Genomic DNA, 55,916 nt, shown 5'->3' with positions numbered 1-55,916 from the left:
AACAATATAGTAAAGGTCGTTAAGCTCCATTGCTCAACGCTCAACGCTCAACGCTCAACGCTCAACGCTCAACGCTCAACGCTCAACGCTCAACGCTCAACGCTCAACGCTCAACGCTCAACGCTCAACGCTCAACGCTCAACGCTCAACGCTTAACGCTTAACGCTCTACGTCACCTATAAGCGTCATCTATAAGCGTTTATTGTGGTCGAAGTAGTAGGATATTCGAGCTCTAGGGTTTAAATACTCAAAAATGGCTTCTGGTAGCGCGCTTGGTTTTAACGCCTTTTCTATGGTTAGGCCTGCCGCCTCTAAATCTATGATTGGCGCTTCGGTACGTGGGATATTTGGGTCGTAAACCTGCACTGTAGGAAATAGTAGGCGTTCTGAGTTAACCGACATGACTAAGCCGATTTGTCCTGAACTCAATTGCACTACACTGCCTGGAGGATAGATCCCCAATAGCCTAATTAAGATCCCCAAGTCTGCCGTGTTTAGTTGTTGTTTACGCTGCTTATACAAGTAGGCGATTACGGTAAACGGTATCCGCGATAAGCGAGGGTCTCTAGGGTGGCAAAGGCTGTCGTATTCGTTTACTACGGCAATGAGCTGAGATAAACGGTCGATTTCATCCCCTTTCAGTTTCTGAGGATAGCCGCTACCGTCTAAGTATTCGTGGTGCTGTTGTGCAATTAATTTTACTTGGGGAGGGATAGTCTCCGAGAGTTTAAGAAAGTCTGCACCATACTTAGTATGCATTTTTAATAGGTTAGCTTCTTGCGCGGTGAGCTTTCCTGACTTACGCAAAATTTTGTCAGGAATCTTCATTTTTCCAACATCATGGAATAAACCCGCAATGCCCAGTACCTTAATATCCCGCTCAGAAAAACCGGCTGCTTTTGCCAGCATCATGGCTAAAATAGACACATTCAAACTGTGATAATAGAAGCTATCGGCATCTTTGCTGTCGTTCATTAAGTGGAGAACCACATTTTCACCTGATAGCAAATCATCCGCTAGATTGTTGATGAGAGTGGTGGCATCTTCAACGGCGTTTAGTGGCCTGCTTTTTAGCTTTGACATTACCGCCCGCACTTGAGACATAGAGCGGTCAAACTCTTTTTCTACCTTTTGTAGGTTACGGCGGTAGTTTTTCAGTTCTTCAATTCGCGCGCGTTTTTCTTCCCATAGGGCTTTCTCTGCCTTTTGTGAAACATCTTTGTCAGTGGGAGCGGTTTTGGCGCCATCTTCAATCACGGGGAGTGGGGGCGCGGTACTTTTTTCAGGCACAACGATGACATGCTTTAGCCCCAAATTTCGAATAACCTCAATTTGATCTTGGCTTTTAATCTTAAAGCTTGTGAACATAAACGGGTGTTCTCCCCACTTTACGGGAAGTTTTACAAACACACCTGTCTGTAAGCGTTCAACGCTGAGCTTAATTTCTGCCATGTGCCTTTATAAGATTATTTATTCAGCCTGCATTATGAATAACTATTGGCATAAAATCAGCTGCTTTTAACAAGTTCTAGACATACAGTGTGAACTAACTAAAATAGGCTTCTAGATGTCTAGACATACGTTGCATGTTGTTCGCAAGGAAACTCTTATGCCAATTTGTATCCCTGACCAGTTACCAGCCGCTGAAGTACTGCGTAATGAAAACATATTTATTATGCCAGAGAGTCGCGCTGCTCATCAGGATATACGGCCTTTAGAAGTCGTATTGCTTAATTTAATGCCAAAAAAAATTGAGACCGAAAACCAAATTTTGCGGCTACTGTCTAATTCGCCGCTGCAAGTTAATGTCAGCTTACTGCGAATAAACCATCGCGTGTCTAAAAACACGCCACAGGAGCATATCGATAAATTTTATCGAGATTTTGACAAACTTCGTGAGCGTAACTTTGATGGCTTGGTGATCACCGGCGCACCCTTAGGGCAAGTACCATTTGAAGAGGTGTACTATTGGGACCAAGTCAAAGAGATTATCGATTGGTCGACAACCCATGTTACCTCAACGCTGTATTTATGTTGGGCAGCCCAAGCAGCGTTATATCACTTGTATGGCCTCAACAAACAAACCCGTGATAAAAAACTCTCTGGCGTTTATTGGCATCAAACTAAACATAAACATAATCCTTTGGTGCGAGGTTTTGATGACGCCTTTTTAGCACCTCTGTCTCGTTTCGCACATTTTGACTCCAATTTAATCACTGAAGAAACCGATTTGAAGGTGTTAGCCGATAGTCCCGATGCGGGCAGCTATTTATTTGCCAGTGAAGACTTTAGACAAGTGTTTATCACCGGACATCCAGAATATGCCGCCGATACCCTACATAATGAGTATCTTAGAGACTCACAAGAAGGCTTAAGCCCTAAACTACCGGAAAATTATTATCCGCAGGACGATTGTAATAAGCCGCCCTGTGCAACCTGGCGCAGCCATGGCCATTTACTTTATAACAACTGGCTAAACTACTGTGTGTACCAAATTACCCCATACAATTTGGAAGAGTTAAAACCAAAGTCCGATAATATCTTGAAATAATTTCATATAACTTTAACGCAGCTAAGCCCCGATCGGCAGTGTGCTACACTGCCGAGTCGAAATATCAGCCAAAGAAATAGGATGTTCCCGTGTCAGCAAGGCTACAAATAGAAAACCAACTCTCCCAGCGCATTTTGATCATTGATGGTGGTATGGGAACCATGATTCAGTCTTACAAGTTGGAAGAGGCCGATTACCGTGGTGAGCGCTTTGCTGATTGGCATACCGATGTCAAAGGTAACAATGACATGTTGGTACTTAGTCAGCCTAAAATCATTGCTGATATACACCGAGAATATTTGCTAGCAGGGGCGGATATTCTTGAAACCAACACCTTTAATGCTACGACTATTGCCATGGCCGACTACGACATGGAGAAGTATTCAGCAGAGATTAATCGAGAAGCCGCAAAAATTGCCCGCCAAGTAGCCGACGAAGTGACTGCACAAAACCCAGAACGCCCCCGTTTTGTGGCTGGTGTATTGGGCCCGACTAACCGCACCTGCTCTATTTCTCCTGACGTTAATGATCCTGGTTACCGTAATGTGACATTTAATGAGCTAGTAGAAGCGTATCAAGAATCGACTAAAGCGCTTATTGAAGGTGGTAGTGACCTCATTCTTATCGAAACGATTTTCGATACTTTAAATGCAAAAGCGGCAGTATTCGCGGTTAAGACTGTATATGAAGAGTTAGGTGTAGATTTACCGATAATGATTTCGGGTACCATTACCGATGCGTCGGGGCGTACTCTTAGTGGCCAAACAACCGAAGCCTTTTATAACGCCTTGCGCCATGCTGAACCGGTGAGCATGGGGCTTAACTGTGCGCTAGGCCCAGACGAACTCCGCCAGTACGTTGAAGAGTTAAGCCGGGTGAGTGAGACTTACGTATCGGCGCACCCGAATGCCGGCTTACCCAACGCCTTTGGTGAATATGACCTTGAAGCTGCTGAGATGGCAGAACATATCGGTGAATGGGCGCGAGCAGGCTTCTTAAACTTAGTCGGTGGCTGCTGCGGTACCACGCCACAGCATATCAAGGCGATGGCTGAAGCGGTTGAGGGCGTGGCTCCTCGACAGCTTCCTGAGATCAATGTGGCTTGTCGTTTATCGGGTTTAGAGCCGCTCACCATTACCGCTGAAAGTTTGTTCGTAAACGTAGGTGAGCGTAACAACGTAACCGGTTCAGCTATTTTTAAGCGTCTAATTAAAGACGAAAACTATGATAAGGCCATTGAGATTGCCTTACACCAGGTAGAAAACGGCGCTCAAATTATTGATGTAAATATGGATGAAGGCATGTTGGATTCAAAAGCTGCGATGGTGCGCTTTTTGAACATGCTCGCTTCCGAGCCAGATATCGCCAAAGTACCGGTCATGATTGATTCGTCTAAGTGGGACATTTTAGAAGCGGGTTTACAATGCGTACAAGGCAAGCCGGTTGTTAACTCAATCTCCATGAAAGAGGGGGTTGAACCTTTCATTCAACAAGCTAAAACTCTTCGCAAATATGGTGCAGCGGTGATAGTGATGGCTTTTGATGAAGATGGTCAGGCCGATACTCGCGAACGTAAATTTGAAATTTGCAGTAAGTCTTACGACATACTGGTTAACCAAGTAGGTTTCCCGCCAGAAGATATCATTTTTGATCCCAATATCTTTGCTGTGGCAACCGGTATCGATGAGCACAATAATTATGCCGTAGATTTTATTGAAGCGGTAAAAGATATTAAAGACAATCTGCCACATGCGATGATTTCAGGTGGTGTGTCTAACGTTAGTTTCTCCTTCCGTGGTAATAACCCGGTACGTGAGGCTATTCATGCCGTATTCCTCTATTATGCGATTAAAAATGGCATGGATATGGGCATTGTAAACGCGGCTCAACTGGCTATTTATGAAGATATTCCAAAAGAACTAAAAGACAAAGTTGAAGCGGTTGTTCTTAATACCCACGATAACGCCACTGAAGAATTACTGGAGATCGCCGAGAAGTACCGCGGTGATGGTAGTCAGCAAGAAAATACCCAAGATTTAGAGTGGCGCAGCTGGGATGTAAATAAACGTTTAGAACACGCCTTAGTGAAAGGTATTACTGAATTTATCGAAGACGATACCGAGCTGGCTCGCCAGTCTGTAGACCGACCTTTGCATGTTATTGAAGGTCCGTTGATGGACGGAATGAATGTGGTTGGCGATCTATTTGGTGAAGGTAAAATGTTCTTACCGCAAGTGGTGAAATCGGCACGGGTAATGAAACGAGCAGTCGCCTATTTACAACCCTTTATTGAAGCGGAGAAAGGCGAAGGTCAGCGCTCTAACGGTAAAATTGTGATGGCCACCGTTAAAGGCGACGTGCACGATATTGGCAAAAATATTGTGGGCGTTGTTCTGCAGTGTAATAACTTCGAAGTGATTGACCTCGGCGTGATGGTGTCATGCGACAAGATCTTAAAAGTGGCCAAAGAAGAAAAGGTAGACATGATCGGTTTGTCTGGCCTAATTACGCCATCTTTGGATGAAATGGTACACGTAGCCAAAGAAATGCAACGTACAGGCTTAGACTTACCGCTATTAATTGGTGGTGCCACCACTTCAAAAGCGCATACCGCAGTTAAAATTGAGCAGAATTACGATAAACCCGTGGTCTATGTCTCTAATGCATCGCGCGCGGTTGGTGTGTGTCAGAGCTTGTTGTCGGATGAACTACGTCCAGCTTTTGTCGCCAAGCTTGATAAAGAATACGATATTGTGCGCGAGCAACATGCCCGTAAGCGCCCGCGCACTCCTCCTATTACTTTGGAGCGTGCCCGAGCTAATGGCTTAGCGATTGATTGGCAAAGTTATACCCCCCCAGTGCCTAAGCAATTAGGCATTCAGCAATTTGATGATGTCTCAATTGCTGACATCGAACCTTACATTGATTGGACACCCTTCTTTATGACGTGGTCATTGGCGGGTAAATATCCTCGTATTTTAGAAGACAAAGTGGTTGGCGAAGAAGCTAAGCGCTTGTTTGCCGATGCAAAAGCAATGTTGGAACGCTTTAAGCAAAAAAGGGAAGTTAAAGTCTCAGGAGTATGTGGTTTATTCCCTGCTAACAGCGTGGGTGATGATATTGAGATCTATACCGACGAGTCGCGTAGCGAAGTGTTGGCTATTAGCTCACAATTACGCCAACAAACCGATAAAAAGAAAGGCGTTAATAACTGCTTAGCCGATTTTATAGCCCCAAAATCGAGTGGTAAAGCCGACTACTTTGGCGCTTTTGCGGTCACAGGTGGCATTGGTGAAGACGAGTTAGCCGATATTTATAAGGCTGATGGTGATGACTATAACGCTATTATGGTTAAAGCGATCGCCGATCGTTTAGCAGAAGGTTTTGCTGAATATCTACACGCTAAGGTGCGCAAAGAGTACTGGGCTTATGCGGCCGACGAAGCCTTAAGTTATGAAGAGTTGATTCGAGAAAACTACCAAGGCATTAGACCTGCGCCGGGTTATCCCGCTTGCCCTGAACATACCGAAAAAGGGGTGATCTGGGACTTGTTAGAGGTAGAGAATCGAATTGGCATGGTATTAACTGATAGCTTTGCCATGTGGCCGGGTGCGGCAGTCTCTGGTTGGTATTTTTCTCATCCTGAGAGTCGCTATTTTGCGGTCGCTTCGATTCAGAAAGACCAGGTTGAAGATTATGCTCAGCGCAAAAATATGCGCTTAGAGCAAGCCGAGCGCTGGTTAGCACCAAACTTGGGATATAACACTTAACAATATTGCCTAGAAATACGCTACAACCCGCCTCTCTAGCGCCCCTAAGTCAAGGCTTAGGGGCGACAAAGCGCTTGAATTAGTAGCAGATAAGCCCTACAATTTGCGCCGATTTTATCACTGAGAACCTTCTATGAACCCGGACCCCGATAGTCGAAATTTCAATTGTTTGTTAGATATTAGAAAACCAAATTTTTTCGCGTAGTCCGTCACCTTAGTGCTTGGCTCTATGCGAACGCTGGAGCAGTAAATGGCACACCTTCACCAAAAATTGGAGCTCGCATTAGTTAACCTTGATAAAGGAACTTTGCGCTCAACCTTAGACGAATATCACTTTGCCGACATTGGCCAAGCTTTAGCGGAATTTGAGCCTAAAGAGGCACTTCCGTTAATCTCCATGTTTTCCTTAGGCGATCGCGCTAAGGTTTTTTCCTATTTACCTCCGTATCTGCAAGCTGATGTGGCAGGTTTGATGAAGCGACACAAGTTGGCGGCTTTGTTTTCGCGTATGGACGCCGACGAACGCGCCGACTTATACAATGATTTAGACGAAGAACAGCGGGCGATGGTATTACCTGGCTTAGCTCAGGCCGAGCGTGAAGATTTACGTAAACTGGCCAGCTATGCAGAAGGCACAGCTGGCGCATTAATGACGTCGGATTACGCCACTTTGAAAGAACATTGGTTGGTGAGCCGAGCTTTAAAACAATTACGTTTAGAAGCGCCAGATAAAGAAACCATTTACCAAACTTACGTGATTGATGGGCAGCGACGCTTACTAGGTACTATCTCTTTACGAGAGCTTATTTTGGCTTCGCCCGATACCCAAGTACGTGAGTTGATGCGAACTGAAGTGGTATCTTTGGCTGTAGAAGATAGCCAAGAGCATGCTAGCCAACAAATTCGCCATTATGACCTTCTGGCTTTACCGGTTGTGGATGAACTGCAAAAGTTAGTAGGGATTGTGACTTACGATGATGCCATGGATGCGGCAGTAGAAGAAGCCACTGAAGATGCGCAAAAAAGTGCCTCGGTGGGTAAACTGGATGAAACCGTAGATCGCGTCAGTATTTGGGAGCTCTATCGAAAGCGAGTATTGTGGTTGGTTTTGTTAGTATTTGGTGCCATGTTCTCCGGGGCTGGTATTGCTCATTTTGAAGATACCATTGCTAGTCATGTGGCGCTGGTGTTCTTCCTACCTTTACTGATTGGCAGTGGCGGTAATGCTGGCTCTCAGGCAGCGGCTTTGATGGTTCGGGCACTGGCTACTGGCGAGGTCGATAAAAGCGACTGGTCGAAACTATTTTCGCGTGAATTATTGGTAGGTTTAGCGCTAGGTATCACCATGGCGGTGGCGGTGTACGGTGTCGGCGTATTTAGAGGGGGGGCCGATGTCGCGATGATCGTATCTTTATCGATGGTGATTATTGTATTGGTTGGCTCGTTAGTGGGTTTAAGCCTGCCCTTCCTGCTTAATAAGATCAAGCTTGACCCCGCAACGGCCTCTGGCCCACTGGTGGCAACAATTGCCGACGTATCTGGTGTATTGGTGTACTTCGGACTAGCCAGCGCGATACTGGGCTTGTAAGAGCGCCTGCTTGAACGTTTAGGCTGGAGTTTTAGCGAGCCTAAGGCTCGCTAAAACTCGTGATTTTATACTTTGTCTTTTTTGTTACTAGCTGCAGGGCGAATAAGGCTGACACCCTCGCGGATAATCATCAAACCAACAGTGACTAATTTTACACAAACATATAAAAACACGATGAGCACGATGACCTTGACAAAGGTTTGGAATATCTCGAAAAATTCTTCACTGACTTGGTTATTGATGGCGTCGGTATCTGCCATTAACCAATTGAAGAACCCTTGCATAAATGGTGCATCATGTGGCAATGATACAAGGCTAATCGTTTGCGGTAGCACATAGGCTATTACCGCAATACCCACCACAATCAATGCAATACCTATAAATAATCTTGAGCGGTTAAGCGCCGTGTCCATATACATCCTTGAATTGTTATTAATAGTTTTGTTGTTAGTAGCATTACTCGGCTAAACGTTTTGGTCAAGTAAACTTATTCAGCTTGCTCAATGCCAAAAGCTTGTTGCTGCTGTTCGAGCTGCTCTTGCAAGTCAAACCAGCTTAGCTCAGTTTCTTCAAGTTCGCTTTTTAGTTCAGCTTGTTGTTGTAAACACTGTTGAAGTAGGGCTTTATTGTCGGCCTCATACAGTTCTGGCTCCGCCATTTTTTGTTCCACTTTCTCGAGGGCTTGCTGGGCTTTGGCACTGCGTTTCTCTAAGCTTTCTAATTCTTTACGAATGCCTTTAGTTTGCTGCCTAAACTCGGCTTCACGTCGTTTTTGCTCCTTGCGTAGCCCCACAGAATTGGCGTTAGCACTAGCCCCATTGGCATTACTGTTTTCTGCCCGATTGGCTTGACTTAACCATTGTTGATAATCGTCTAAATCACCGTTAAATGGTGATACACGCTGGCTGTCTACTAAGTAAAATTCATCGGTGGTCGCACGTAACAATGCGCGATCGTGCGATACGATGATCATTGCGCCAGTAAATTCTTGTAATGCTAAGGTGAGTGCGTGGCGCATTTCTAAGTCTAAGTGGTTGGTAGGTTCATCAAGTAGCAATAAGTTGGGTTTCTCCCATACCACGAGGGCTAGCACCAAGCGGGCTTTCTCACCACCACTAAACGGCGCAACGGGTTCTAATGCTTGATCTCCTTGAAAGCCAAAACTTCCTAAATATTTACGTAGTTCAGCTTCGGTAGTATTGGGCGCTATGCGCTGCAAGTGTTGCATGGGAGTGTCATCGGCACGCAATGTTTCTAATTGGTGCTGAGCAAAATAACCGACTTTGGCGGTTTTATTGATTTCAACATTTCCTGCTAGTGCTTTTAGTTCACCCGATAGCAGCTTAATAAAAGTTGATTTACCGGCTCCGTTGCGCCCCAATAAGCCTATTCGGCTGCCAGGGACTAAATTAAATTTCACTTGTTCAAGAATGGTTTTATCAGCGTAACCAGCGCTGACTTTTTCCATCGTTAGTAGCGGTAGAGGCAAGTTATCGGGTTCTCTAAAGTGAAAGCTAAACTGCGAATCAACGTGCGCTTGGCTAATCACTTCCATTTTTTCTAATGCTTTTAAACGGCTTTGTGCTTGCTTGGCTTTACTGGCTTTGTAACGAAAGCGGTCGACAAAGCTTTGCATATGGGCGCGCTCTCGTTGCTGCTTTTCAAACATCGCTTGCTGCTGAGCCAATTGCGTCGCGCGCATTTGCTCAAAGTCGGAATAGCCTCCGGTGTATTCGTTGAGCTTTTGATTCTCAATATGCACGATACGATTAATAATATTGTCTAGAAAATCGCGGTCGTGTGAAATCAGTATTAGCGTACCAGGATAGCGCTTAAGCCATTGCTCTAACCACACTACGGTATCTAAGTCTAAGTGGTTTGTGGGCTCATCAAGCAGTAACAAATCTGAGCGAACCAATAAAGCTTGCGCGAGGTTTAAACGCATCCGCCAACCACCAGAAAAATCACTCACGCTTTGTTGTTGACCGGCTTCGCTAAAGCCCAAGCCTGCTAGCAGTTCAGCGGCTTTGGTTTTTACTTGGTAACCGCCAATGGTATCGAGTTTAGTATGGAGAGTGGCTATAAGCTCACCTTCGCCCGCGTCTTCCGCGGCGGCGATATCATGCTCTAGTTGGCGAAATTCTTGGTCGCCATCAATCACGTAATCAATGGCCTTACGGCTAAGCTCTGGTGTTTCTTGGGCAACACTGGATATGGCCCATTTACTTGGCACACTTAAGTTGCCCGCATCTACATGCAGCTGATTTTTTAACAAGGCAAATAACGATGATTTACCACAACCGTTTTGGCCCACTAAACCTACTTTTTGCCCAGGGTGAATGGTGAGGTTGGTTTCTTCTAAAAGAAATTTGCTGCCGCGTTGCAGGCTAATATTGTTGGCTACGATCATGGTTGTTGCTATGTGCTGCTAAAAGTGTGCAATAATGCCGCTATGATACCCGATGCGGCCTAAGTCGCATAGCAACATGGCTATTCAAAGTAGAGTTAACTATGGCAAGACATCGTTTTATCGCGGGTGCTGTATGCCCCGAGTGTGGAGAGCAAGATTCTATCCGCTTAATCGTTGAGCAACATGCTCAACAAGAAAGTGAGCATATCGAATGCGTGAGTTGTGACTATCATGCCGAGCGACCTAAGCAACAAGAGCCTTCGGCAGAGCAAGATATTATTGGTTTATTTAAACCGTAGTTAGCTTTGCTTAAGCGATTTACTAAAGCAAATTTTGCTGTTGTTACTGTTACCGTTGTTTTCATAGCCCACTATTTGGTAGCCGCTGGCTATCAGTAAGCGCAACATTGCTGGATAACGGTTCATAGACTTAACACTGATTTGCTGGTAACCCTCCGTTAGCGCCCATTGTTCTTGCTGCTCTCGTAAAGCAGACGCTATGCCTTGTTTTCTGTAGGCAGGGACAACGCCTCCTAACCAACTATAAAATGCTTGAGCGTTAAGTGGGTAACCAAGCTTGTAGGCAATTGGCTGATTATTGTCGCGAGCGATCAGTATTAGCGTCTTTTTACCGGTCAACCGAGAGCTTAGCACTTGCTCGGTATTGTGGCGCTCAAATTCTGGAATAGCGGCATCAACAGCAAGCAGTTCAGCTATCGAACCGTGGTGGTAAGTAATGGTCATAATGCTTATTGTCTTCAGGTTCGCTCATCTGAGCTTAAGTGAGAGATTTACCCAGTATCGTTAAGCTGTAGTCTTGTTGGTCCATTCTCGCTACGTTAGGTAGTTGTCCCCAAACGCTGTAATCGAGTTTGTCGAATAACCCCAAGCTGGGGGTGTTATGGCTAAAAATGAAAGCCAGTAATATTTCTATACCTAGTGCTTTAGCCATGGGCTCGGCGGCCACCAATAAGCGTTTACCTAAACCTTTTCCTCGTTGGTTTTCGGCTATGTATAGGCTGATTTCAGCACTGTGCTGGTATGCCGGGCGCCCGTAAAAATCGCTAAAACTCAACCAAGCAATGGTTTCTCCGTGCTGTTCTATTACATATAAAGGGCGTTGAGGATTTTGGTGTTGTCTAAACCAGGTTAAGCGCGATGTCACCGTTTGCGGTTCGGTGTCGGCAGTCACTTGCCGCGAGTCAATGATCGAATTGTAGATGTCAACAATACAGGGGAGGTCACTTTCTAGCGCTAAACGAAATTGAAAAGACATGCTTAAATTCAAACCTAAGGGTTAGTAATGAGGAGGAGGCGTTTCTTGTTCTTGTGGGGCTACGGCAGCGCTGCCATCACCTTCAAAGAGTTTGTGACGAATTAGCTTGAATTGGTGTTGCAAGGTTTCCAATTGATTTTGTTGATTTTGTAAAGCCAAGTTTAGCTGCTCAATGGTATCTTCTTGAAAGGCTAGTTTGGTTTCGAGGCGTTCAATTACGCTTGCTAGGTCTTGATCATTCATACTGCTAATTTTTTATGTTCCATACTTCAATTAAACCGCTAGAGCTGGCGCTCACTAGCTGGTCATTATCAAGCATTGCTCCAGCATACACAACCGCGCTTTTAGGCCGAGTTTTTTGCTTGGGAGTCACTAACCAATGCTGTAGCGCTTGGCCTGTTTTAACATGCCATAGACTGAGTTTACGCGCCGCAGATCCGGTAATTAGCCATTCTCCTTGTTTTGCAAAGTTAACATAGGTGAAGATATTCTGCCGAGCGGTAAGCTTTAGCTGGCTGACTTGCTCACCACTTGGGATAGCCCAAATGCGTGCTAACTTCCCCGTGTCTGCGGTAAATGCGTATTGGCCGTTTGATTCAAGAGCCACCATGGTGACTCGTCCTTGATGAGGAAAACGCAAAATCACTTGAGCGCTTTGGGTATCCCAAAATAGTGCTTGGTAATCGTTGCCGCCAGTTAAGGCGTAGCGGCCGTTGGCCGACAGTGCCACGGCATTCACTTTTTCGGTATGGCCTAGAAACTCTAAACGTCGCCCGCTCATCAAATCTAGATGAATAACCTTGCCTTCACTTAGGCCAATTAAGACTTGTTGCCCATTCTCTGATAATGCAATGTCGCGAATGCTTGATTCGCCAAGTGTCCAATAGCCCAAAGCCTGTCCATTGCTGATATCCCAGACTACAAAGTCATCGCGGCTAGCACTAATTGCGTAACGGTTACCCTCAGCAATTTTGACTAAAAAAACTTGGTTATTGGCTTGGTTTTGATGATCCCATTGGAACAACTGACGTTGTTGTTTTACATCCCACAGGCTTAAGCCATGATGGACTGATGACACCAAACTTAGACTTCCGTCTGTCGACAAGGTGGCTGCGTAAGCGCCGTCAGTGGCTTGTTGCCAACTAACGCTCGGCGTTGAGTCGTCGCTACAAGCCGTAACTAAAATAGAAAAGCTAAAAATTACTAATAATTTAAACAATGTCATTTTTTTACGTTTTTTTACGGAACTGTCACTAGGTTGTGTTGACTAATAGGGTTAGTATAAGGGCTTTGTTGGCTAAGTGTTTAATTATTCATAGTGTTCTGCACACTAGGCCACAGATTAATGCGACTCTAATTGGAGATAAATGAATGAAGAAGTTTTTTGCCGTGTCGGTTTTAGCCGCCTCGATTATTGCCGTAACTGGCTGTCAGGAAGAAAAAGCTGAAGCTCCAGCGGCAGCTCAAGTTGCCCTAGAAAATGTAGATCAACAGCAAGCTTACGCCATTGGTGCTTCGGTTTCTCGCTATATTGCGACAACCCTAGAGCAGCAAAAAGAATTGGGCCTTGAATTAGATAACGCATTAGTTCTTAAAGGTATGCAAGATGGTTTAACCGGTGACGTGGCTATGTCTGAAGATGAGATTCAAGCTGCCCTTAAAGCTTTAGATGAAAAGTTAGCGACTCTAGTAGAGAAGAAAACTACTGAAGATGCCGCAGCTGCTAAAGCAGAAAGCGACAAATACTTAGCTGATAATGCCGCTCGTGAAGGCGTTATGGTGACAGAGTCAGGCCTTCAATATGAAGTGCTAACAGCGGCTGAAGGCGACATGCCAAGTGCTGAAGATACTGTAACAGTTCATTACAAAGGCACCCTAACAGACGGTACGACTTTTGATAGCTCATACGATCGTGGCGAACCTGCTACATTCCCTCTAAACCGAGTAATTCCAGGTTGGACGGAAGGCGTACAGTTAATGTCTAAAGGCGCTAAATACAAGTTCTTTATCCCATCAGAATTGGGCTATGGTGAAAATGGTGCGGGCAGTATCCCACCAAATTCTATCTTAGTATTTGAAGTTGAATTGATTGAAATTGAAAAAGCAGACGCACCAGTTGCTGAGCAACCCGCTAGCTAGTTAATCGCTTTCTAGTGAATAAAAAAACGCAGCGCTTTGGCGCTGCGTTTTTGTTTGTCGTTTAGCTTCTATCATTCACCAACAACCTTCTAATCAAACATAGTGATTAGGGAAATAGCTTATTCGGCCGCTGCACTTTGCTGGCTATGCTGATACAAGTGATCAAGTAATTCATCCTCAATGGCAAAGCGCTCTTCCATTTCTTGGCCCAACTGAGACAAGTCCCGATCAAAACTGGCTAGTTCTAAATCTTCACTCACTTCGGCGTATTTATCGTTAAATGCTAAAGCCGTGTCAGTGGTGGCAGTAATTTGCGGTAATAGCTTTTCACCGGGCAGGGTATCACCATCACTGGCGCATTCGCTGACAATTTGCTCGTAAATTTCGAAGTGTCCGGTAGAGGCGTAATCGACTAATTTTTGGCAAAATTGAGTAATTTCAGCCAGTGGCGGTAAAGATCGTTCGGCGCTATCGTAAGGGGGTAAGCCCGCCATCTCGCAGTAGCCAATAAGTAGTTGTTTTCTTGCGAGTAACCAAGCGTCTATGACTTGGCTAGCGCCACCCCATTTAGCTTGAGCTTTCTCTAATTTGCTTAACATTGGCTCTTGCTCCTAAATCACTAAAGCTTCCTCTATAACTAAATAAAATATGGGCTTTCGTCAACCGATATTTAGTTTAAGTGGGGGCTAGGTAAACATTTGTTGATAGTGAAAAGCTTGTACTGTCGCTTAAGCTTGGTCATTATTCATCAATTGAGCAAGCTTTGTAGCAAAGAAAGGATGTGGTGTGACCAAACAATTTGGCTGGTGGTTTTTTACCTGTGGTAATCAAGTACTAGTGATTCCCCAAGGAGAGCGGATCCCTTATGGCGACATAGACGATCTACCCGTACCGATGCTTGATTTTAGCGCGGCTGAACGATTTGCTAGTTATAAAGGCGAAGCCTGCCTGCGGCTCGAGTTGCCTGAAGTTGTCGATATGGGCATGGGAGAGTGGCTTGAATTACGCACCACCATGTCCTTACTTAATGCGGCGCTTTTCAATTTAGTCGGAAAAGCCCAGCAATTTGCCTTATTTCTACAAACCCATAAATTTTGCGGTCGTTGCGGTAACGCCTTAGTGCGAGTCGATTGGGAGCTGGCGATGCAATGTGACCATTGTGGTTTTAGAGCCTACCCAAGGATCTCACCCAGTATTATCGTATTAATTACTGACGGAAATAAAGTGTTGTTGGCTAATCATCGTCGTCATCAAAAACAAGATATGCCCATTTATACAGCGATTGCTGGCTTTGTTGAAGCAGGGGAAACGCTCGAACAAACCGTTCACCGAGAAACGCGAGAAGAAACCGGTCTAAAAGTTAAAAACGTGCAATATTGGAAAAGCCAACCTTGGGCATTCCCTCACTCGTTGATGGCAGCATATTTTGCAGACTATGCCGAGGGAGAGATAAATATTGATCGTCGGGAGTTAGCTGACGCTCAATGGTTTGATGCCTCTGTTTTACCTCACTTACCACCTCCTGGCACGATTGCTCGAGATATGATTAATCACTGGCTTAGCCAGCAAACGGAATAAAGCTTACAACAGTGTGATTAAACGTGATTGGCTGGCTTATAAGGCTTGAGTTGTTTAAGTAGCTAGTTACAATGCACTAGCTAATTATTTGAGGAATCGGAAAGGTAATGTCGGAACTGAAAAACGATCGCTATTTACGAGCACTATTAAAGCAACCTGTTGATGCAACACCTGTATGGATGATGCGTCAAGCAGGACGGTATTTACCTGAGTATCGTGCAGTGCGTGCCGATGCTGGCGATTTCATGTCTGTGTGCCGAGATGCTGACTTAGCTTGTGAAGTGACTTTACAGCCCTTGCGCCGCTTTAATTTAGACGCAGCCATTCTGTTTTCGGATATTTTAACCATCCCCGATGCGATGGGACTAGGCTTGTATTTTTCTACTGGTGAAGGTCCTAAATTTGAGCGTCCTCTCAGTTGTTTAGCGCAAGTGAAAGCCTTGCCTATCCCCGATCCTGAGCAGGAGCTGGGCTATGTGATGAATGCGGTTCGCACCATTAAAAGAGAGCTAAAAGGTGACGTACCACTGATTGGATTCTCTGGTAGTCCCTGGACTTTAGCAACTTATATGGTTGAGGGTGGTACCACTAAGTCTTTTAGTGCAGTGAAGAAAATGGCATTCGCAGAGCCGAAAACCTTGCATTTACTATTGGATAAGTTGGCCGATTCGGTCATCTTATACTTGAATGCGCAAATCGCTGCTGGTGCTCAGTCAGTGATGATATTTGATACCTGGGGTGGGGTGTTGTCTCCGCGTGATTACAACGAGTTTTCGCTGCGTTATATGCACAAAATTGTTGATGGTTTAACCCGCAAAGTAAATGGTCAAACAGTACCAGTGACCCTCTTCACGAAGAATGGCGGGCAGTGGTTAGAACAAATTGCTGCCACCGGTTGTGATGCGGTGGGCTTAGACTGGACCATTAATATTGCTGACGCGAAAAAAAGGGTTGGCGATAAAGTGGCTTTGCAGGGCAATATGGATCCTTCTATGCTGTACGCACCGATAGAAAGAATCAGAGAAGAAGTTGGCACTATTTTGGCCGGGTTTGGCCAAGGTAATGGGCATGTATTTAACCTAGGCCATGGTATTCATCCCGATGTTAACCCTGATCATGCGGGTGCGTTTATCGATGCTGTCCATGAATTGAGTGCTCCTTACCATAAGTAGAGACACTTAAATTACTCAGCTATTTAAAATTTAAATAACACGTATTCACCCAATGCGTGTTATTTATTCCGTTTATCCTCGATTTATACCACTTTTTTGGTATAGTGTGCCTCAGAACTCTTTACGGATGAAGTTCATATTATTGCCGTAACAGAGAGCTTGTCACTATGAAGTCACCGACTCAAATAGGCATTGTACTTATCTTGGTACTGATTGCCGTTGTCACCCTTAAGCTGAAAAGCATTGGTGAGCCCCATTTTCTTCCTTATATGTCATATCACTCATTTTCTGATGTAAGCGAAAGCCTTGCCAAAAAACAGTACTTAACGCAGACTGATCATTCAAAATAATCGTTGAGCTGTAGTCTGTTGTGACCTTTGTTAGTTTTTTAATGATTGGCGCGGTTGCTGGTTTAATGTCTGGCTTGTTTGGCATTGGTGGTGGTTTAGTCATTGTTCCGGTATTAATCGGTAGTTTTGGTGCCATGGGTTTTGCCAGCGAATCTGCCATCCATCTTGCTATTGGTACGTCATTAGCGTCGATTATTGTTACCGCGAGTAGCGCCAGTTATGCGCATTATTGTCGAGGCTCCATCGATTGGTCTATTGTCTATCGTTTAGGCTTAGGTATTGCGTTTGGATCTATACTAGGCGCTTGGATTGCCACGCAATTGCATGCGGAACATTTAACTTGGTATTTCGGCTGCTTCTTATTAGTTATGTCACTTTACATGGCTTTTGGCCGGATCCCTAAAGCCCAGCGCAAGCTGCCGAACACGTGGGGAATAGGCATGATTGGTACTGCTGTTGGCACCATTTCTAGTATGTTTGGCATTGGCGGAGGAACGATTACTTTTCCGGTTCTTAGTTGGTTTGGTGTGTCACTGCCTAAAGCCGTTGCCGTATCGGCGGTGTGTAGTTTACCCATCGCTATATTTGGCACTGCTGCCTATATCTATAATGGTTGGGGATCCGCTGAGCTACCCGCTTGGAGTATCGGTTATGTCTATATGCCTGCTTGGCTTGGTATTGTGTTAACCAGTTCAATATTTGCTCGATTAGGCAGCCGCTTAGCTTATCGTCTACCAGCAAAGAGATTGAAACAGGCCTTTGCCTTATTGTTATTGGTGATGGCGATTAAGTTACTCTGTGAATAGGAGATTTGTGATGAAACAATGTTTGCTTATTAGTGTATTGATGGCGTGGTTGGCGAGTTCAATGGCGTTTGCCAGTTCCATTTCTGAGCAAGAGCTTGGTGAGGTACTGATAGAATCACGTAAGCAACTTTATCAAGATCCGCCTGAGCAAAACTACACCCGCTTGATTGCCTTTGGCTTGGATACACGCTACGGCGTGTTCGTGCGCAGTTGGCTGTATTTTGAAATAGACATGGCCACTCAACAATTGAGTCGACAGGTTGAAAATGAACATGCTAAAGCTCGCCATGAAATTTTGTTAAAACTACGTCGTCAAATTGATTTAGAATAAGCCTATTATTCGGTACATTTAGGAGAAACAATGTCTTTGTCATTGTTATTGGCACTTGCGATCATCGTCAGTGATGTTTATGCCATTGTTAAAATATTAAACAGCAGTGCAGAAGTCGGGCGCAAATACTTATGGGTATTTTTGATTTGTTTATTGCCAATGCTGGGTGTGATTTTATGGTTAATTAAAGGCCCTAAAAACTAGCCACTTTTTAGTTGTTTCAATAAGGCTCGCATGGTTTGGTTATTGTAATCCAGCACCATGAGTTCCGAGCGAAACAGTGCTGGTAGTTCTACTACAGTTACCAGCACTAACAAAGCGACTCCCCATTGCCAAAATCCACTAAGTAGCAATATCAGCGAGAATACGGAAACCAGCAAGTTAACACTGCCGCGTAGCCACTTAGTCAAGTAGAAATGGTGTAAGCCTGCCAGCAGCAAATAGTTTAGTACGGCATAGCTATCAGGATCTTTTACCTGCTTCTCCCACAAACGATAGAACTGCTTACGTTGTTCATCTGGGAGCTGTCTTATTTCAAGACGTAACTGCTCTTGCTGATTTTCTATTTGCTCTCGGCTTAACATTCAGTACTAACGCCCCAAAGTCACTATTACGGTTTCACGGCTCCAAAATAGCCAAAAACGGCGGTTTTCGATTACCTGAAAAACCAGTTGCCAGCCTTGGCTGGCTTCTTTATTTAGCGTGGCTTCAACCTTTTGCAAGGGCATACCCGAAGCCCCTAAAAATAGAGTTCCTAATGCCCCTTCGGTTATTGCAATCACTTTATACTCTTTATACGCCATAACGCTCTCTATATTTTAATGCTCAAACGTCGACTATAAGCTAAGCTTAAAAACAAAACCATAGTTGCTCTATAACGAGTAAGCTATGCTATCTTTAATATAGTGTTGATAAATTGTTTATCAATTTTGTTAACGATGACAAGGTGTTAAAGTTTATTTAACCTACAAGAAGTGACTAGGTATCGGTGCCTGTAGGCTGAAAGTTATTATTGATGAATCAAATGCTTAAGAGGTTCTATGAAGGTGACAATGCTCTACTACGATGAAGATAACCCTTTGTTATTGCAACAACAGGTTTTGTCTGATTTATGCAAAAGTAGTAAAGGGCGGGTAATTATCCCCAATGAAGATAAAGAGGGGAAAATTATTATCGCCATTTTAGAGGGGGAAGTGAAAGTGCTGAACTCTTTAGGGGACCGCGCATTTGCAGCCTTTGATCTGGAAAAGCAAATTAGCTATCAAGACGATGATTAACTGAACCGCGTTTTATCTTGTGCATTGGTTTATGGCAGATAAATCGCGGCTGCTGATTGACTTGGCACTAGTAACCCTTTCTAAAATCCACCTTATCCCTCAATTCAAGCCCTTTACTGTAAGTAGCAAGATTGTCCGCAAACAGTCGAGTAATGTCTATTACGCGGCTTGGCGCTGCGATATGCGGGGTGATTGTGCAATTGTTTTGCAACCAAAGTGGATGATCTTTAGGTAAGGGCTCAGGGCTGGTCACATCAATAATGGCCTGTGCTGTAGGATGGGTGTTTAAAAAGTCCAATAGAGCAGCTTGGTCTACAGTGGCCCCACGTCCAACATTAATAAAAATAACATCGGGCCGCAATTGCTCAAAAAAATCATGGCTTAATAAATGTCTGGTCTGGGGGGTATTAGGCAGCACCGCCACCACGACGTCAGCTTGCTGAGTCAATAAGTGATGTTTATCCATACTGACGACTTGTGTAAAGCTTGGTTTGGCTTGACCACTGAGGCTTACCGCTAAGGGGCTCATACCAAAATGTGCGGCTGTTTTTGCTAAATGCTGGCTTATGTTGCCACTACCAATACAACAAAAAATGCGCTGCTGTAGGCTAGTATTAACCAGCGCTTGCCATGAACACTGTTGTTGTAGCTGTGCATAGGCCTGATGTTGTTGAGTTAGTTTGAGTAAATGCGAAAACACATACTCGCTCATTAAAGGGCCAAAAACGTCTCTGCTGTTGGTCAGCTGATAGTGCTTTGGCAGTGTAGCTGCTAACAGAGGTTCTATTCCTGCAAACGTAGAGTGCACCCAATCTAAATTTGGCATTTCGCGAATTAGCTGTGCGGCCTCAGAGGGGCTAGCAAGTAGCACTTGACTGAGCTTAGCTTGGGGTGAAAGGTCTTTGGCTTGTAATGCATAGTGCCAGCAAAACTGAGGGAAACGTTGGCTTAAGGCGTCATAGTAGAAATTAGCCTCGGGGTTCACTATGCAAATGTTCATTTATTACCTCATATAATGGTTTAGTACCCGCCCAGGGCTTAACGAACAGGCCAAGCAGATGTTAAGCTTCGCGGGTAACTAGAATTAGTTTAATTGTTTTGTTTAGCGTGGAGCAACCAATGCTTACCCCTTGTGATATAGACCGTTTAGCCAAATTATCGAACAGCCAACAGGCGCTATATTGTTTAGCCTTATTGCAAAGAATGTCACCCAATTACTTATTGTTTTGCCAAGCCGTCGAATTAGACCATCAAGCAGATTTTAATAAGCTGATGGCCTTATTCTGGGAAAAAACATTATTTCCGCAAAATAAGATCAACTTTGCCATTCAAAGAGAGCGCTTTGAAGACTTAATTCCAGATCCCCAACAATATGATATGTATGGCGTCTATCCTGCCCTTGATTGCTGTGTAGTGGCTGAGTGTTTGTTTACCAGTTTACTTGAGCCTACTGGACAAGAAGCGGAGCAAGCAAGTCAAACCTCGTTAGCGAGCGTTTTAGGCATGCTGGAGTTGCAGTATGGTGAGCTGACTGACGAGCAAGTGATGCAGCAAGAATTGGTGCAACATGAGCTAGAGTTTCAAACGACGTTGCTAGACGCTATTGATAGCTTAGCGGCGGATAAAAACGGCATCCAGGCCTTAAAAGCTCTCGCCGTAAACCAAGGAGTAAGCAACTTAGGTATTTGTTTGGACGCCAGCTAAGGCATAAACAATCACTAATAAGCTGTGATTTTGTGACTGTTTACGCATAAATTGGTTAAAGCCCCGCCAATCAAGGCTCTAAACGGGAAAAACTCTTTGCGTGGGGTTTTTTTTTCTCTTAAAGTGAAGCTGGATTATTTAAACGAACATTAAAGGATTTAGACACTATGAATAAAACTGAACTCATTGACGCTATTGCAGAAAAAGCTGATCTTTCAAAAGCTCAAGCAAAATTGGCATTGGAAACAACTTTAGGTGCAGTCACTGGCGCACTTAAAGATGGCGACCAAGTTCAGCTAATCGGTTTTGGTACATTTAAAGTTAACCACCGTGCAGCACGCACTGGTCGCAATCCTCAGACGGGTGCTGAGATTCAAATTGCTGCTGCTAATGTACCTGCTTTCGTAGCCGGTAAAGCGCTAAAAGATGCTGTAAAATAGTGTCTTATTTAGCCCTCGTCTACGAGGGCTAAATACTTCCTTCCCCCCCCCGTTGTTCTATTTCTTCTCTCACTCTGTAATATAAATGCTCATAGACTTAATCTAACCTAGTGTTAGTTGCGTAAGTCTGAGAACAATACTTTATTCAAGGAATACAATGAAAGCTTTACTGGTTGTGGCTCATGGAAGCCGTCGCGTTCAGTCAAACCAAGAAGTGGTCACTCTTGCGGCCCAAATGGCCAAGCAACTCACCGATTATCAACATGTGCATGCCGCATTTTTAGAGTTGGTTGAACCTTCAATATCGACAACCATAGAAGAGTGTTATCAAGCAGGGGTTAGAGATATTACCCTATATCCTCATTTTTTAGCGGAAGGAACCCATGTGGTGAACGATCTTCCGCGCATCGTAGAGCAAGCACACAGCGCGCACAATGACTTGCAGATTAAACTGATTCAGCATTTGGGTGGTTTTCCCGGTCTCGCTGATTTTATCTGTAAGCAACTTTAGTTAGTGCTGCTCGAAGAGAATTCACTCAAACGGGCCAGTAGCTGGGGTAAGTAGTGTGGATGCGCTACTTGTAGCAACCCAGCCCAGTTACGGTAAGCGAGGGTTTCTTTGAGTAACAAAATCACTTTGGTGAGTGGCGCATTGCGTAATAATTCGGGTCTATATAAATAGTCCCCACCTTCTTGCACAAACCAAGAGCTTGGCTCAAAGTTTTTGAACAGTTGTAAGCGCTCAGCCGTTTCACGCAGTAAAGCTAACTGCTTGAGAGGGTCACTGTGATGTAAATTACGGTTCAGTGCCGCCAGCTCGTTAATATGCGTTTGCTCTGGGAGAGCCTGTAGAGAGAACAGGTGTTCCATCAATGCCATTGATGCATGGCTGATCGTATCGCTTGAAGGGGTTAAGTCTACGGAATTGTTTAATGTCATTAACTACTCTCTCTGTTCCTACCTCCCTGTAGACTGTGGATGTTTAATCTTATGCTGGAATATTGACCGTTTTCATGATGTCGGGCAATAGCACTTAGGTTATTTCAGGTATGTGAAAAATGAATTGATAATTTTATTTGTCTGATGAGGGGCTGGTGGGCTTTTAAGACTAAAGTCGGGGCTGTCGCTAGAGGCGACTTAGGATAATCTGAGCGTTTAGTATTCATTTTTACCAAGCGAAAATGGCCTAAGGGAGTAAGCATGCAAGACTATCATTTAAAGGAAGCTGAATTATCACTATTACCTACCAGGCGCCGCCGTAATAGGCGTAATGCACTGACAAAAATTGATGGAAGTGTAAACGTTACCACTAAGGCTGCAGCCCATTTAAACGCCAATATTGAGGAGTCTAGAGCCCTCAACTCTCTTACCATTTTTCAATGCTTGAGCTAAAAATATCCGTTTGCGGCTAATTATGTAGGCGGGTACTTGGCAAAGTCTCGCTATTCTGCTGTAGTGTGGCAACAATTCTATCTTGAGATAATACAATGAAAGTCGCAAAAGACTGTGTCGTTCGATTTGAATATACCCTGCATGAAACCGGTGGTGAGCAGCTAGAAGCCACTGAAAAAGACGCGGTGGCGTATTTGCACGGCCATAATGCCATGATCCCTGCCATTGAAGCGGGTTTAGAAGGCAAAGAAGCCGGTGACCTGGTTAACTTAAGCCTGCCTCCAGAGCAAGCTTATGGCGTTCGCAATGAAGAAGCAGTAGAGCGTATCTCTGTTAAACATTTGCAAGGTGCTAAGCGTTGGAAAGCGGGCATGCCAGCGGTTGTTCAAACTGAACAAGGCCCGCGCCAAGTTACGGTACTAAAAGTGGGTAAGTTTATGGCAACCATTGATACTAATCACCCTTATGCGGGTAAACATCTAGATTTTGCTATCAAGGTGGTAGAAGCTCGTGATGCTACTGAAGAAGAGTTAGCTCATGGTCATGCCCATGGAGCTGGTGGTCATCAGCACTAAAACAGCATTAATACTATCCGCGCTAGGTGAGCGCGGATAGTACAGTTATTAAGCTTCCGCTTCAGCCCCCAATGCCGTTAACTCTTGGTTTACCGCACACAACATCGCTTTAAGGCTTGCGGTCAATATATCTTTATCGATAGCCACGCCAAGGTAACGCTGCCCGGCAATTTTTGCATGGATGTAACATACTGCTTCGGCTTCTGCGCCTTTGCTTAGGGCGTGTTCACTGTAATCGACGACCTCAATATCTAATTCAAATTGTTGTTTCAAACCGTTGACAAAAGCGGCTAACGCTCCGTTGCCAAAGGCTTCTATCTTACAAGGCTGCTCAGGGTGCTGTAAGCTTATTTGAATATGTTCTTGCTGTTGGTAATTAACTTGATAATGACCAAGTTGATAGCCCTTGGTTTGACTCAAGTAGTGTTGTTGGAATAACGTCCATATTTTATTCGGGCTAATTTCTTCACCACTATGTTCAGCATCCTTTTGTACGATCGCGCTAAACTCGATAAGTGCCCAACGCGGTAGCTGAATGCCATAATCCCTATCAAGGATATAAGAAATACCGCCTTTGCCCGATTGGCTGTTAATGCGGATCACTTCCTGATAATCACGGCCTAAATCCGCCGGGTCGATAGGCAGATAAGCGACATCCCAAGCTGAGCCTTCACGCTGCAAATCTAAGCATTTCTTAATCGCATCCTGATGACTGCCAGAAAAGGCGGTAAACACCAGTTCTCCAACATAGGGATGACGCGGATGTACAGGCAATTGAGTACAGTATTTCACGACTTGTACAATTTCATCTACATTTGCTAAATCTAGTTTTGGGTCAATACCCTGGCTATATAGGTTCATGGCCATGGTGACGATATCCATGTTGCCGGTTCGTTCACCGTTACCTAACAAGGTGCCTTCTACTCGGTCTGCACCAGCTAGCTGACCTAACTCTGCAGCGGCGATGCCACAACCTCGGTCGTTATGGGTATGCTGACTAATAATAATGTCTTCGCGATGATCAATATGCTGGATGAACCACTCTATTTGATCCGCGTAAACATTAGGGGTCGACATTTCTACCGTAGCAGGTAGGTTCAATATGATTTTTTTGCTTGCATGAGGGCGCCATTGGGCCACCACTGCGTTGCAAATATCCACGGAAAAATCTAACTCAGTACCGGTGAAACTCTCGGGCGAGTATTGAAATTGCCAGTTAGTATCGGGGTAGCGTAACGCGTGTTGTTGCAGCTCTTTAGCGCCTTGAACTGCGATGTCGATAATACCGGCTTTATCGAGTTTGAATACTTTCTCGCGCTGTACCCGAGAGGTGGAGTTATACAAATGAACGATCGCATTCTTAGCCCCAGAAACGGCTTCAAACGTTCGGGCTATCAAGGCGGGGCGAGCCTGAGTTAATACTTGAATAGACACATCATCAGGAATTTGCTCTGCTTCGATCAACCAGCGAACAAAGTCAAAGTCAGTGGTTGATGCAGCAGGAAAGCCAACTTCGATTTGCTTAAAACCTAGCTTTATTAACAGCGCAAACAAGGCTTTTTTCTGCTCTACAGACATCGGCTCGATGAGTGCCTGGTTGCCATCTCTAAGGTCAACGCTACACCATTGCGGGGCGTGGGTAATGGTATTGTTCGGCCAAGTTCTTTGGGCAAGCTGAACAGGGGGAAAGGCTTGATATTTTTGGTGAGTAAAAGCAGACATAAAAGGTCCCTACAGTTTAGTTTTAGGCAAAAGGTGAAGCCATTTTTGCAGCCAGCGCTTGGCTATTAATGCGCTGGCTGTAGCTTAATCGATGATGATGTAGGGGGAAGTCCATAGGTTTTACTCGTTAATCGTTACTTGGTAATAGTATAAGTAACAATATTGAGTGATGTGTTGCTATATGTGACTTCTTTGGTGTGATATGTGGTCACTTGTGCTATTGATCTAATGAAAATGGCAATAAATGATTATTCTTGGCTGGGTTTGTGGTTAACCATAGCCGCTAGCGGCTTTGGTCGCCATGGACAAACGCTTTCTTGGAGGGAATGCTAATTGATATTTGATGGGGCGCTTTTCGTAAAGGGGCTTCTGTACGGCGCTAACTCAGTGATCAGGCTAACAAATGCTCTTTGTCAAAGGCTTAGACAAAAGAGCATCTACTTATAAGATATCTATTATTGATATTGGCGCACTGCAATACCTTGCTGATTAAACAGGTAGCATTCACTGAGTTCAGTACTAAGGGTGATCTCGGTAAATCGTTCTACCTGATGGTCACCATTTACATGTACCTTGATACCATCAACTTCACCCAATTGGCCAAATAGATAAGTGGCATTACCTAGGCGCTCACTGACTTCATTTTGAAAGCTTAGTTTGACTTCTCCCTGCTCATTGAGTCGTAAATGTTCAGGGCGAATACCTAGTTGTAACTGCTCGTCAACGCTTACACTGTCTGCTCTTACGGCGAGCTGAATATGCTGACCATCGCTTAATTCAATGGTGGCAATATTGCCGTCTAATGCGCTTACTTTACTTGGCATAAAGTTCATTTTGGGCGAACCAATAAAGCCTGCGACAAAAATATTTTCCGGATAACTATACAGTTCAAGAGGAGAGCCTACCTGCTCAATATTCCCGGCGCGTAGCACCACTATTTTGTCGGCTAAGGTCATTGCTTCTACTTGGTCATGCGTAACATACACCATGGTGGTCTGCAGTTCTTTATGCAGCTTAGCGATTTGTAGCCGCATTTCTACGCGTAGTTCAGCATCCAAATTGGAAAGCGGCTCATCAAATAGAAATACTCGGGGATCTCGAACAATGGCTCGACCAATTGCCACCCGTTGTCGCTGTCCACCAGACAGCTCTTTGGGGGTGCGGTGTAGTAAGTTTTCCATTTGCAGTGTTTTAGCGGCCATATCGACCCGTTTTTTTATCACCGCTTTATCTACACCATTCATTTTCATACCAAAGCCCATATTCTCGGCCACGGTCATGTGTGGGTATAAAGCATAAGATTGGAAAACCATCGCGACGCCGCGATCTGCTGGGTCAACATTGTTAACCCGCTGGTTATCTATCGATAATTCACCAGCAGAAATATCTTCTAAACCGGCTATCATCCGCAGCAGTGTTGATTTTCCGCACCCTGAAGGACCGACAAAAACCACGAACTCTCCGTGCTTTATCTCTAGGTCTACTCCGTGAATGGTTTCTACTTTGGCATAACGCTTAACTAAACCTGAAAGTGTAATATCCGCCATATTCTGCCCCTGATTTGGTGGTTACTTCTAACCTTAGCAACTAAACAAGTATGATGTTGATCATAGTTCGTTACTTTACCTTAACAATTCCACAATGAAAACGTTTACACATCACAATATTTGATCTAAATTTTATTATGTTGATGAGTCGTTAAGCACTCTAGTGATTAGGTTAGCTTGCTGTAATGCTGTGGCAATCAGGTTGTTTTGGTTGTTTTAGCTGGTTTTGTTGTTTACAGCAGGTAAAAAAGGAACATTAAAAAATGGCGAATAACTCTTCAAGTCACTCCCAAGAAAAGCCCGGCAATGGGGCCGTTGAACCACAAATGGGTAAACGATTACGCTCCAGTGATGTAGCGCCTTGGTTATTCTTGGGGCCGGCCTTAATCATCTTTTCGATTTATGTGTTGTTTCCGGTTTTGCAAAGTATTTGGTTAAGTTTTTTTGAATGGGATGGGCTTGGCGAAAAAACCTTTATTGGTTTTGGCAACTACGTAGAACTGTTTGATAGCGACCAATTTTGGACAGCGCTCACCAATAACATTTTATGGATGCTGTTGTTTATGTTGGCGCCACCTTGCGGTTTAGCCATTGCCTTATTTTTGAATCAACAGGTTTACGGAATCCGCTTAGTTAAAGCCTTATTCTTTTTCCCGTTTGTTATTTCTCAAGTCGTTGTGGGCTTGGTGTTCTCTTGGTTCTACGACCCAAGCTTTGGCGTGCTGAATAGTGTAATTACTTTTTTTGGTGGTGATCCGGTCTCTATTTTAGCTGACGAAGATCTTGTGACTTACGGCATTATCGCCGCGGGCTTATGGCCGCAAATTGCCTACTGCATGATTTTGTATCTAACAGGTTTAAATAACCTCAATCATGAGCAATTAGAGGCCGCTCGGCTAGACAATGCTAAGGGTTTAAAAATGCTGTGGTATATCGTACTACCGCAGTTGCGCCCAGCCACTTTCATTGCAATCGTAGTAACAGTCATTGGGGCTCTGCGCTCTTTCGACCTCGTAGCCACCATGACTGCGGGTGGTCCTTGGGGAAGTTCAACAGTGCTCGCTTATATGATGTATGAAGAATCAATCTTTAATTATCGTATGGGCTACGGTGCAGCGGTAGCAGTAGTGCTATTTTTAATTATGGATATTTATATCGCTTACTTTTTGTGGCGGATGATAAGGAGTGAAAAGTAATGTATCCACGTCCCATAGCGAAGGCATCAGCCTTTACCAATATAAGCTACCGAGTGGCATTGCCAATATCCATTATATTGTGGCTACTACCGTTGATCGCAGTAATGGCTACGTCGATCAGGTCACTGGATGATATCAACCAAGGGAATTATTGGGGGTGGCCCAGTGAGTGGATGCTAATCGAAAATTACACCCAAGTATTTACCGCCACACCGATGTTTCAATACCTGTTAAATAGCTTAATTATTACTTTGCCTGCAGTAGCTGGTTGTGTTGCCTTGTCAACGATGGCCGGTTTTGCCTTAGCTAAATATAACTTTAAGGCAAATATTTGGATTTTTGCTACCTTTATTGCAGGTAACTTTGTGCCATTTCAAATATTAATGATTCCGGTGCGCGACCTCACCATTCAGTTTGGTCTCTATGATACGCATTGGGCCCTCATTTTATTTCATATCGCTTTTCAAACGGGTTTTTGTACCTTGTTTATGCGTAACTTTATTGTTGGTTTACCTACTGAGCTGATCGAGTCAGCAAGGGTTGAGGGGGTCAATGAGTTTAAGATTTTCTGGCACATCGTATTGCCCTTGGTGAAACCGGCAACCGCCGCCTTGGCAGTATTAGTGTTTACGTTTATATGGAACGATTTTTTCTGGGCGTTGGTATTGGTGCAAAGTGATGAAGTTAGGCCCGTTACCGCAGGACTCAGTGCGTTGCAAGGGCAATGGTTGGCATCTTGGCAGTTGATATCAGCTGGAGCAGTAGTAGCGGCCTTACCTCCGGTCATACTATTTTTTACTATGCAGCGTCATTTTATTGCTGGGTTGACCCTCGGGGCGACCAAAGGCTAAACACACCCTCAAGCAATAATGAGGGAGCGATAGATCCTTCACAAGGACAACAAACAAAAGGAATGTAAATGATGAGTACACTTAAACAATGTGGTCAAGCCATAGCGCTAGCTACTTTAGTCAGTAGTTATGCCAACGCGGGGACACTGATTATTAACTCTGATGCTTCAGACCCTGCACCTAAAGCCGCATTTGAAGAAATCATTGCTGATTTTGAGAAAGAATATCCAGACATTAAAGTGAAATACAACTTGTATGATCATGAAGCCTATAAAACAACCATTCGTAACTGGTTGGTGACATCTCCGCCAGACGTTGTGCACTGGTACGCAGGTAACCGTATGAAGGCCTTTGTTGATAAGGGCTTGTTTGAAGATGTTAGTGATATATGGCAGCAAAATGATATGGCAGCAGATTTTGCTACTGCCGCTCCTGCAATGACCATTGACGGTAAGCAATGGGGCGTTCCTTATACTTATTACCAATGGGGCATTTATTATCGCAAAGACATTTTTGAGAAATACGGTATCGATGAACCTTACCTATGGGAAGAATTATTAGAGGCTTCTAAAATTCTCAAAGAGAATGGTGTTGCGCCAATAGCCATTGGCACCAAATACCTATGGACCGCAGCGGGTTGGTTTGATTACATGAACTTGCGCGTTAACGGTTTAGATTTTCATATGGAGTTGATGGAAGGCAAGGTGCCTTATACTGATCCTCGAGTAGTGAAAACCATGGAAAAATGGAAAGAAATGATCGAACCCGGTTATTTCCTCGAAAACCATGCTTCATATTCTTGGCAAGAAGCGCAGCCTTTCTTATATAACGGCAAAGCTGCAATGTATCTGATTGGTAACTTTATTACGCCAAACTTCCCTGATGAGATTAAAGATAAAATGGGCTTCTTTCAGTTCCCTATTATCGACCCAACGGTTGGGGTAGCAGAAGATGCACCAATGGATACTTTACACATTCCATCAAAAGCTAAAAACAAAGAAGACGCTAGAAAATACCTAGCATTTATGGCTCGTCCTGAGAATCAAACCAAGATTAATAAAGCCTTATTGCAAATTCCACCGAATAAGAAAGCAAAAGCACAAGACAATGTGTTCTTAAACACCGGTGTAGCAATGCTGGGAGCCGCTGCGGGTACTGCACAGTTTTATGACCGTGATACCGATCCTGCTATGGCTAAGGAAGGCATGAAAGGCTTCCAAGAGTTTATGGTTCACCCTGACCGCTTGGATAAAATTCTGAAAGGTTTAGAGAAAACTCGCCAACGTACATTTAAGTAAGCTCGCGTTGTTCTTCCAATAAAAGGCCCTGTTTAACAGGGCTTTTTTATTTGTCGTTAGAAATTAAATGCTGCACCAATATACAAGCCTTTATTAAAGTCTAGGTCTTGCTGGTTGCTATAACGAAACTGAATGGCGCGGTAACCCAAGTACACGTCTGCTTGCGGCATGATTGAGTAGGCTATTTTTGCATCTAGGTCGTAATAACGATTAAGTTCACTGCTAGTTAATACCGATGGAGCATAGTACGCGCTACCCGAAACCGTTAAGTTTTGAGCAACGGTAATCGCATAGTCTCCACCAATCGCCGCAGCATGGGCATTGGCACGATTGTTTGCCCATAATTTCGTAAATTTAGCGCCGATTGAAAATTTATGAATTTCATGTTGATGAGTGGCTTTAATGCCGATATCAGCCAAGTCGCCCTCGGGGCGAGAATACATGTAATTGGCTGATACTTCTGCACCAGGCCCTATGGCAGTGCCAAAGCCTGCTTCAAAGGCATCATTATTTAGGTCAAAATTAAATTGTGTGGCATAAGCGGCGGGCGAAGCGATAGCCAATAGGCTCGCAACTAACAAAGAACGGTTAAACATAAATCTCCTAAACAAGTCTCTAAAGATGAAAACGCGGCGAGTATAGCATTTGTTCTATTAATTATCTGAATTTGAGGCCTAATTTAACTGTATATACTGATCGGGGTTATCTGACGATGAAAGATAGTTACGCGAAAAAATTTTTATCTGTGTCGTCAAAAGGCTCTGTACTGAGCGATTAAGCAGTGCGGGTGAGCCATGTTTGAAATTGCATTGAAAAAACTAAACCTTTTAGTAGTGGTAGCCTATAGTTAGGCTGCGATGCAAATTTGTTGCTTCGCTTTATAAATGTTTGAAAAGGAGAGCAAACATGCCTTTGTTTAATCGTTTAATCGCAGAAGGAATTGGAACTTTTTGGTTAGTGCTAGGTGGGTGTGGTAGTGCAGTGTTAGCTGCAGCCTTTCCTGAAGTCGGTATTGGGCTAGTTGGCGTATCTATCGCCTTTGGTCTTACTGTGTTGACGATGGCTTATGCCATTGGCCACATTTCAGGATGTCACTTAAACCCCGCCGTAACTATTGGCTTGATGGCTGCGGGCCGTTTTTCAAAAGTGGACGTATTCCCGTATATTTGTGCCCAACTTTTAGGGGGCTTTGTTGGGGCAATTATTTTATATCTGATTGCCAGTGGCAATGCAGACTATGATCTAGCAAGTCACGGTTTAGCCAGCAATGGTTACGATTTACATTCACCTGGAGGTTATACCCTGATCGCTGCGTTTGTCTGTGAAATGGTGATGACCTTTATGTTTATATTTATCATCTTGGGGGCGACAGACGACCGAGCGCCAGCGGGGTTTGCGCCAATCGCGATTGGCTTAGGCTTAACCCTGATTCACTTAATCTCGATCCCAGTAACCAATACGTCGGTTAATCCGGCTCGAAGCACCGCTCCAGCGTTAATAGAAGGGGGGATTGCCCTCAATCAGCTTTGGCTATTTTGGGTAGCGCCGATCATCGGGGCTGTTTGTGCCGCCTTAATGTACAAACAGATAGCGGCTAAAAACTAAAGTTAATTCGTTATTTTTAGTGTTTGCCCCTAAAAAAAGCCTTCCTATATGGGAAGGCTTTTTTGCTCTGTAGGGCGCGAGTTTGTAGGCGGGTTTGAGTGAGGCCTATGGTCTGTTACTATTCTGTTAATGAATGCCAAATATCAGTTTGGCTTCAGCTATAACACAACATAATAAAAACTACGCGTTCCCTACATATAAGGACATATCATGAGAAAAGGATTGCAGTGCTTTGTAGCATTAGCCCTGGGTTGTTTGTCGCTAACAACTGTCGCCCAAGACAAAGTTTATAAGCTCAAGCTAGCTGAGACTTGGCCCACTAAATTCCCATTACTAGACACGGGTGTGCAACGTTTTGCCAACATGGCAGAGCAAATGTCTAATGGTCGCCTCCAAATCCGCGTTGACTCAGCCAACAAACACAAAGCACCGCTTGGTATTTTTGATTTGGTCAAAAGTGGTCAGTACGATATGGGGCACTCAGCTTCGTACTACTATAAGGGCAAAGTACCTAATACCTTATATTTCACTACTATGCCTTTTGGTATGACCGCCATGGAACAACATGCTTGGTATGCCTACGGAGGAGGTAAGGAGTTAATGGCGAAGGTATATGAGCCTCACAACTTACTGACGTTTCCTGGAGGAAACACCGGCGTTCAAATGGGCGGATGGTTCCGCAATGAGATTAACAGCGTAGAAGACTTACAAAACCTGAAGATGCGTATTCCCGGTTTTGCCGGGGAAGTGTTGGCTAAATTGGGCGCTACCCCAGTTAACATTCCACCGGCAGAGCTGTATACCGCGTTAGAACGCAATACCATTGATGCACTAGAGTGGGTAGGGCCTTCATTAGATTTACGTATGGGGTTTCATAAAATTGCCCCCTACTACTACACGGGTTGGCATGAACCTGGCTCTGAGAATATGTTCTTAGTGAATAAGAAGAAATTTGAGACCCTGCCAAAAGACTTGCAAGTGATCTTAGAAACGGCAATGCGTGCAACGGCCTTCGACATCTATGTTGAAGCCACCGCAATGAGTACCAATAACTGGGCAACCATGCTTCAAGAGTACCCTGATATTAAAGTGCGTACGTTTCCAAAAGAGGTGCTAAGTGCGCTCAAAAAAGCCAACGACGAATTGCTGGCGGAGCATGCTAGCCGTGATCCTTTAGCTAAACAGATCATTGACTCACAGCAAGCCTTCACTGAAAAGGCACGAGCCTATACGCTAATATCAGACTATGGCTATTTAGAAAGTACCAAAGACTTATAATCACTGAGCAGCAAAAAAGCGGCCTAGGCCGCTTTTCTTCAATGCCTCACTATTGGCAATTATTGCTGGGTATTAATCACTATGTTTCCGCTCGCGCCGGCTTGCATAACCGCGGTGTGTGCAGCACCTGTCTCTGCAAGGTTAAAGCGTTTTGCTATCACCGGCTGCACAAAACCAGCATTGGCTCCTGCATAAAGTGCCGCATGGATCTTGTTCAATTGAACGCCATCAGCGTTGGCCAAAGCCATTCCCATTACACACGCGTCTCTAGCCATTAAGTCCCGTGGGTTTATTTCTACTGGGCCTCGGCTACCGATTACTACTACGCGACCTCCTTTATTAAGCAAGGGCAGGTCGTCTCCCAAATTTTGATTAGCCAACATCTCTAGCACCACATCAACGGGACCAGCTTGTTGTAGTTGCTGATAATGCTGTGGTTCATGGTGATTAACGACGACATCCGCGCCTTGTTGCTTTAATAATGTTAAGCCGGCTTCACTACCTGCTGTGGCATAAACTACACATCCAGCTGCTTTTGCCAACTGAATTGCCGCTAAGCCTACACCACCACTGGCGCCATGAATTAATACTGTTTCTGCCGCTTGGCAATGGGCTCTTATAAACAGTGCGCGCCAAGCAGTGGCGTAAGGTGTGCCTAAACATGCACCCTGCTCAAAACTTAAGTTATCAGATAGAGGAAATACTTGTTGAGGTGTGGCTAAACACAGCTGGGCGCTAGCGCCACTTAACGTTCCTGCACAATAGACTCGCTGACCTACGGCAAAGCCTTTGACGTTCGCGCCTACTTGGCGAATGGTTCCCGCGGCGTCTTTACCAGGGGTATGCGGGAAAGACGCGGTGTAATTATTGGTACCTGCAACAATATAGGTATCAACGGGGTTAACGCCTGCAGCCTCTACGGCTATCAGTAATTGGTCGTCATTTGCGACCAGGTCTGGACATTGGTTCAATTGAAGTTGGTCACCGTGGTGCTGAGCCTGAATTGCTTTCATTGTTTAACCTTAGTTTTTAAATAAGTCCTTAACAATCGATTAGCATAACTCAGTTTTACGCAGTAAAAGCGCTTGACGTTTAAAGCTGCGCTCCTGTTTGCTAAAGCGTGATCTAGGTTTTGTTTTTTGAAAAGCTGCTTTTCATGCTTTATGAAAACGATGCCAAATGAATATTTGGTAATATTATTACAAAAAGTTAAATTTAGTAATAATTAAACCAAAAAAAGTAATACTAAATGTGTCTCAGGTCTCATAAAATTAAACCCGTAGAAGAAATTAACCAACAAAATGCTTTGCTGAGTAGTTTCTTCAAAAACTAAAGTTAACCAATAGGTGGAAATATTATGGAATTATTCGGATTATTTTACGCATTACAATCAAGCAAAGTTGATGCCCAAAAAAGCTTAGCTGAACGCAGCCGTTAATCATTCAATTAAACAAGAGATAACATTATGTACGATTTTTTAGGATTGGTTGCCCTTAGCTACCTAGGTTACAAAAAAACTGACGAAGAGAAACTAGAAGAACTACGTCGCTAATTAACAAAGACTATAGAGAGAAAAGTTATGATGAATTTAATCGGTTGGGTAGCACTAAGCTACACACAAAATCAAAAAACTGAAGAGCAACGTTTAGCTGAATTAAGCCGTTAATCTCAGACCAAGTATACATAGTAGTAAGTAAGACAGTAACAACGATGTAATCGCCGATCAGGCGAACCGGCTCTCCTCAATACCTCAGAGGAAGCAAATACACCCCCCAGTAGTATTTCACAATCAACAGCTTTACTTAGGTATTCCCGCGCCTAGTTGCTTGAAAGCTACAAAGCAGAACCCTTCAAACTATCTAACTCGATATACTCTTTAACAGCTTCATTTAGCACAGTTTTTTATCATGACGGTACGATTTTTTCTTCAATTAAAGGAAAATTATATTGTTAGATCGCAAAACCAATAATCCTGCTGCCTAGCTTGGTGTAGTTGTGGAAAACTATGACTAGGAGGTGAGCCTATGTGGTATTCCACGCAAAAAATCCCTTGGTCGTACTTAAGACGTTTATGTTTACTTAGTCTCGTTATGAGCTTGGCATTACCTTTATATCGATGGTGGCTTAATGACCAACTGACGGTCGTTGAGCAAGCTCTGGTAAGCCATGATGCCAGTGCTTTTTTTGGGAAGTGGCAAGGCAGTTGGAATGGCGTCGTAGAGTTTACCATTGATTTTAAGCGTCAGCCTAATAAGCAGCAAGTTGAAGTTGTATTGCAACATGTAGCCAACCCAGCTTTAGGTTTAGACGGCAAACCTCGGCACTTCTTTGCTGATTTTAAGCAAGGTGAAGTGTCCTATGCCGATACTGAGTATCAAACTCGATATTGGTTTAAAGGAAGCGAATTATGGGCTGAATTAAGTGGTAAACAACACGCTCTAACTCGTATGAGCCCAGTAAATTAATAAGGGGAAAACATGCATCGCTTAGGTGGCTTCGATGGAATGAGAGCTCTGGCTTGTGTAGCGGTACTGGCGCATCATTTAGCGCAACGCTTAGATTCTACTCATTGGTTGATTAAGGGCTTACATGTTGGTGAGTTAGGTGTCAGTTTGTTTTTTGTTCTCTCTGGTGCTTTGTTAGCGTATCCATTTTGGCTGGCATACTTTTCCGCTCAAACGCTTCCTCGCATTAAAGAATACTTAAAGCGGAGAGCCGCTCGTATCATTCCTGCCTATTATTTGGTGTTGCTTATCAGTGTTTCTTTAAACTTGTTCGTCGCGCCTCAAGAGTATGCATTGCCACGTTTATTAGCGGGTTTAAGCTTCATTGCGCCTTATCACTACATGAGTTTTTTCCCCAGCGATATTAACGGACCACTGTGGTCAATCGGCTTAGAGGTGAGTTGTTATTTGTTACTGCCGCTTTTATTGATGCCGCTGTGGCGAGGTAAAACCGTAAGCCTTAAGGTGGCGATGGTCTGGGGAGTAGTATTGCTCATATTGATGCAGTTGTTGCATTACTTGATTGTTCTACTGTTTATGACCGACCAACAAGGTAAAGGTTGGCAGTACGGTGTGATTGGCGGGGCTAAACAGTGGCTGCCTTACTGGAATGTTGCCAGTTTTATGGGGCAATTTTTATGTGGTGTAATGGCTGCGGCAAGTATTGCTTGGTATGAAAAGCAACAGCAGTCGAGGCATTATTATTTTGACCTCGCTTTTCTCGGTGCCTTTGGTTTTGCGATTTGGATGAGCTTAAGTTACTTGGTCCCAGGGGCACCTAGCCAAAGCCTTGGACAAGCTTATTTGGCCCCTCTGTTTTCGATGTTTTGTGCTGTCGCTTTGCTGGCCGCCCATTTTAGCCGTTATTGCAGCTGGTTGTTAGATAATCGCTTGTTCTCTCACATCGCAACCTTATCTTTCGGTATTTATCTTTGGCACTATTTGATTATGGAGATGATTCGTATTTTGTGGGTGCCGCAATACCATTATATGGGCATGGAGGATATCGCTTTTGGTTTGCAAATTGGGGCATTAGTGGTGTGTTTGTCTTGGACTATTGCCGCTTTAAGTTTCTACTTGTTAGAAAAACCGATACTTGATTGGACGCGTGGCGCCAATAACATGAGTCGAAATGGCTAAGTGAGTCATTTTAACTAAGCCGCTCCATTAAAGGGGCTTTTTTAGCACTCGCTAGTGGGGTTTCTGCGTATCGCCATTTTAGCATTCAGTCAGGTTGAGCTTAACAGAGCTTATATTAATACGTTACGCGGACTTGGTGGGAAGAGGAAACGTTTCAATAAAACGCTATTCTCGCAGCAGGTGATGCTGGTGCGCACTGATGACTCTGTAGCTATGTTAGGTGCCAGCTAACGCTGGGCTAAATCAACGCATTCTTGATATACATGGCAATCAACTAAGTGATCGTTGATCATGCCAACCGCCTGCATAAATGCGTAACAGATGGTGGGGCCTACGAAACTAAATCCTGCCTTTTTTAATGCCTTTGACATCGCTTGTGATTCGGCACTTTCTGTTGGAATGTCTTGCATGCTGGCATAGCGGTTAACCATGGTCTTTCCGCCGACAAAACTCCAAATATAGTCGCTAAACGTTTGGCCTTGCTGCTCAATCGCTAAGTAAGCCTTGGCATTTTTAACAATCGCGTTGATCTTTAGTTTATTGCGAACGATCCCTGGGTTTTCCATTAAGCGCAGGCAGTCTTGCTCTTGAAATAGCGCTATTTTCTCTGGCTGGAATTGGGCAAAGGCTCGATAGTAGTTTTGTTGTTTACGTAAAATAGTTATCCACGACAAGCCGGCTTGTTGGCCATCGAGACAAAGCTTGGCAAACAGTTCGACCGAATCCATAACTGGTCGCCCCCAAGTGTTGTCGTGATAATGTTGATAATCGTCATTATCACCACACCATGGACAACGAACAATCGTGTTTGACTGAGTCACTGGCGTACCCTCTAGTTTAAGTCACTGTTTTTAAGCACTTGTGGATCATCGATAGACGAAACCGGTTCAGAGCTTTCAGCGGGTGGCTCTTCTTGGCTAGGTAATTTAATGTCTTTTGCTTGTTCTTCTGTTGCGCTTTGCTCGTCACTGTTGGCGGGTGTTTCAGCACTGCTAGTATCGTCTTTGGTTGCAGGTAAACCCATTTGTTCGGCATTCTTTTCTGCCACTTTCTTCTTGATTTGTTCACCTTGTTGCTCAAGGTCTTCAATACTTCTGCGTTCGCCTAAATTGAACACCGCATAGCCAGCACTGACAAATTGGTCTTGGGCTCTGCCTAGCACCACGGCATTAAACGGTGAGTACAAGGTTTCCACTTCATCGGTAATAGGGTTACTAATTTCACCTAATAGCTGCCCTTTATTTACTTTTTGTCCAAGGCTAACCTTATTGATTAAGATCCCGCCTTGGCGCGAGCGGATCCACTCCGAAGAATAAAACACGGGTTGTGGTGAAGACCAAAAAAATGAGCGAGGTAACATTTCAATGGCACTTAAATAACTACGCAGTGCCTTCACTCCCGTTTCGACTAATTTCACGTCAACAGTAAACGGTCCGCCAACTTCCATCACCACCGCTGGTATGTTGGCTGCGGTAGCTGCTCCGCGCAAACTACCGGGAGGCGCAATGCTCTGCAGTACAGGAATTGCGCCAAAGTGACTGGCTAATTCAGCGACCGCAGGCAAGGTGATATCGGCGCGTAATTGGCTAATGTTCTCTCGGTACATCGAGCCTGAATGAAGATCAATCACACTGTCACAATGGCGAATAACACTGGTGAATAAACTATGCGCCACCCGAGAGGCGGTAGACCCATTAGCATCGCCAGGAAATGCTCGGTTTAGGTCGCGGCGGTCAGACATGTAGCGATCTTTTCGCCATAAGCCATCAATATTTACCACTGGTACTGAAATGATGGTGCCTTTTAGCTCCTCTGGTTTTAAGTTTTGCACTACGCGTCGGGCTATTTCTACACCGTTAACTTCATCACCATGAATAGCGGCGGTTAAACACACCCTTGGACCAGGTTCTTTACCATGGATTACCACCACTGGAGTGGCTAATTCGAAACCGCCGGGTAAGTGACCTGAAAACCAATCGAGGGTGGCGCTGCTATTGGGGCTTAGTTGGGTATTGAGTAAGGTTAAAGGGCCCCAAACTGGCGCATCATCTATTGGTTTAGTTGCTTCAGCTTGGTGTGTATCCGCTGAGCCTGCCGCAACGATCGGCTCGATGGCCTGCGGTTGCTCGGGGAGGCTATTGGCATCATCCATGCTATTGGTGCTGCTAGCCGGATCAGTGGCTGGTGGCTTTGAGCTGGGTTTAGTGTTAGCTGGTGGGGCTTCACTGTTGGTTGACGGCGCTAGTTCACGCGTGCTGTCTTGCTCAGAGGCTTGTTCTGCAGGCTGCGGTTCATCTACCGCTGTGAGCTTAGGGTTTAAGGCTTCTTCGTACTGCTCATCTTGCTCAGTAGCAAGAGTCGTAAAGCTGAAGCATAACAATACAAACAATACACAACGTGACATGGTGTCTCCAATAAGAACAGGTATGCTGGTATTAAATTAATCTTATCAGCAGTATAGCAATTTAAGTATTAAGTTGGGGTGAGCTTAACTGAGCCTGTATTAATACATTACGTGGACTCGTTTGAAAGGGGAAAAGTTCCGTTAATGCCACACTATATCCCTGTTGCGCTAAAAACAAACAGCGATCGAGTAATAACCAGCGCTCCATTAGCGGACGAAACAAGTGTTGAACAAGTTCTATCTGCCGCACTAAGTGATGGCGCTGTGCACCCTGAGCTAAGTATTGGTGTTGATCAAAGTGCGCAGGCAAGTCCAATTGGTGTTGTTGGCAAGCCCAAAGGGCAAAGTCTTTAAATGGCGCATCTTTACTAAACCAGTGTTTCGCCACCGAGGGAAGCGCTTGATAGTTTGCGTTACCGCTGATGCTTTCTCGCAGGCACTGATAGCTTAATCGCCAGTGGATCTCGCGCTGGCGAAGGGTTTGAACCCGTTGGCCTGAAGTCACCGATTGGGCAACAGCCAAGCGTAAATCTTGTTTGCTTAAGCTGAGTGAGCTTTGTTGGGCACTGGCTGATAAGGCTTGATAGTGGGTATCTTTTATTAGGTGATAACAGCAGGGGCAAAGGCTTAAGCGTTGCGGTTTTTTTATGGCGGCTAGGCGCAGCAGTTGCAGGTGTAATTCACCACAGGCATGCAAGGCAACGACGTGTTGCTGTGAATTTAAAAACTGCTGACTGTGACTGTTTAATACATCACAGTGATGAAATTGTTGCGCTAATTTAAGTTGCTGAGCCAATTGCTCACCCGCTTGGCACAAGCTCTGCTGCCACTCTAAGCTAGTGACCGGTAAGTGATGATGAAAGCTAATTAACCGCCCAAGGTGACCTTTACCGGCGCACCACTCTAAAACAGGCAGTGTCTCGCCTTGCAGCTGTTGACTAAAGGCTTGGATCTGCTCGGCTTTTCGCCCTTTAATACCATTGCTAAGCCAAAATGGCGTAGCCTGTGTATTGTGGCTAGCAGGGTTTAATACCCATTGATCTAGGCCTGTTTGTAGCCCGGGAAAATGTTCTGAAAAATGCGCTACCGCTAATTGCGGTTGTTGTTCTAGCCGGCCTATTTGTTCCGTATTCAGTGACGCTAAAGCTGCAATCAGTGGCGGGTTGGTCCACGGCAATGCTGCTTGCTGAAAGGGACTAAGCTGCCAATAGGCTTGATAGCGTGTGAGTAGCTGGTCGTGGCTTCTAAATAAGGCCTCAAAGTGCTGGAGTGAGTGGCAAGACTGTGACATTTTCTAAGACAAACCTTGGTAGCGCCCGCTTTTATGGTTTAGTGCAATCACAATGTTTAAGGCGACGGCACCCGCAATAGACCATAACAATACATTTAAGGGCACTAAAAAGTAAGACGCCATGACAATCAGCACATCTAAACCCATTTGTACCTGGCCTGCCGGAATGCCAAAGCGTTTTTGCAAATACAAGGCAAGAATATTTACCCCACCCAAGCTGCCTTTGTGGCGAATTAAAATCAACATGCCGGTACCAATCAAAAAACCACCCGAGACGGCCGCGTAAGCGCGGTTGAGTTGGGCGATATCTATCACCCAATGCATGTAGTCGGTGAACAATGAAACCAGAACCACACAGGCCACGGTTCGAAAGGTAAAAGCGGCCCCCATCTTGGTAAAACCCAACACAAAAAAAGGCAAGTTAATGAGCAAGAAAATTTGCCCAAAAGATAACTGAAAAAACTGGCTGGCAAGCAGGGCTAGTCCTGCAGTACCGCCGGTGAGCAATTGAGTTTCTTTAAAGAAAAATAAGCCTAAAGCTACCATGGTGGTGCCAATTAACAAGGCTAAAAAGTCTTCTAATAGATTGTGCCGTTCCATGATGCTCTCAATATTTCTATAGACAGTGAATAATAGCATCGATGGATACTTTGTGAGATAAAACGCTAAGGTGTTTTGATAAAACAAAAAAAACCACCATAATTATTAGTTATGGTGGTTTTATATGTTTAGTTTAACGCAGGCTAATGGCTGGTTTAGCTGTTTTCACGGGCTACAGCTCGGTAACCAATATCGTTACGGTGGAACATGCCCTCCCACGATACTTTTTTAACAAGCTCATAAGCATTGGCTTGCGCTTCAGTAACCGTGTTACCTAAGGCTGTAGCACACACTACACGGCCGCCGTTGGTGACAATGTTGCCATCTTTTTCACTGGTGCCAGCATGGAACACTTTCGCGCTAGCGGTTTCTTCGCTAAGGCTAGGTAAGGTCATCACATCGCCTTTAGGGTAAGCACCTGGGTAACCGGCTGCCGCCAGTACCACGCCCATTGCAGCGCGCGGGTCAAACTCAGCGGTTTGGCTATCTAGCTTGCGGTCTACCGCAGCTAAACAAAGCTCAACAATATCTGACTGCATACGCATCATAATGGGTTGAGTTTCAGGGTCGCCAAAGCGGCAGTTGTATTCAATGATTTTTGGCGAACCGTCAGCCATAATCATTAAACCTGCGTATAAGAAACCGGTGTACTCATTGTCTTCAGCTGCCATGCCTTTAACGGTAGGCATGATCACTTCATCCATAATGCGCTGGTGAATGGCTGGCGTTACTACAGGGGCCGGTGAGTATGCACCCATACCGCCAGTGTTTAAGCCGCTGTCACCGTCGCCTACACGTTTGTGATCTTGGCTAGTTGCCATGGCTAATACGTTGCTGCCATCTACCATCACAATGAAGCTGGCTTCTTCGCCGTCTAAGAACTCTTCAATCACTACCCGCGAACCGGCTTCACCAAAGGCGTTGTCGGCTAGCATATCTTCAATCGCAGCAATGGCTTCGGCTTCGGTCATTGCAACAATCACCCCTTTACCTGCCGCTAAGCCATCGGCTTTAACTACAATTGGCGCACCTTGCTCTTTTACATAAGCAATCGCTGGTGCCACCTCGGTAAAGGTTTGGTAGTAACCAGAAGGAATGTCGTGACGTGCTAAAAAGTCTTTAGTGAAAGACTTAGAGCCTTCCAGTTGTGCTGCCTTTTCAGTTGGGCCAAAGATTTTAAGGCCTGCAGCTCTAAAGGCATCAACCACACCAATTACTAGCGGCGCTTCAGGGCCAACAATGGTCAGTTCAACTTGGTTTTGCTGGGCAAAGCTAAGCAAGCCTGCAATGTCTTCAACACCAATGGCTACGTTCTCAAGCTTTGGCTCAAGCGCAGAACCAGCATTACCTGGTGCTACAAATACTTTTTCAACTAAAGGAGATTGAGCAGCCTTCCATGCTAGAGCATGTTCACGGCCACCGCCGCCAATCACAAGTACATTCATTTTGTCTATCCAATACTGAGTAAACCGAGCTTGGCATGCCAAGCCAAAATACAAAACAGCCAGCACGAGGCTGGCTGTTGGTTTTTAGTGGTAGAAGTGGCGCATGCCAGTAAATACCATCGCCATGCCGTGTTCGTCGGCAGCGGCAATGACTTCATCGTCACGCATTGAACCACCAGGCTGAATCACACAGGTGATACCAGCTTCAGCCGCGGCGTCAATACCATCGCGGAACGGGAAGAAGGCATCTGATGCCATTACGCTGCCGGCCACTTCTAAGTTTTCATCAGCGGCTTTAATACCGGCAATTTTGGCACTGTACACACGGCTCATTTGACCTGCGCCTACACCAATGGTCATGTTACCTTTGGCGTAAACAATGGCATTTGATTTAACGTATTTAGCTACCTTCCAGCAGAATAGTGCGTCACGCAACTCTTCTTCGCTAGGTTGGCGCTTACTCACAACACTGAGGTCGCTTTGGCTTACCATGCCTTGGTCGCGGTCTTGAACCAATAAACCGCCGTTTACACGCTTAAGCTGTAAACTTGTGGTTTTGCTTGACCACTCGCCACACTCTAATAAACGAACGTTTTTCTTAGCCGCGACAATTTGCGCTGCAGCGTCAGAAATTTTAGGGGCAATAATCACTTCAACAAATTGACGAGACACAATCGCTTCTGCGGTGTCGGCATCTAATTCACGGTTGAAGGCAATAATGCCGCCAAAGGCAGAAGTTGGGTCGGTTTTGTATGCGCGCTCGTAAGCCTCTTGAATATTGCTACCTAAAGCAACACCACAAGGGTTTGCGTGTTTTACAATTACACAGCAAGGCTCGTCGAATTCTTTCACGCATTCTAGTGCGGCATCAGTATCGGCGATGTTGTTAAACGACAAGGCTTTACCTTGTAGCTGAGTAGCTGTAGATACTGAAGCTTCTTCGATGTTTTTCTCAACATAAAAAGCTGCCGCTTGGTGGCTGTTTTCGCCATAGCGCATGTCTTGCTTTTTAATGAATTGGCTATTGAAGGTACGTGGGAACTTGCTGTCTTCGTCGCCTTCTTTGTTGTCGCCGTAGCTAGGTACCATAGTGCCAAAGTAGTTGGCGATCATGCCGTCGTAAGCTGCAGTATGTTCAAAGGCTGCAATGGCTAAATCAAAGCGTGTAGCGTGAGTTAGCGACTTATCGTTGGCTGCCATTTCGGCGAGTACGCGATCGTAGTCTGATGCATTAACCACAATGGTGACGTCTTTGTGGTTTTTAGCCGCACTGCGCACCATAGTTGGGCCGCCGATGTCGATATTTTCTACGGCATCTTCAAGGCTACAATCTGGGTTAGCAACGGTTGCTGCAAATGGATATAGGTTTACTACTACCATATCGATAGCGTTGATGCCGTGAGTATTCATCACTTCATCATCGGTACCGCGTCGACCTAAAATGCCACCGTGTACTTTAGGATGTAGCGTTTTAACACGTCCATCCATCATTTCTGGGAAGCCGGTGTAGTTAGAAACTTCAATGACTTCAATGCCGTTTTCGGCGAGTAATTTAGCGGTGCCACCTGTAGATAAGATCTCTACACCTTGCTGGGCTAAAGATCGTGAAAATTCGATGATGCCTGTTTTATCTGAAACACTGATCAGTGCACGTCGAATCGGTCGAGCGTTTTCCATTAGGGTTTTATCCTCATTAGCAGTTATGTGCGCTAGCGGTACAAGTTGCCCGAAAAATAAACAACTTAGGTTTGAGGCGCGCATTTTACAGTAAAAGTGTGAAGAATGCGCCGTTTTTAGCCAAAAAAAGTACTCACTTAGACCCAAACAGCCACCTATAAAGGTAAAAAGTACCGCTATCACAAGCCGTTAACTGGGCATCGTTGACCGATTGCTGGCGAAAATGGCTGTCCTAGGCTTTGTGGGTGTTAGCCCTCAGTTTTTTGGCAGTTTAGCTGGGGCGGGTTGATGTAGGAGGGTCTTGAGAATGACTTAAATTTGCTGGCAGTTTGAAATTAAAGGTATTGCGGCCATTTTGCTTGCTGAGGTATAGCGCATTGTCTGCAAGGCTTATGATTTCTTCTAAACGGGTATCGACACTTTCGGCAATCGAAACGCCCACACTAATCGTGATATGTGATTGGCCTTCTACTTGAGTATGCTGATGAGTGATCTTCGCCTGATTAATGGCTTTAATTAAGCGTTTAGCGGAGTACTCAGCGTAGTCGAAATCACTGTTGCTAAGTATGGCAATAAACTCTTCACCGCCGTAGCGGGCAATTAAATCGCCTGGGCGCTTACAGATCCCTGACGCGGTAAGCACCTTAGCGACTTGTTCTAAACATACATCGCCTGCTGGGTGGCCGTAATGATCGTTAAACTGTTTGAAGTGGTCAATATCGATGAGCATGATGGTTATTGGGTAACCACCACGCTGGGCGCGGCGCCACTCTTGATCTAAGAACTCATCAGCACAACGGCGATTGGGTATACCGGTAAGGCTGTCGGTAATCGACTGTTTTTCTAGCTCGCGGTAAGCCACCCTAAGCTCTTGTTGCGACGATTCTAAATCCGCGGTTCGCTCTTTCACCCGATCTTCCAGTACCAGTTGAGATTGACGCAATACTTGTTTGGCGTTGCGCTGGCTAAAATACAGTAACAAAAACAAACTGACCGCCACCAATAAAGAGCTCACTATACCCAGCACAACAATGTTACGAGTGCGGTTATAGATAGTAGACGTTTCTGCTTTGTCTATCTCGGTGGTTAGACCAAAATTGTAGGTGGGTTGCCATGTCCATGCCCCAACCACGGTTACGCCGCGATAATCTCGATAACCGGTGGTATTAAAGCTGGTTTCACCTTGGGTGGCACTTTGTGCCATCAATGTGAGCGCTTCAAAACGGTTGTCGGCTTTGGCTTGTGGGTCGGTAATGTACAAGTTGTTAATGGCCACTTGACCTGGTTCTAATAACCCTAATCGCAGCAGCTGTTCGTCAAATCGACTCGAGGAGAGCATTAAGCCGTTGCGATCAAAGGCATAGGTTTCACCTGAATTCCATATTCTGCCAAGTTGGGTGATGCGGCTAAAGTGGTCACTTTGGTTAACGCTGACAATTAGCACGCCAGTGACTCGTTGTTGTTTATTGATAACGGGAGCACTGAAATACATATTGTTTAGGCGTTTGGCTTTGGCGTCTTTGATGCCAGTGATGAAGGTGGCGTTACCGTTTATCACCTCGCGCATTTTATCGTGTTCAAACTCAAACAAAGGGTGTTGCTTAGTAAGCTGGTGATTCAGGTTAGAGCTGAGAATAGTGCCTTCAAGGTCACTTAACCAATAAGCGTTGTCTTGGTAAGTGCCCATCATTAGGGCAAAGCTGCGTTCAACATTGGCCTCGGCGCTAGCATGCAGCAAAGAAGGGCTGTTAGGGTTTTTAAGAATGGCTATCGACAGGTTTATACGCTCCGATTGCCCAGTATTACTTAGCTCTAATAGGCGGTGCTGGATCCAGATATGGTGAGCTTCCTGGGTTGCCCTAAGCACGGTACGCAACGATTCTTTAACTTTAAGCTCAACCTCGTTCTCAATGTTTTCTAGGGCAGTAAACACGATCGCCAAAATAGCTAAGCTAAACAGCGTTATCACGACGATAACGTTTCCTAGCTTCACATACTTTGGTTTTGCTTGTTGGTTTGAGCCTAAGTGATCGTTCACTAACAATATGCACACAAAATGGTTGATAATTAAGCAGTATGGGCTAGCTCGGCTTGGGGCTCAACTTTTGACCTAAAATAACTTTTATATCAATATCTTGCGGGCTTATGATTTATTGTATTCTTGTGCCTGTTATTTTGACTGAGCTTCTAGCTGTTCGATTTCTTTCCACAATTGATCGGCATCGGCACTCAGCATTGAATAGGTCATGATGTCTCCACGGCGTTGGGCTAACATTGCCGATTCAAGTAACAAATCATATTTTTGGCGTTTCCGCTTAACTGGATTAGGTTTTAGAAAATTAAACATAAAGGCTCCTTGGTTGCTCATTAACAACGGATCGGAGCATTAAAAAGTTCTTTGCGAGTGAAAATATTTATGAAGAACTAGGGCTTAATAGTTTTAGTTCGCGTTAAGTTGGGCGGTTCAGAATAACTGGCCCAGGCCCCTGTTTGGCAAGTTCATCATCGGGGTTATACAGCGGACAGCTGTTCATCGATAAACAACCGCAGCCAATACAGCCGGTTAACGAATCTCTTAAGCGCGTTAGTGCATTAATCCGTTGATTGAGGATTTGCTGCCATTGCTGTGACAGTGTCTCCCAATCGACTTTAGTGGGGGTGCGTTGGTTGGGTAAACGAGCAAACGCGGCATGGATGTCAGCCAAGCTTATCCCCATTGTTTGCGCCGCTTTAATCACCGACACCCTTCTCAATACATCGGGGGCATAGCGCCGTTGATTACCTTGATTGCGTTCACTGTGAATTAAACCTTTGCTCTCGTAAAAGTGCAGCGTGGATACCTTAATACCACAACGTTTAGCTACTGCTCCTACCGAAAGAGCCTGCCTAGGGGGCTTGTTCATGTTGTTCTCCTGTTTCAACTACTTTAGGTAAAAAACTGCTTTACCTCAACTTAACTTGAGGTTTTATGCTGTTAAGCAGAACGGTGGCAAGGCCACTGGTAATTTAAGCGAACCAAGCAAGGAGCAAGTTATGTATTTAGAGCACTTAAATCTTGTCGTCACAGACATGGATCAAACGTTAAAGTTTTACCGTGCCGCATTTCCGCACTGGTGGGTACGCGGCGAAGGCCAACAAACATGGCATGGGCTAGAGCGCCGTTGGTTGCACTTTGGCGATGACAATCACTACCTCACGTTTAACGACAATGGTTACGGGGAGAACCGCCCATTAAAGGGTAACCAAATTGGCGTAGCGCATTTTGCCTATGTTACTGCAGATCTCGATGGCCTAATCGGCCGTTTACTGCAAGCGGGTTATGAGATCCATCATGAAGGGGCACAAAGCCCGCATCGTCGCAACGTGTACTTTCGCGATCCCAATGGTTTTGAGCTTGAATTTGTAGAGTATTCTTCAGATTTGCCTGAACAGCGTAATCTTTATCAATAACCCTTCAGTTGCTGACGTGTTGCACCTTTAAAGCCTGAGTCTCAGGCTTTTTTTTATTTCTTGATGAAAACTATTGACCCTGTACCAAGCTACAGGGTTTATTATAGAACTGATGGAGGAGCCTATGTATAAAATTGGTGAGTTGGCAACATTAAGTGGTTTGAGTGTAGAGGGCTTACGTTTTTATGAACGCAAAGGCTTATTAACCCCGGCATCACGTGGGGCCAACCAGTACAGAATGTACAGCGAACAAGACCTAGCCCGTTTGCGGTTTATTCAACGAGCCAAGCAGGCGGGCCTATCAATAAAAGATATTCTTGAACTACTCAATTTACGCGAGCATGCCGCTACCGCTCGTTGCCACGATGTCAGCAGCGTAGTAGGGCATAAACTGGCTAAAGTACAGCAGCAGTTGGCCGAGTTGCGCGCCTTCGAAACCACCTTGCAAACGCTACACAATGCCTGCTGCGGCGGTGAAGAGAGCGCAGCGTCTTGTTCAATATTAAAGGCCTTAGATGATGTTATTGAATAACTTTATTAGTTTGTTTTTAAGCGCCGCGCCTTGGTTGTTTTTAGGCTTTGTGATTGCGGCGAGTTTAAAGCTAGGACTACCAAGTCGCTGGCTGGCCAAGCACCTTGGCAACAATAAGCCCAGTACCACCATAAAGGCGGCGTTTATTGGGGCGCCATTGCCGCTATGTTCCTGTGGGGTGATTCCGGCGGCGATGGGCTTGCGCCGAGCGGGCGCCTCTAAAAGTGCCACCACTTCTTTCTTAATTGCCACGCCCGAAACGGGAGTTGACTCGGTGGCAGTCTCTTATGCCTTATTAGGTCCTGTAATGGCGATTGTCAGGCCTATTGCAGCCATTTGCAGTGCCATCATCGCGGGCTTGTTAGTGGGCAATGGTGAAGAGACTAAATCTACAGTCAGCGAAGTTAAAAGCTGTTGCAGTGGTAAAAGTAAGTGCGCTAGCGCCGCATCTGCGCCGCCTGCTAAACCCACTGGAGGGCAAAAGCTGAAAGCGTGGCTTACTAGTTTTGTAGAGCTGGTGGAAGACAGCTACTTGTGGTTATTACTGGGGCTAGCATTTGCCGCGCTGATTCAAAGCTATTTACCCGAAAGCTTTATGACCCGCTGGGGACAAGGTTGGATAACCATGATCGTTATGGTGCTGGTAGGGGTGCCTATGTACATTTGTGCCACTGCTTCAACACCGATTGCCGCAGGCTTAATTATTGCGGGGATCTCACCGGGGGCCGCATTGGTATTTATGCTCGCGGGGCCGGCTACCAATATCGCCACCTTAATGTTGGTACGTCAAGAAATGGGCATGCGTGCCTTGGTGGCGTACTTAACTGGGGTTATTGCTAGCGCAATGCTGTTTGGCTGGGGGTTAGACTGGGCGATTAGTCAGTGGCAATGGCAAGTAAATCCAGTGGCCTGGCAAGAAGAACAACTAGTCAATAGCGGCTGGGTTATCGCAACTAGTGGGCTGATCGCCATGTTAATGCTATTTGCCGCGGTAAAAGATCTGCGGCAACGCTGGTTTAGCGCCGCCGCTTAAATCACTAATACTTAATTAGTAGGAACGCGTTTAAACATCGCGCCGTTGTTTAAACGCAAGTGTTCGCCGTCACTGATGATCGGCAGATCTAATGCTTGAACAAATTCCATTTCTATTTTGTTTGAGGTTTCTTCGCATAACATACGGGTCATGCCAATGGGCTGGTTAACCGTTAATTGCTTGCCATCCCATTCGGCTTGGCCAAAGAAGTTATTACAACCTGTCGTGCCAGATATTTTATAACCCTTTTCATTTTCTTCTAGGGTGAAGGCTGGCAATTTAATATCGGCAATATTATAAAAGTCACCGGTCATATACCAACGGCTGTCGGCTAAATCCATGCTTGGCTCCGATTGATTACTGGCACAGCTGGTTAACCCTAACGCAAGTGTTAAACCGATAATAAGCTGTTTATTCATGGTTGTTACCTCAAGTAAGCACAAAAACTGTTTCAAGATAGTGTAGAACACTCCGCTGACGAAAAGTTCGTTTATTGACAAAATTATTGCTGTTTAAGTCAGGCAGAACCGAAATATTGGCGTAACGAGTAGAACGTGCTCTCAATCAACATAAGTAGTTATTATCAAGCTTATTTGGGCTAAGTTAAACTCAAATGCGAGACGTTTCACACTTATTGCGCAGTTATCGTCCTATGCTTCTGGCATCAATCATAGGACGAAATCAAGCAGGTAGACATGAATAAGCAAGCGAGTGTATTTCATTTAGGCTTAAACCCTGAGATGTTAAAAGGGGCCACCTTGGCCATTATCCCAGGCGATCCCCAGCGAGTAGAGCGCATCGCCTCATTACTCGAAGAGCCCGAATTTTTGGCTTCGCAGCGCGAGTTTACCTCGTATCTTGGTCAGTTAGATGGAACCCCAATCGTGGTGTGCTCTACCGGTATTGGCGGGCCGTCTACGTCTATCGCGGTTGAAGAGTTAGCCCAATTAGGTATTACCACCTTTTTACGGGTAGGCACCACCGGCGCTATTCAAACCAACATCAATGTGGGTGATGTTATCGTCACGACTGCCTCGGTGCGCTTAGACGGGGCCAGCAGCCACTTTGCGCCTATGCAGTTTCCCGCTGTGGCCGATTTTTCTTGTATGCAAGCCTTACACAGTGCAGCCATTGAGGCTAAAGCCACTTGCCATGTAGGGGTTACCGCATCGAGTGATACCTTCTACCCAGGTCAAGAGCGCTACGACACCGTATCTGGTCGAGTGACTAAAGCTTTTCAAGGATCAATGGAAGAGTGGCAAGCCATGGGCGTGCTTAACTTTGAAATGGAAAGCGCCACCTTGTTTACCATGTGTGCCTCACAAGGCTTAAAGGCAGGGTGTGTTGCTGGTGTTATTGTTAACCGCACTCAGCAAGAAATTCCAGACGAAAGCTTAATGAAAAATACCGAGCACCAAGCGGTAAATATTGTGGTTGAAGCCGCACGTAAGATGCTTGGCTAAACAAAACGCTAACCCCGCTTGTGCTTGGGTTAGCGGTTTTTTGCACATTTACGACCCAGTAAATAGCTAACCCTATTAACAGTGTTGACGCTATGAGAGCCACCAACGCTGAGTCTTCGCTAAAAAGTGGTTAGTTATAACCGTGTTTACAGCGCTGCTATTGGGGTATTGGGCAACACCATGTTACTGCTCTTAACCACTTGGTGTGTGGTACACACTTTATTTCTTCCGGTTTTCTTCGCCTCATATAGCGCTTCATCGGCCATTTCTAATAGCTTTCTTGGAGCTTCTTTCGCCGCTGTGAGTGCTGCTACCCCTAAGCTCATTGTTACCAGCAGTGATCCTTTATTGGTTTCAAAAGGTGCACTTGAAATTTCGGACAGTAAGCGTTCACCAATAACAAGGGCGGTATTGATGTTGGTTCGCGGTAAAAAAACCACAAACTCTTCTCCACCAAATCGTCCAAAAATATCATCCTCGCGTAATAGCTTGCGGCATCGGGTGGCCACTTCAAGTAACACTTGGTCGCCAACGGCATGCCCATAGATATCGTTAACACTTTTAAAGTTGTCGACATCAATCATGATGACAGAATACTGATGACCAAAACTATTAGCTTTGCCAATCTCTCCATCACCAAGCTCTAGCACCTTTCTGCGATTATACACTTGGGTCAAGGCATCTATTTCGGCATTCTTCTTTAGTTCTTCAAGCGCACTGTATTCACGCCGGCGAAGGATAGAAAATTGAAGATAAACGTAGGCACCAAAACCATTTACAACCAGCAGGAACAGCAACGAGGTGTATATATAATTGACCGAGGCATACCCTAACAAAGCGCAGGTGAATAAATAGAGGCTACTACCGGTAAGGCAAACAGCCAACACGCTTATAAATCGCGGAGGGAAGCTAAGGTAGAACAATAGAACAAGGATCGACACACCTGGAATACCTACATACTCAAACAATTCCGCCTTAATCGTTAATTCTGCTGATTCACCCAGCAAAACGAAAAATAGAAGCCCACAAATAATCTTGTTTAACAGCGTGGTGTACTCTTTTAAAAAAAAGCCACATACCCCAACAGCCAGCGCAATGAGTAATACCGACGATCTCATAATCAATAAATCTCTCAGCATTGATTCAGAGTTAGTCACCATAACATCACCAATAATAGCGAAAAAATAGGCTAAGCCTCCGGCAAAGCTAGCAAAAATCATTCGTTGTTTGAGTTGCTCCCACTCTTTTTTCCGGAAGGCCATCTCCATCATTGGATTGGTAAATTCGCCCATCCGCCCAACTTTGTCCATACAACAATACCTGTATCAATGATCCCAACATAAAAACTCAATAAACCCGCCCAAGAGCATTGCACTGTCAACAATAGCAAATTAAATCAGTCTGTTAGCGTTTCTTATTGAGAGGGCATCCTACTACATCAATGCTGACGTAACACGCTATTTAGGCGGGGAGCGGTGCTACTTACGCGGGTATTTTGGTTGTCTCCATTAATTTGGTTAATAAATGACTCGTTTAGGCCTAATCTGAGGAAGAGAGACAGCTGCGCACTATTAACCTGGCTAAAAGTCAGTCATTTTTTGATGAGGCTATAACCCTATTGTGTGCTGTAAACGGGTTAATTCAAGACACGCCCCCCTTGGATAAGAAGCTATACTCGTTGGAGTCATCGCCCTGATAATACTGTAAACGGTTGTTGGCGCGGCGTTTATGAAGGTCAGCCTATTAGGCTTGTTGAGCTGTTTAGGTTTAGACAAATACATTCTGGTCGTAGATATAAGCGTTGGGAACGCTTCTCTCCCTATCTGCAGCTAACGATATAAAAGGTCGTGTGAACCAAGCAGGAATAAAGCATCAGATTATTGTCGACTTGAAAAGCGCGGTGTCTTTATCATGAGTAAACGGCTAACAAGGAGGGGGCAAGTCGGGTAAAACACCGTTGGCTTTGTTTCTGCCTTACATTATTGAAGTCGCTTAGTGAGGGCCGCATCTACCCACCAAGGAGAATAACTTTATGCCCAGCAATGATTACGAGTCAGCTAACGAGGCTGAGATAAGTTCACCTAAGTTACTCGCTTACCGCAGCGCGCGAGGCGCAGCGATCACGGCTATCTCTTTACTCATCCCCTTTGGAACAGTCGCCTTCTTTATTTTTTATTGTATAAACAATGAAGGTTACGCGCTAAGCGCATCTGTAGAGATCGGCAATATTCAGTTTATTGCACTTATTGTGCACGGGCTTTATTTTCTTATGCTTCCCTTCGGTTTTGAATTGATGATCGATAAGCTTCCATTCCCTGGAAGCTCAGAGAAATATCGTTTTGGTAAAATACCAAAGCGACCAGATAATCTTTACTGGATGATGACACATTTAAGTGGAGAGTTATTCTTTTTGGGGGCTGTTATGTTGCTGCTAATGGCTTCGCAACCGAGTGTACCGCGTTGGGTGCTTATATTGCCCATTGCTCAATGTGCTTACAATATGAAAAACGATTTGCTTTGGGTTGGTTTTGGCAAATATCTTTCCCCTATTCGAAAACCTATGTCAGTAATGGCGCTCGATTGGTTCGTCATCGGTATTTGTTTGGTCATTTATATCGTCCACTTTTTTACAGCCTAACCGGTCGCAGCATGGCAAAGCTAACTGGCTTACGCTGGTTGTTTTCCAGTGTGCAAGGTGTTCTACGAAATGGGTGTCTTGAAGACGATTCTATTTTTATGCAATCATAATAAATTACGCCCCCAACTGGAGGGGCTATATTTGCCGACGGCGAAGGCATAGCAGTAAGATGTGCAGGTCTCAATAATGATGCTGAAACCCCTCTTAGAAGAGATATACCGCAATTTATTAAACGTAGAACAAGGGGAGGTACACAAGTGATGATTGAGAGGGTAAAAGTAGTATTTCTTTCTCATTTTTTTCAATGGGTGTTGACCTACTTTATTGGCATATCTACGGCGGCTTATATATGGCCAGTCGAGTTTGTTCCGCCATGGATAGTAGTTGTGCTTTTCTTATTCGGTCCTTTAGGAATATTCTTCGGTAATTATTATCTTGCAGCTTTCTTTTTCTCCTTCTTTTTATTTTGCGGGGGTATTTTTTATCATCGCTATATTTTTGGTAAGGTTCTAAACTTTTTAGGTTTTTTACTATGGTGTTATGTCGGGCTATATGTTTTGAGTCAGCAATAGCATGTAACAACACAATGATGTGCGTGCAGCGCACTGGCCAGCATTATGATTAAGTCTGTGAAGACAAACTTTATCGTGTGCGCGGCGCATTACACACAAAAAAGCCGAAGTGATGAAAATCACTTCGGCTTTTTAATCAATAGCTTATGAACAGGTGTTTAGTTCATGCCGTATTTTTTTAACTTCTTGCGTAAAGTACCACGGTTGATACCTAACATGATTGAAGCACGTGTTTGGTTACCACGAGTGTATTGCATAACTACGTCAAGCAACGGAGCTTCAACTTCAGATAGTACTAATTCGTACAGTTCTGTCACATCTTCGCCATTTAACTGGGCGAAGTAGTTGCGCAATGCTTGCTCAACAGAATCGCGTAATGGACGTTCTTTCACTTCAGTACTAGTAGCACTGCTAGTCATAGTAGAAAGTGTGTTTGTGGTGGTATTTGAATCAAACATACTTGACGCTCTTTTTATTTAATTAATGATCAACAACTATTCGAAAAACTGCTCTATCGCGGACGTTTGTACCAGGGCTGATTCAAGCTGGTTAAACTGGCTACGAAACTCGTCCGTGTCCGCTAATTGCTTCAAGTACCACCCCACATGTTTGCGAGCGATACGTACCCCTTGGTACTCCCCATAGTGTGAATATAGGTTGTCTAAGTGGTGAAGCATTACTTCCTTCACTTCTGCTGCCGCTGGTGCATCTAAATGCTCACCACTGGCTAAGAAGTGATTAATTTCTCTGAAAAGCCAAGGGTTACCTTGAGCTCCACGACCTATCATGATGGCGTCCGCCCCGGTGTAATCCAACACATGTTTGGCTTGCTCCGGTGTGGTGATATCACCATTTGCCACAATAGGTATTGAGACTTCTTTCTTTACTGCTTTTATGGTGTCGTACTCAGCCAAGCCCTTATACATGCATGCTCGCGTCCGACCATGTATGGCTAAGGCTTGAATGCCAGCTGCTTCTGCAAGTTTGGCAATAACCAATGCATTGCGATGTTCTGGTGACCATCCGGTTCGGATTTTTAAGGTCACCGGCACATCAACAGCCTGTACCACAGCATCAAGAATCTTTGCGACTAATTCAGGTTGTTGTAACAACGCAGAACCCGCCAACTTTTTGTTTACCTTTTTCGCAGGACAACCCATATTGATATCAATGATTTGCGCACCGTTCGCTACATTATGTTGAGCGGCTTGTGCCATCAATTGTGGATCTGCTCCGGCTATTTGAACACTGCGTATACCGCATTCATCTAGGTGAACCATACGGTTCAGCGATTTTTGGCTATTCCACACCCTAGGGTTACTGGACACCATCTCTGAAACCGTAAGCCCCGCACCAAGTCGCCAACACAAACGGCGAAAAGGTTGATCAGTAATGCCAGCCATAGGAGCTAATATCACCGGATTGTCCAGTTTATAACTGCCTATATTCATAACTCGCGTTCTTCTCAATCTCAGGGCGGCGTAGTTTACGACTTTTTTGGCACGCTGAAAAGGCTATATTTTGAACATTTTTCAAAAAAAAAGCTGGATTTTTAGTCGAGGAATATGGCAGGAAGCCTTATCAGATAAGAAACCTGCCACAAAAAAGGATAACTTAGCGTTTTATGCCGCTTAATCGACACCATTCTTGATCAAGAACAACCGCGTCCATATCGCACTGTGTTTGATAAGCGGCTAATACTGACTCACTTTGTTCATCTAATATGCCCGATAATGCGATTGAACCTTGTGGTTTTAGGTAAGCAAGTATCACTTCTGACAATTCTTTGAGTGGGCCAGCTAAAATATTGGCGACCACAATGTCGGCTTGGAAGTCGTTAGGCTGGTCTTTAGGCAGGTAAAGCTCTAGCTTGTCGGCGACTTGGTTGCGCTCTGCATTGTCGCGGCTAGCCAATAAGGCTTGAGGGTCGATGTCAATGCCTACTACGCGCTCAGCGCCTAGTTTGATGGCTGCAATGGCCAATATACCGCTGCCGCAACCAAAATCCACCACGGTTTTGCCACTGAGGTTTAGCTGGTCTAGCCATTTTAAACATAAGGCGGTAGTGGGGTGGGTGCCAGTGCCAAAGGCTAAGCCCGGATCTAGCATTACATTGACGGCTGTTGGGTCAGGCACATCTGTCCAGCTAGGGCAGATCCATAAGCGTTCGCCAAACTGCATGGGGTGAAAATCTTTCATCCACTCGCGTTCCCAGTCTTTGTCTTCTAGCTGGTCAAGTTTGTGGTTGTTGTCATCTACGATGTTAGCTTCACGCAAAAAAGCTAAGATGGGGGCCATGTCGGTGCTTGCGT

The 55,916-nt window shown here is 44.9% G+C and carries 59 protein-coding genes (1 of these 59 cut by a window edge); 29 read left to right on the top strand and 30 right to left on the bottom strand.

The window, feature by feature from the left end:
• Positions 1-189: 189 nt before the first annotated feature.
• Positions 190-1,452: a cyclic di-GMP phosphodiesterase gene (locus tag M0C34_RS18405; RefSeq protein ID WP_248713120.1), complete on the bottom strand. Its 1,263-nt coding sequence runs from the start codon at positions 1,450-1,452 to the stop codon at positions 190-192.
• A gap of 157 nt (positions 1,453-1,609) precedes the next feature.
• Between M0C34_RS18405 and metA the strand changes: the two genes are divergently transcribed.
• From metA to mgtE, 3 genes are all read left to right on the top strand, one after another.
• Positions 1,610-2,551: a homoserine O-acetyltransferase MetA gene (gene metA, locus M0C34_RS18400; RefSeq protein WP_248713119.1), complete on the top strand. Its 942-nt coding sequence runs from the start codon at positions 1,610-1,612 to the stop codon at positions 2,549-2,551.
• 89 nt (positions 2,552-2,640) lie between these two features.
• Positions 2,641-6,321, top strand: coding sequence for a methionine synthase (metH, locus tag M0C34_RS18395; RefSeq protein WP_248713118.1), 3,681 nt, complete (start codon positions 2,641-2,643; stop codon positions 6,319-6,321).
• Between the two features lie 250 nt (positions 6,322-6,571).
• The gene (gene mgtE / locus M0C34_RS18390) at positions 6,572-7,909 is read left to right on the top strand and encodes a magnesium transporter (RefSeq protein WP_248713117.1); all 1,338 of its coding nucleotides are present in this window, start codon (positions 6,572-6,574) and stop codon (positions 7,907-7,909) included.
• Between the two features lie 65 nt (positions 7,910-7,974).
• Here the strand turns inward: mgtE and M0C34_RS18385 are convergent, their stop codons facing one another.
• Both M0C34_RS18385 and M0C34_RS18380 read right to left on the bottom strand, forming a co-directional pair.
• Positions 7,975-8,322 (bottom strand): hypothetical protein, encoded by a 348-nt coding sequence (locus tag M0C34_RS18385; protein ID WP_248713116.1) that lies wholly within the window; start codon positions 8,320-8,322, stop codon positions 7,975-7,977.
• Positions 8,323-8,396: 74 nt separating this feature from the next.
• Positions 8,397-10,319 carry an ABC transporter ATP-binding protein gene (locus M0C34_RS18380; protein ID WP_248713115.1) on the bottom strand — a complete coding sequence of 641 codons (1,923 nt, stop codon included), beginning with the start codon at positions 10,317-10,319 and terminating at the stop codon, positions 8,397-8,399.
• Between the two features lie 101 nt (positions 10,320-10,420).
• On the opposite strand from M0C34_RS18380, the gene M0C34_RS18375 reads away from it, so the two are divergent.
• Entirely contained in the window at positions 10,421-10,618 is a 198-nt protein-coding gene (locus tag M0C34_RS18375; RefSeq protein WP_248713114.1) for a YheV family putative zinc ribbon protein, read from the top strand.
• On the opposite strand, the gene M0C34_RS18370 is transcribed toward M0C34_RS18375, so the two are convergent.
• Genes M0C34_RS18370 through M0C34_RS18355 form a run of 4 tightly spaced genes read right to left on the bottom strand, consistent with a single transcriptional unit; the run spans position 10,619 to position 12,819 of the window.
• Complete coding sequence (locus M0C34_RS18370) at positions 10,619-11,062, bottom strand: GNAT family N-acetyltransferase (protein ID WP_248713113.1); 444 nt, start codon at positions 11,060-11,062, stop codon at positions 10,619-10,621.
• Between the two features lie 34 nt (positions 11,063-11,096).
• A complete protein-coding gene (locus M0C34_RS18365; protein ID WP_248713112.1) occupies positions 11,097-11,594 on the bottom strand; it encodes a GNAT family N-acetyltransferase in 498 nt (165 codons plus the stop codon).
• A 21-nt stretch (positions 11,595-11,615) separates the two neighbouring features.
• Positions 11,616-11,837: a SlyX family protein gene (locus M0C34_RS18360; RefSeq protein WP_248713111.1), complete on the bottom strand. Its 222-nt coding sequence runs from the start codon at positions 11,835-11,837 to the stop codon at positions 11,616-11,618.
• A 4-nt stretch (positions 11,838-11,841) separates the two neighbouring features.
• A complete protein-coding gene (locus tag M0C34_RS18355) occupies positions 11,842-12,819 on the bottom strand; it encodes a WD40 repeat domain-containing protein (RefSeq protein WP_248713110.1) in 978 nt (325 codons plus the stop codon).
• 146 nt (positions 12,820-12,965) lie between these two features.
• Here M0C34_RS18355 and fkpA point away from each other — a divergent pair, with 146 nt between their 5' ends.
• Positions 12,966-13,733: an FKBP-type peptidyl-prolyl cis-trans isomerase gene (gene fkpA / locus M0C34_RS18350; protein WP_248713109.1), complete on the top strand. Its 768-nt coding sequence runs from the start codon at positions 12,966-12,968 to the stop codon at positions 13,731-13,733.
• A gap of 119 nt (positions 13,734-13,852) precedes the next feature.
• Here fkpA and rsd read toward each other — a convergent pair whose 3' ends face one another.
• Positions 13,853-14,332, bottom strand: coding sequence for a sigma D regulator (gene rsd, locus M0C34_RS18345; protein WP_248713108.1), 480 nt, complete (start codon positions 14,330-14,332; stop codon positions 13,853-13,855).
• A 187-nt stretch (positions 14,333-14,519) separates the two neighbouring features.
• On the opposite strand from rsd, the gene nudC reads away from it, so the two are divergent.
• The 6 genes from nudC (at position 14,520) to M0C34_RS18315 (ending at position 18,174) form a co-directional block, all read left to right on the top strand.
• Positions 14,520-15,311: an NAD(+) diphosphatase gene (nudC, locus tag M0C34_RS18340; protein WP_248713107.1), complete on the top strand. Its 792-nt coding sequence runs from the start codon at positions 14,520-14,522 to the stop codon at positions 15,309-15,311.
• Positions 15,312-15,418: 107 nt separating this feature from the next.
• A complete protein-coding gene (gene hemE, locus M0C34_RS18335) occupies positions 15,419-16,483 on the top strand; it encodes a uroporphyrinogen decarboxylase (protein WP_248713106.1) in 1,065 nt (354 codons plus the stop codon).
• Between the two features lie 167 nt (positions 16,484-16,650).
• Entirely contained in the window at positions 16,651-16,833 is a 183-nt protein-coding gene (locus M0C34_RS18330) for a hypothetical protein (RefSeq protein ID WP_248713105.1), read from the top strand.
• Between the two features lie 20 nt (positions 16,834-16,853).
• Positions 16,854-17,639, top strand: coding sequence for a sulfite exporter TauE/SafE family protein (locus M0C34_RS18325; RefSeq protein ID WP_248713104.1), 786 nt, complete (start codon positions 16,854-16,856; stop codon positions 17,637-17,639).
• 10 nt (positions 17,640-17,649) lie between these two features.
• Entirely contained in the window at positions 17,650-17,970 is a 321-nt protein-coding gene (locus M0C34_RS18320; RefSeq protein WP_248713103.1) for a hypothetical protein, read from the top strand.
• A gap of 30 nt (positions 17,971-18,000) precedes the next feature.
• A complete protein-coding gene (locus tag M0C34_RS18315; protein WP_248713102.1) occupies positions 18,001-18,174 on the top strand; it encodes a PLD nuclease N-terminal domain-containing protein in 174 nt (57 codons plus the stop codon).
• Here the strand turns inward: M0C34_RS18315 and M0C34_RS18310 are convergent.
• Together M0C34_RS18310 and M0C34_RS18305 are read right to left on the bottom strand one after the other, a co-directional pair.
• On the bottom strand, positions 18,171-18,554 hold the full coding sequence (locus M0C34_RS18310) for a TM2 domain-containing protein (RefSeq protein ID WP_248713101.1): 384 nt from the start codon (positions 18,552-18,554) through the stop codon (positions 18,171-18,173). The genes M0C34_RS18315 and M0C34_RS18310 overlap by 4 nt on opposite strands.
• 6 nt (positions 18,555-18,560) lie before the next feature.
• Entirely contained in the window at positions 18,561-18,773 is a 213-nt protein-coding gene (locus M0C34_RS18305) for a DUF4177 domain-containing protein (protein WP_248713100.1), read from the bottom strand.
• A gap of 237 nt (positions 18,774-19,010) precedes the next feature.
• Here M0C34_RS18305 and M0C34_RS18300 point away from each other — a divergent pair, with 237 nt between their 5' ends.
• Entirely contained in the window at positions 19,011-19,247 is a 237-nt protein-coding gene (locus tag M0C34_RS18300) for a TIGR02922 family protein (protein ID WP_248713099.1), read from the top strand.
• Positions 19,248-19,314: 67 nt separating this feature from the next.
• On the opposite strand, the gene M0C34_RS18295 is transcribed toward M0C34_RS18300, so the two are convergent.
• Positions 19,315-20,247: a D-2-hydroxyacid dehydrogenase gene (locus tag M0C34_RS18295; protein WP_248713098.1), complete on the bottom strand. Its 933-nt coding sequence runs from the start codon at positions 20,245-20,247 to the stop codon at positions 19,315-19,317.
• A 119-nt stretch (positions 20,248-20,366) separates the two neighbouring features.
• On the opposite strand from M0C34_RS18295, the gene M0C34_RS18290 reads away from it, so the two are divergent.
• The 3 genes from M0C34_RS18290 (at position 20,367) to M0C34_RS18280 (ending at position 21,902) form a co-directional block, all read left to right on the top strand.
• A complete protein-coding gene (locus M0C34_RS18290; protein WP_248713097.1) occupies positions 20,367-20,951 on the top strand; it encodes a YjaG family protein in 585 nt (194 codons plus the stop codon).
• Positions 20,952-21,118: 167 nt separating this feature from the next.
• Entirely contained in the window at positions 21,119-21,391 is a 273-nt protein-coding gene (gene hupA, locus M0C34_RS18285) for a nucleoid-associated protein HU-alpha (protein WP_248713096.1), read from the top strand.
• A 127-nt stretch (positions 21,392-21,518) separates the two neighbouring features.
• Positions 21,519-21,902, top strand: coding sequence for a sirohydrochlorin chelatase (locus M0C34_RS18280; protein WP_371923141.1), 384 nt, complete (start codon positions 21,519-21,521; stop codon positions 21,900-21,902).
• On the opposite strand, the gene M0C34_RS18275 is transcribed toward M0C34_RS18280, so the two are convergent.
• On the bottom strand, positions 21,899-22,330 hold the full coding sequence (locus M0C34_RS18275) for a hypothetical protein (protein ID WP_248713094.1): 432 nt from the start codon (positions 22,328-22,330) through the stop codon (positions 21,899-21,901). The two genes, M0C34_RS18280 and M0C34_RS18275, sit on opposite strands and share 4 nt — an antisense overlap.
• Positions 22,331-22,591: 261 nt before the next feature.
• Between M0C34_RS18275 and M0C34_RS18270 the strand changes: the two genes are divergently transcribed.
• Both M0C34_RS18270 and M0C34_RS18265 read left to right on the top strand, forming a co-directional pair.
• Entirely contained in the window at positions 22,592-22,783 is a 192-nt protein-coding gene (locus tag M0C34_RS18270; protein WP_248713093.1) for a hypothetical protein, read from the top strand.
• A gap of 95 nt (positions 22,784-22,878) precedes the next feature.
• The gene (locus M0C34_RS18265; protein WP_248713092.1) at positions 22,879-23,358 is read left to right on the top strand and encodes an FKBP-type peptidyl-prolyl cis-trans isomerase; all 480 of its coding nucleotides are present in this window, start codon (positions 22,879-22,881) and stop codon (positions 23,356-23,358) included.
• 48 nt (positions 23,359-23,406) lie between these two features.
• Here the strand turns inward: M0C34_RS18265 and leuA are convergent, their stop codons facing one another.
• Both leuA and M0C34_RS18255 read right to left on the bottom strand, forming a co-directional pair.
• The gene (leuA, locus tag M0C34_RS18260) at positions 23,407-25,080 is read right to left on the bottom strand and encodes a 2-isopropylmalate synthase (protein ID WP_248713091.1); all 1,674 of its coding nucleotides are present in this window, start codon (positions 25,078-25,080) and stop codon (positions 23,407-23,409) included.
• Positions 25,081-25,535: 455 nt separating this feature from the next.
• Complete coding sequence (locus tag M0C34_RS18255) at positions 25,536-26,627, bottom strand: ABC transporter ATP-binding protein (RefSeq protein ID WP_248713090.1); 1,092 nt, start codon at positions 26,625-26,627, stop codon at positions 25,536-25,538.
• A gap of 263 nt (positions 26,628-26,890) precedes the next feature.
• Here M0C34_RS18255 and M0C34_RS18250 point away from each other — a divergent pair, with 263 nt between their 5' ends.
• The 3 genes from M0C34_RS18250 (at position 26,891) to M0C34_RS18240 (ending at position 29,972) form a co-directional block, all read left to right on the top strand.
• Positions 26,891-27,823 (top strand): carbohydrate ABC transporter permease, encoded by a 933-nt coding sequence (locus tag M0C34_RS18250; protein WP_248713089.1) that lies wholly within the window; start codon positions 26,891-26,893, stop codon positions 27,821-27,823.
• Positions 27,823-28,674: a carbohydrate ABC transporter permease gene (locus tag M0C34_RS18245; RefSeq protein ID WP_248713088.1), complete on the top strand. Its 852-nt coding sequence runs from the start codon at positions 27,823-27,825 to the stop codon at positions 28,672-28,674. The genes M0C34_RS18250 and M0C34_RS18245 overlap by 1 nt, the downstream gene beginning before the upstream one ends.
• Positions 28,675-28,742: 68 nt before the next feature.
• On the top strand, positions 28,743-29,972 hold the full coding sequence (locus M0C34_RS18240; RefSeq protein WP_248713087.1) for an ABC transporter substrate-binding protein: 1,230 nt from the start codon (positions 28,743-28,745) through the stop codon (positions 29,970-29,972).
• Positions 29,973-30,028: 56 nt separating this feature from the next.
• Here the strand turns inward: M0C34_RS18240 and M0C34_RS18235 are convergent, their stop codons facing one another.
• A complete protein-coding gene (locus M0C34_RS18235) occupies positions 30,029-30,568 on the bottom strand; it encodes a YfaZ family outer membrane protein (protein ID WP_248713086.1) in 540 nt (179 codons plus the stop codon).
• A gap of 310 nt (positions 30,569-30,878) precedes the next feature.
• Here M0C34_RS18235 and aqpZ point away from each other — a divergent pair, with 310 nt between their 5' ends.
• Positions 30,879-31,577 (top strand): aquaporin Z, encoded by a 699-nt coding sequence (gene aqpZ / locus M0C34_RS18230; protein WP_248713085.1) that lies wholly within the window; start codon positions 30,879-30,881, stop codon positions 31,575-31,577.
• Between the two features lie 210 nt (positions 31,578-31,787).
• Positions 31,788-32,855 (top strand): TRAP transporter substrate-binding protein, encoded by a 1,068-nt coding sequence (locus M0C34_RS18225; RefSeq protein ID WP_248713084.1) that lies wholly within the window; start codon positions 31,788-31,790, stop codon positions 32,853-32,855.
• Between the two features lie 59 nt (positions 32,856-32,914).
• On the opposite strand, the gene M0C34_RS18220 is transcribed toward M0C34_RS18225, so the two are convergent.
• Positions 32,915-33,868, bottom strand: a complete 954-nt coding sequence (locus M0C34_RS18220; RefSeq protein WP_248713083.1) for an NADPH:quinone reductase — start codon at positions 33,866-33,868, stop codon at positions 32,915-32,917.
• Between the two features lie 1,011 nt (positions 33,869-34,879).
• Here M0C34_RS18220 and M0C34_RS18215 point away from each other — a divergent pair.
• Positions 34,880-35,320: a hypothetical protein gene (locus M0C34_RS18215; protein WP_248713082.1), complete on the top strand. Its 441-nt coding sequence runs from the start codon at positions 34,880-34,882 to the stop codon at positions 35,318-35,320.
• Positions 35,321-35,332: 12 nt separating this feature from the next.
• Positions 35,333-36,499: an acyltransferase family protein gene (locus M0C34_RS18210; protein ID WP_248713081.1), complete on the top strand. Its 1,167-nt coding sequence runs from the start codon at positions 35,333-35,335 to the stop codon at positions 36,497-36,499.
• A 227-nt stretch (positions 36,500-36,726) separates the two neighbouring features.
• Here the strand turns inward: M0C34_RS18210 and M0C34_RS18205 are convergent, their stop codons facing one another.
• The 9 genes from M0C34_RS18205 to soxR form a co-directional block, all read right to left on the bottom strand.
• Positions 36,727-37,320 carry a DNA-3-methyladenine glycosylase I gene (locus tag M0C34_RS18205; RefSeq protein ID WP_248713080.1) on the bottom strand — a complete coding sequence of 198 codons (594 nt, stop codon included), beginning with the start codon at positions 37,318-37,320 and terminating at the stop codon, positions 36,727-36,729.
• Positions 37,321-37,331: 11 nt separating this feature from the next.
• Complete coding sequence (locus tag M0C34_RS18200) at positions 37,332-38,903, bottom strand: succinylglutamate desuccinylase/aspartoacylase family protein (protein ID WP_248713079.1); 1,572 nt, start codon at positions 38,901-38,903, stop codon at positions 37,332-37,334.
• A gap of 61 nt (positions 38,904-38,964) precedes the next feature.
• Positions 38,965-40,194, bottom strand: coding sequence for a methyltransferase (locus M0C34_RS18195; RefSeq protein ID WP_248713078.1), 1,230 nt, complete (start codon positions 40,192-40,194; stop codon positions 38,965-38,967).
• A gap of 3 nt (positions 40,195-40,197) precedes the next feature.
• Positions 40,198-40,833 carry a YitT family protein gene (locus M0C34_RS18190; RefSeq protein ID WP_248713077.1) on the bottom strand — a complete coding sequence of 212 codons (636 nt, stop codon included), beginning with the start codon at positions 40,831-40,833 and terminating at the stop codon, positions 40,198-40,200.
• A 116-nt stretch (positions 40,834-40,949) separates the two neighbouring features.
• A complete protein-coding gene (purD, locus tag M0C34_RS18185; RefSeq protein ID WP_248713076.1) occupies positions 40,950-42,239 on the bottom strand; it encodes a phosphoribosylamine--glycine ligase in 1,290 nt (429 codons plus the stop codon).
• Positions 42,240-42,323: 84 nt separating this feature from the next.
• Entirely contained in the window at positions 42,324-43,916 is a 1,593-nt protein-coding gene (gene purH / locus M0C34_RS18180) for a bifunctional phosphoribosylaminoimidazolecarboxamide formyltransferase/IMP cyclohydrolase (RefSeq protein ID WP_248713075.1), read from the bottom strand.
• A gap of 271 nt (positions 43,917-44,187) precedes the next feature.
• Positions 44,188-45,954 (bottom strand): sensor domain-containing diguanylate cyclase, encoded by a 1,767-nt coding sequence (locus M0C34_RS18175; RefSeq protein ID WP_248713074.1) that lies wholly within the window; start codon positions 45,952-45,954, stop codon positions 44,188-44,190.
• Positions 45,955-46,086: 132 nt separating this feature from the next.
• Positions 46,087-46,263, bottom strand: coding sequence for a DUF6435 family protein (locus M0C34_RS18170; protein ID WP_248713073.1), 177 nt, complete (start codon positions 46,261-46,263; stop codon positions 46,087-46,089).
• Positions 46,264-46,366: 103 nt separating this feature from the next.
• Positions 46,367-46,819, bottom strand: coding sequence for a redox-sensitive transcriptional activator SoxR (soxR, locus tag M0C34_RS18165; protein ID WP_248713072.1), 453 nt, complete (start codon positions 46,817-46,819; stop codon positions 46,367-46,369).
• A gap of 130 nt (positions 46,820-46,949) precedes the next feature.
• On the opposite strand from soxR, the gene M0C34_RS18160 reads away from it, so the two are divergent.
• The 3 genes from M0C34_RS18160 to M0C34_RS18150 all read left to right on the top strand — a co-directional run bounded on the left by M0C34_RS18160 (position 46,950) and on the right by M0C34_RS18150 (position 48,931).
• A complete protein-coding gene (locus M0C34_RS18160; protein WP_248713071.1) occupies positions 46,950-47,366 on the top strand; it encodes a VOC family protein in 417 nt (138 codons plus the stop codon).
• 124 nt (positions 47,367-47,490) lie between these two features.
• Positions 47,491-47,898, top strand: coding sequence for a Zn(2+)-responsive transcriptional regulator (gene zntR, locus M0C34_RS18155; protein ID WP_248713070.1), 408 nt, complete (start codon positions 47,491-47,493; stop codon positions 47,896-47,898).
• Positions 47,882-48,931, top strand: a complete 1,050-nt coding sequence (locus tag M0C34_RS18150; protein ID WP_371923091.1) for an SO_0444 family Cu/Zn efflux transporter — start codon at positions 47,882-47,884, stop codon at positions 48,929-48,931. The genes zntR and M0C34_RS18150 overlap by 17 nt, the downstream gene beginning before the upstream one ends.
• A gap of 11 nt (positions 48,932-48,942) precedes the next feature.
• Here the strand turns inward: M0C34_RS18150 and M0C34_RS18145 are convergent, their stop codons facing one another.
• Positions 48,943-49,350: an META domain-containing protein gene (locus M0C34_RS18145; RefSeq protein ID WP_248713069.1), complete on the bottom strand. Its 408-nt coding sequence runs from the start codon at positions 49,348-49,350 to the stop codon at positions 48,943-48,945.
• Positions 49,351-49,626: 276 nt separating this feature from the next.
• Between M0C34_RS18145 and udp the strand changes: the two genes are divergently transcribed.
• The gene (gene udp, locus M0C34_RS18140; protein WP_248713068.1) at positions 49,627-50,394 is read left to right on the top strand and encodes a uridine phosphorylase; all 768 of its coding nucleotides are present in this window, start codon (positions 49,627-49,629) and stop codon (positions 50,392-50,394) included.
• A 146-nt stretch (positions 50,395-50,540) separates the two neighbouring features.
• Here udp and M0C34_RS18135 read toward each other — a convergent pair whose 3' ends face one another.
• A complete protein-coding gene (locus M0C34_RS18135) occupies positions 50,541-51,704 on the bottom strand; it encodes a GGDEF domain-containing protein (protein WP_248713067.1) in 1,164 nt (387 codons plus the stop codon).
• A gap of 722 nt (positions 51,705-52,426) precedes the next feature.
• Here M0C34_RS18135 and M0C34_RS18130 point away from each other — a divergent pair.
• Positions 52,427-53,032 (top strand): hypothetical protein, encoded by a 606-nt coding sequence (locus M0C34_RS18130; protein ID WP_248713066.1) that lies wholly within the window; start codon positions 52,427-52,429, stop codon positions 53,030-53,032.
• Between the two features lie 730 nt (positions 53,033-53,762).
• Here M0C34_RS18130 and fis read toward each other — a convergent pair.
• The 3 genes from fis to prmA form a co-directional block, all read right to left on the bottom strand.
• Positions 53,763-54,062 carry a DNA-binding transcriptional regulator Fis gene (gene fis, locus M0C34_RS18125; protein ID WP_248713065.1) on the bottom strand — a complete coding sequence of 100 codons (300 nt, stop codon included), beginning with the start codon at positions 54,060-54,062 and terminating at the stop codon, positions 53,763-53,765.
• Positions 54,063-54,098: 36 nt separating this feature from the next.
• Positions 54,099-55,055, bottom strand: a complete 957-nt coding sequence (gene dusB / locus M0C34_RS18120) for a tRNA dihydrouridine synthase DusB (protein ID WP_248713064.1) — start codon at positions 55,053-55,055, stop codon at positions 54,099-54,101.
• A gap of 163 nt (positions 55,056-55,218) precedes the next feature.
• Positions 55,219-55,916: the 3' portion of a 50S ribosomal protein L11 methyltransferase gene (gene prmA, locus M0C34_RS18115; protein ID WP_248713063.1), read on the bottom strand. Its footprint extends 181 nt past the window's final position; the window shows 698 of its 879 coding nt (coding positions 182-879); its start codon lies off the right edge, out of view; the stop codon is at positions 55,219-55,221.

The sequence above is a fragment of the Agarivorans sp. TSD2052 genome (genome assembly GCF_023238625.1).
GTDB lineage: Bacteria > Pseudomonadota > Gammaproteobacteria > Enterobacterales > Celerinatantimonadaceae > Agarivorans.
Note: the sequence above shows the minus strand (reverse complement) of the source record. Positions and strands in the feature narration are given on the sequence as shown.

What these genes read in the sequence shown, in the direction of transcription:
- M0C34_RS18405 (WP_248713120.1), bottom strand. Translation starts at nt 1,452, where the DNA reads ATGGCAGAAATTAAGCTCAGCGTTGAACGCTTACAGACAGGTGTGTTT.
- metA (WP_248713119.1), top strand. Translation starts at nt 1,610, where the DNA reads ATGCCAATTTGTATCCCTGACCAGTTACCAGCCGCTGAAGTACTGCGT.
- mgtE (WP_248713117.1), top strand. Translation starts at nt 6,572, where the DNA reads ATGGCACACCTTCACCAAAAATTGGAGCTCGCATTAGTTAACCTTGAT.
- M0C34_RS18385 (WP_248713116.1), bottom strand. Translation starts at nt 8,322, where the DNA reads ATGGACACGGCGCTTAACCGCTCAAGATTATTTATAGGTATTGCATTG.
- M0C34_RS18380 (WP_248713115.1), bottom strand. Translation starts at nt 10,319, where the DNA reads ATGATCGTAGCCAACAATATTAGCCTGCAACGCGGCAGCAAATTTCTT.
- M0C34_RS18375 (WP_248713114.1), top strand. Translation starts at nt 10,421, where the DNA reads ATGGCAAGACATCGTTTTATCGCGGGTGCTGTATGCCCCGAGTGTGGA.
- M0C34_RS18370 (WP_248713113.1), bottom strand. Translation starts at nt 11,062, where the DNA reads ATGACCATTACTTACCACCACGGTTCGATAGCTGAACTGCTTGCTGTT.
- M0C34_RS18365 (WP_248713112.1), bottom strand. Translation starts at nt 11,594, where the DNA reads ATGTCTTTTCAATTTCGTTTAGCGCTAGAAAGTGACCTCCCCTGTATT.
- M0C34_RS18360 (WP_248713111.1), bottom strand. Translation starts at nt 11,837, where the DNA reads ATGAATGATCAAGACCTAGCAAGCGTAATTGAACGCCTCGAAACCAAA.
- M0C34_RS18355 (WP_248713110.1), bottom strand. Translation starts at nt 12,819, where the DNA reads ATGACATTGTTTAAATTATTAGTAATTTTTAGCTTTTCTATTTTAGTT.
- fkpA (WP_248713109.1), top strand. Translation starts at nt 12,966, where the DNA reads ATGAAGAAGTTTTTTGCCGTGTCGGTTTTAGCCGCCTCGATTATTGCC.
- rsd (WP_248713108.1), bottom strand. Translation starts at nt 14,332, where the DNA reads ATGTTAAGCAAATTAGAGAAAGCTCAAGCTAAATGGGGTGGCGCTAGC.
- hemE (WP_248713106.1), top strand. Translation starts at nt 15,419, where the DNA reads ATGTCGGAACTGAAAAACGATCGCTATTTACGAGCACTATTAAAGCAA.
- M0C34_RS18330 (WP_248713105.1), top strand. Translation starts at nt 16,651, where the DNA reads ATGAAGTCACCGACTCAAATAGGCATTGTACTTATCTTGGTACTGATT.
- M0C34_RS18320 (WP_248713103.1), top strand. Translation starts at nt 17,650, where the DNA reads ATGAAACAATGTTTGCTTATTAGTGTATTGATGGCGTGGTTGGCGAGT.
- M0C34_RS18315 (WP_248713102.1), top strand. Translation starts at nt 18,001, where the DNA reads ATGTCTTTGTCATTGTTATTGGCACTTGCGATCATCGTCAGTGATGTT.
- M0C34_RS18310 (WP_248713101.1), bottom strand. Translation starts at nt 18,554, where the DNA reads ATGTTAAGCCGAGAGCAAATAGAAAATCAGCAAGAGCAGTTACGTCTT.
- M0C34_RS18305 (WP_248713100.1), bottom strand. Translation starts at nt 18,773, where the DNA reads ATGGCGTATAAAGAGTATAAAGTGATTGCAATAACCGAAGGGGCATTA.
- M0C34_RS18300 (WP_248713099.1), top strand. Translation starts at nt 19,011, where the DNA reads ATGAAGGTGACAATGCTCTACTACGATGAAGATAACCCTTTGTTATTG.
- M0C34_RS18295 (WP_248713098.1), bottom strand. Translation starts at nt 20,247, where the DNA reads ATGAACATTTGCATAGTGAACCCCGAGGCTAATTTCTACTATGACGCC.
- M0C34_RS18290 (WP_248713097.1), top strand. Translation starts at nt 20,367, where the DNA reads ATGCTTACCCCTTGTGATATAGACCGTTTAGCCAAATTATCGAACAGC.
- hupA (WP_248713096.1), top strand. Translation starts at nt 21,119, where the DNA reads ATGAATAAAACTGAACTCATTGACGCTATTGCAGAAAAAGCTGATCTT.
- M0C34_RS18275 (WP_248713094.1), bottom strand. Translation starts at nt 22,330, where the DNA reads ATGACATTAAACAATTCCGTAGACTTAACCCCTTCAAGCGATACGATC.
- M0C34_RS18270 (WP_248713093.1), top strand. Translation starts at nt 22,592, where the DNA reads ATGCAAGACTATCATTTAAAGGAAGCTGAATTATCACTATTACCTACC.
- M0C34_RS18265 (WP_248713092.1), top strand. Translation starts at nt 22,879, where the DNA reads ATGAAAGTCGCAAAAGACTGTGTCGTTCGATTTGAATATACCCTGCAT.
- leuA (WP_248713091.1), bottom strand. Translation starts at nt 25,080, where the DNA reads ATGTCTGCTTTTACTCACCAAAAATATCAAGCCTTTCCCCCTGTTCAG.
- M0C34_RS18255 (WP_248713090.1), bottom strand. Translation starts at nt 26,627, where the DNA reads ATGGCGGATATTACACTTTCAGGTTTAGTTAAGCGTTATGCCAAAGTA.
- M0C34_RS18250 (WP_248713089.1), top strand. Translation starts at nt 26,891, where the DNA reads ATGGCGAATAACTCTTCAAGTCACTCCCAAGAAAAGCCCGGCAATGGG.
- M0C34_RS18245 (WP_248713088.1), top strand. Translation starts at nt 27,823, where the DNA reads ATGTATCCACGTCCCATAGCGAAGGCATCAGCCTTTACCAATATAAGC.
- M0C34_RS18240 (WP_248713087.1), top strand. Translation starts at nt 28,743, where the DNA reads ATGATGAGTACACTTAAACAATGTGGTCAAGCCATAGCGCTAGCTACT.
- M0C34_RS18235 (WP_248713086.1), bottom strand. Translation starts at nt 30,568, where the DNA reads ATGTTTAACCGTTCTTTGTTAGTTGCGAGCCTATTGGCTATCGCTTCG.
- aqpZ (WP_248713085.1), top strand. Translation starts at nt 30,879, where the DNA reads ATGCCTTTGTTTAATCGTTTAATCGCAGAAGGAATTGGAACTTTTTGG.
- M0C34_RS18225 (WP_248713084.1), top strand. Translation starts at nt 31,788, where the DNA reads ATGAGAAAAGGATTGCAGTGCTTTGTAGCATTAGCCCTGGGTTGTTTG.
- M0C34_RS18220 (WP_248713083.1), bottom strand. Translation starts at nt 33,868, where the DNA reads ATGAAAGCAATTCAGGCTCAGCACCACGGTGACCAACTTCAATTGAAC.
- M0C34_RS18215 (WP_248713082.1), top strand. Translation starts at nt 34,880, where the DNA reads ATGTGGTATTCCACGCAAAAAATCCCTTGGTCGTACTTAAGACGTTTA.
- M0C34_RS18210 (WP_248713081.1), top strand. Translation starts at nt 35,333, where the DNA reads ATGCATCGCTTAGGTGGCTTCGATGGAATGAGAGCTCTGGCTTGTGTA.
- M0C34_RS18200 (WP_248713079.1), bottom strand. Translation starts at nt 38,903, where the DNA reads ATGTCACGTTGTGTATTGTTTGTATTGTTATGCTTCAGCTTTACGACT.
- M0C34_RS18195 (WP_248713078.1), bottom strand. Translation starts at nt 40,194, where the DNA reads ATGTCACAGTCTTGCCACTCACTCCAGCACTTTGAGGCCTTATTTAGA.
- M0C34_RS18190 (WP_248713077.1), bottom strand. Translation starts at nt 40,833, where the DNA reads ATGCTATTATTCACTGTCTATAGAAATATTGAGAGCATCATGGAACGG.
- purD (WP_248713076.1), bottom strand. Translation starts at nt 42,239, where the DNA reads ATGAATGTACTTGTGATTGGCGGCGGTGGCCGTGAACATGCTCTAGCA.
- purH (WP_248713075.1), bottom strand. Translation starts at nt 43,916, where the DNA reads ATGGAAAACGCTCGACCGATTCGACGTGCACTGATCAGTGTTTCAGAT.
- M0C34_RS18170 (WP_248713073.1), bottom strand. Translation starts at nt 46,263, where the DNA reads ATGTTTAATTTTCTAAAACCTAATCCAGTTAAGCGGAAACGCCAAAAA.
- soxR (WP_248713072.1), bottom strand. Translation starts at nt 46,819, where the DNA reads ATGAACAAGCCCCCTAGGCAGGCTCTTTCGGTAGGAGCAGTAGCTAAA.
- M0C34_RS18160 (WP_248713071.1), top strand. Translation starts at nt 46,950, where the DNA reads ATGTATTTAGAGCACTTAAATCTTGTCGTCACAGACATGGATCAAACG.
- zntR (WP_248713070.1), top strand. Translation starts at nt 47,491, where the DNA reads ATGTATAAAATTGGTGAGTTGGCAACATTAAGTGGTTTGAGTGTAGAG.
- M0C34_RS18150 (WP_371923091.1), top strand. Translation starts at nt 47,882, where the DNA reads ATGATGTTATTGAATAACTTTATTAGTTTGTTTTTAAGCGCCGCGCCT.
- M0C34_RS18145 (WP_248713069.1), bottom strand. Translation starts at nt 49,350, where the DNA reads ATGAATAAACAGCTTATTATCGGTTTAACACTTGCGTTAGGGTTAACC.
- udp (WP_248713068.1), top strand. Translation starts at nt 49,627, where the DNA reads ATGAATAAGCAAGCGAGTGTATTTCATTTAGGCTTAAACCCTGAGATG.
- M0C34_RS18135 (WP_248713067.1), bottom strand. Translation starts at nt 51,704, where the DNA reads ATGGACAAAGTTGGGCGGATGGGCGAATTTACCAATCCAATGATGGAG.
- M0C34_RS18130 (WP_248713066.1), top strand. Translation starts at nt 52,427, where the DNA reads ATGCCCAGCAATGATTACGAGTCAGCTAACGAGGCTGAGATAAGTTCA.
- fis (WP_248713065.1), bottom strand. Translation starts at nt 54,062, where the DNA reads ATGTTTGATTCAAATACCACCACAAACACACTTTCTACTATGACTAGC.
- dusB (WP_248713064.1), bottom strand. Translation starts at nt 55,055, where the DNA reads ATGAATATAGGCAGTTATAAACTGGACAATCCGGTGATATTAGCTCCT.